The following is a 52,710-nucleotide window of genomic DNA, read 5'->3' as shown; positions in this document are numbered from 1 at the left end:
GGCGATGTTCTTGGCCACCGTCATGTGCGGGTAGAGCGCATAGGACTGGAACACCATAGCCAGCTTGCGCTTGGCCGGCGCCTCGCCGGTGACGTCGCGACCATCGATGATGATGGTGCCGCCGCTGGTATCCTCGAGACCGGCGATCAGACGCAACAGGGTGGATTTGCCGCAGCCCGACGGGCCGACGAAGACGACGAACTCTCCGTCCTCGATGACCAGATCGAGGCCGGGGATGATGGACGTCGCCCCGAAGGATTTGGAGACGTTCTTGAGCGTGATGTTTCCCATGGTTTCCTCCCCCGAAGGGCTATCTTTTCGTTTTGCGTCAGGCGATGCCCGCTACTTTACCGCACCGAATGTCAGGCCTCGGACCAGCTGCTTCTGGCTGAACCAGCCCATGATCAGGATCGGCGCGATCGCCAGCGTCGAGGCGGCCGAAAGCTTGGCCCAGAACAGCCCCTGCGGGCTGGAGAAGGAGCTGATGAAAGCGGTGAGCGGCGCGGCCTCGGTGGTGGTCAGCCGGATCGTCCAGAACGCCTCGTTCCAGGCGAGAATGATGTTGAGCAGCATGGTCGAGGCGATGCCGGGGACCGCCATCGGCGTCAGCACGTAGATGATCTCGTTCCAGAGCGATGCGCCGTCCATGCGCGCCGCTTCCAGGATCTCGCCCGGGATCTCGCGAAAATAGGTGTAAAGCATCCAGACCACGATCGGCAGGTTGATCAGCATCAGCATGACCATCAGGCCGATGCGGCTGTCGAGCAGACCGGTATCGCGGAAGATCAGATAGATCGGAAACAGCACGGCGACGGCCGGCATCATCTTGGTGGAAAGCATCCACATCAGAATGTCCTTGGTGCGTTTGCCCGGCGAAAACGCCATCGACCACGCCGCCGGTATGGCGACGAGCAGAGCCAGGATGGTCGAGCCGACCGACAGGAACACCGAGTTCAGGAAGAATTTGAAATAGCCGTTCTGCGCCTGGACCTCGGAATAGCTCTCCGTGGTTCCCGACGGGAACAGGTTGAAGCCCTGGATAGCCTCCTGCTCCGACTTGAACGAGGTGATGATCGTATAGAGGATCGGGAAGAAGATCAGCAGCGCGACGATCCAGGCGGCCGCGGTAGCAATCGTCTTGTGCTGGGTGGTGACTGCACGTGCCATGGTCAGGTCCTCCCTATCGGCGATGTTGGCGGCAGGGTCGACCCCCACTCCGGTTTGCTGCGCAAACCACCTCTCCCCCGATCGACGGGGTAGAGGAAGGGCGCGGCTTCGATGCAGGCCTTTCCTCTCTCCCGGGCAGGGGGAGAGGTGTCCCGCGCAGCGGGACGGAGTGGGGGTGGTTCAGCGCACGTGCCATCTTATCCTCCCTTATTTATCCAGGTTCTTGCCGACAGCGCGCATGGCGAAGAAGGCAACGATGTTGGCGAGAATGACGGCAATGATACCGCCGGCGGACGCCTGGCCGATTTTGAACTCCAGCAATGCCTTCTGATAGACGAGGAAGGGCAGGTTGGTGGAGGCGTAACCCGGGCCGCCATTGGTGGTGACGAGGATCTCGGCATAGACCGACAGCAGGAAGATCGTCTGGATCAGGATGACGACGGTTATGGCGCGCGACATATGAGGCAGCGTCAAATAGATGAAGCGGCTGATGAAGCCGGCGCCGTCCATTTCGGCGGCTTCCTTCTGCTCGACGTCGAGCGACTGAAGCGCGGTCAACAGGATCAGCGTAGCAAACGGCAGCCATTGCCAGGCAACGATGATGATGATCGCCAGGAGCGGGTGCTGCCCGAACCAATCGATCGGCTGCCCGCCGAAGAAGCGCGCAATATCGGCGAAAACCCCGTACTGCGGATGCATGATCATGTTCTTCCAGACCAGTGCTGCCACCGGTGGCATGACGAAGAACGGCGAGATGACAAGGATGCGGACGATGCCCTGTCCCCACATCGGCTGATCGAGCAGAAGGGCGAGCAGAATACCGCCGATCACCGTGATCAAAAGCACGCTGACGACGATGGTGAGCGTGTTGAGGATCGACTGCAGGAATGCCGGGTTGGAATAGAACAGCGCGTAGTTCGAAAACCCGACGAAGCCGTCGCGCATCGGATTGAGCGGGTTGTATTGCTGGAAGGAAAACCACAGCGTGAATGCCAGCGGCACAATCATCCAGACCAGCAGCAGCACCACGGATGGCGCCATCATGAAACGGGCAAGCGAACGGGTCTGCTGAGTAGCCATGACGGTCACCCTTCGAGGTCGGCCAAGTTTTTCAGCGGTGTGAAGGCTGGCCGCCCGAACTGGGATTCGGGCGGCCGTTGCCGGTCGCCATTGGCAACCGGCACCGGGAGGAGCTTACTTGATGTAACCGCCCTCGGTCATCGTCGCGGTGGCGGCGTCCTGCGCCTGCTTCAAGGCATCGTCGACGCTCGACTGGCCGGCAAGTGCCGCCGAGAAGAGCTGGCCGACGGTGGTGCCGAGACCCTGGAACTCAGGAATGGCGACGAACTGGACGCCGACATAAGGCACCGGCTTGACGGTCGGGTGCGTCGGATCGGCGGAGTTGATCGAGTCCAGCGTCATCTTGGCGAAAGGTGCTGCCTTCTGGTATTCGGGATTGGCATAGAGCGACGAGCGTGTTCCCGGCGGAACGTTGGCCCAGCCTTCCTTCGAGGCGACGAGCTCGGCATAGTGCTTGCTGGTTGCCCAGGATACGAACTTTTGAGCGGCGTCGGCCTTCTGCGTGCCGGCGGGGATGGCTAGCGACCATGCCCACAGCCAATTGCCGCGCTTGCCGAGGCCATTGTCCGGCGCCAGCGCATAGCCGACCTTGTCGGCGACGGTGGAGTTCTTCGGGTCGGAAACGAAGGAGGCAGCGACGGTAGCGTCGATCCACATGCCGCATTTGCCCTGCTGGAACAGCGCCAGGTTTTCGTTGAAGCCGTTGGACGACGCGCCCTCGGGGCCGTCGGCCTTCATCAGGTCGACATAGAACTGCAGCGTGTTCTTCCATTCGGGCTGGTCGAATTGCGGCTTCCAGTTCTCGTCGAACCAGCGCGCGCCGAACGAGTTCGACATGGCGGTCAGGAAGGCCATGTTCTCGCCCCAGCCGGCCTTGCCGCGCAGGCAGACGCCGTTCACGCCGTTGGCGCGGTCGGTCATCTTGTCGGCGGCCTGCTTGATGAAGTCCCAGGTCGGTGCATCGGGCATCTTGAGCCCGGCCTTTTCCATCAGGTCCTTGCGGTACATGACGAAGGAGCTTTCGCCGTAGAACGGGGCTGCGTAGAGCTTGCCGTCGACCGACAGGCCGCCTGCTATGGCCGGGATGATGTCCTTGACGTCGTAATCGTCGCCGAGTTTGTCGAGCGGCAAAAGCCAGTTCTGCTTGGCCCAGATCGGCACTTCATAGGTGCCGATAGTCATCACGTCGTACTGGCCACCCTTGGTGGCGATGTCGGTGGTGACGCGCTCGCGCAGGACGTTTTCCTCGAGCGTGACCCACTGCAGCTGAATGTCGGGATTTTTGGCGGTGAAGTCGTCGGTCAGCTTCTGCATGCGGACCATGTCGCCATTGTTGACCGTGGCGATGGTGATGGATTCGGCATGCGCGGCGAAAGCGAGGGCGCTGGCCGAGAACAGGCCTAGGGTGAACGTGCGAAGTTTCATCAAAATTCCTCCCATAAACCAAGATGAGCATTTGCCTTGGCTGTGAGCAATTACTCACTTGCGATGAATTATGTCAAGACGGATTCGTTGCTGCAGCGCAGCACGCCGGGTCTCGTGCAGCGGCAAGCCTGGGACGTTTGCGGCATGTCTGACGAAGGATTCGGCCGGGCTGATTGGGCCCGGCGCTTTGCTATCGGGCTTGCTGGGATTCAGCCTACTGGCAAGCGATCTCGCTCAGGATCCAATCGCGGAAGGCGCGGATCTTCGGCACGTTGCGTCGTGCCGTCGGATAGACCAGCCAATAGGCGTGGCCGTCGTCACCGACCAGATCAAAGGGCTGGATCAGGCGGCCGTCGGCAAGTTCGGTCTTGAACAGCGCCTTGGTAACGATCGCCACGCCGTGGCCGGCAATCGCGGCATTGGCCTCGTAGGCCTGCGCGCCCATGCTGGTGCCGGGACGCTTGGCCAGCTCCTCGACCGGCAGGCCGGCGGCGGCAAACCAGTCCCGCCACCAGATGTCACCCGGGTCGAGGATCGGCAGCCGCAGCAGGTCGGCCGGCTCCTTGACGCCGCCGATGCTTGCCGCGAGCTTTGGACTAAGGACCGGCGTGAAATCGGCCCTGAAAAGCATATGGGTCTCGACGCCCGGCCAGTTGCCGCCGCCGGAGCGGATGGCGATGTCGATATCCTCTCTGGCAAAGTCGACAACCCTGTTCGAAGTATCGACGCGCACCGCCAGCGACGGATGCGCGACCTGGAACGAACCGAGATGCTGCGCCAGCCAATTGGAGGCAAATGTCAGCAGCGTCGAAACGCAAAGCACGCCATCGGCGCCGGTGCGCGCGGCGGCATAGGCGCCGCTCAACAGCGCGAACGCCTCGCTGACCGCGGGCGCCAGGCGCTGGCCCGGTTCGGTCAGCACGATCTGTTTTGGCTGGCGCAAGAACAGGGGCGCGCCGATGCGCTCCTCCAGAAGCTTGATCTGATAGCTTGCCGCCGCCTGCGTCATGCCAAGCTCCTGGGCGGCCTTGGTGAACGAGAGATGCCGCGCCACCGCCTCGAACACCCGGATCGCCTGAAGCGGAGGAAGCTGCGAAACCAGCTGTCGTGAATTGAGCTCCGGCATAAGCCCTCCTTATGGGCAGTGATCGACGTTTGATTGGCGGCACCGGCCGGTCCTACCGATATTTCGTATTGAAGATCAATTACGCCTAGAGATAGCGAAGGCTGACGATCATGACCACAATACAGGAAAAGCTGCTTCTTGCTCCAGCCCATGGCTGGTTTTCACGGTTGGCGCGGGGATTGGCAAGGCACGCGGCGCGGAAACGGGCCTATCTCGACGTCCGGGAGCTGCCGCCGCATCTGCAGCGCGACATGGGCTTTCTCGACGGCAACGATCCTTGCGGCCGGCACCAGTAGTGACGCTCGTTTTATCGGGGATTCAGATGCGTTTCGATTTCACATGATCGTTTCCGACCACCAGCGGCTCGGAGATCATGCGCCCGCCAGCAAGGCGGCGGCGGTCCGCTCATCGGTGATGAGGCCGTTGACCAGCCGCCGGTTGACGGCGGCGAAGATGCCCGGCAGCTTGCGGTCGCCCATGGCAAGCGCGATCACCAGCGACTTTTCGCGCGACGGCAGCGGTGCCGACGACACTCGATCATTGGTGATGCCCTCGATCATGCGGCCGTCACGATCGAATACCCAGCCGACGATCTCGGCGACACCGCCGGCCTTCTGCAGCGCCTTTAATTCACCCTCCGAAATGAAGCCGTCCTCGTAAAGCGGCGCCTTCGGGCCGAGATCGCCGATGCCGACAAAGGTGACGTCGGCCTCGGCCGCAAGCGCCAGCGTCGGCTGGATCATCGGCTGGCTGAGCAGCATCTCGCGCTCCTCGGGCGAGGAAGCGATGACCGGCAAAGGCATCGGAAACGAACGCGCCTTGACCCTATCGGCCATGGTGAAGATGACGTTGTAGAAGGCCGCCGAGCCGTCCGGCGAGATGTTGCCGGTCAGTGACACCACCTTGTGCTGCGGGCATTCCATCGGCGGCAGTTGCTCGATCGCGGCCTTCAGTGTGCGGCCGGTGCCGATCGCCATGACGATCGACACCAGCGACCGCCGCCGCCGTTCGATCTCGGCCGCCGCCGCCTCGGCGACGCCGATGACGGTGGAGGAAGAAGAAGGGTCGCTCGGCACCACCTCGACCAGATCAAGCGCAAAGCGCGATTTCAGCCGTGCCGCAAGGTCGAGGCAATTGGCGATCGGGTGGTCGACGCGCACCTTGATCAGCCCTTCGGAGACTGCGAGCGACACCAGCCGCTGCGCCGTCTGCCGCGAGATGCCAAGCGTGGCGGCGATCTGGTCCTGGGTGTTGCCTGCGACATAATAGAGCCAGCCGGCACGCGCCGCGTCGTCCAGCCTGTTGCCGCCGCTGTCCTGCCGCGAATTCAAGTTCCTGCCTCCCAACCCCGCCGAGCATAAGAGGCGGAGCGCAGTAGTTTCGCAGGGAATGAACTTGCGCGCAATTGCCTATTGTAAGAGCAATTGCTTAGTAATGAAACTTGGTGTTTGGAGCGAAGTGACAGGTCGACCCAGTCTCGTTGCAACAGCAAGGCTGTCGAGGTCGCACCAATCCCGGTTCTAAAGCGCGTTGCGTTCGATCGGCCTCATGCGACGCGTTTTAGGTTCCTTTTTATGCATGTCGTCATCGCAAAACCGCTGCACACTTTGCGCGACATGCATTAGCGGGGACGCGGCGGTTTATCTCGCGCGCTAAACGCTTTAAGGAATTTTTTGAGAATGGAGCCTTGCATGACGCCGAAAGCGGTTTTCTGGGATATGGACGGCACGCTGGTCGACAGCGAGCCGCTGCACGAGGCGGCGCTGATTGCGGCGCTGCACAGCGTCGGCATCGCGCCGCCGGCCGACCTGCATGAGCGCGTGCTCGGCATCGCCGCATGGCCGGTCTACGAAATGCTGCGCGACGAGTTCGGCCTCGACCTGCCTTTCGACGACTGGATCGTGCGCAAGTACGATCACTATCTGCCGATGGCCGAAACGCTGACGCCACGCACCGGCGCGATCGAGATTTTCAATGAGCTGCGCGCGCTTGGCGTGCCGCAAGCGGTGGTGTCCAACTCGGACAGGCTGATCGTCGATGCCAATCTGCGCGCCGTAGGCCTCGTATATCCCGGCATGAAGACGGTCAGCCGCAACGACGTGCGTGAAGGCAAGCCGCATGCCGAACCTTTCCTGCGCGCCGCCTGGTTGGCCAACGTCGATCCCGCCGAGGCCGTGGCGGTCGACGACAGCGTGACCGGCGCCACGGCGGGGCTGACAGCTGGAATGAAGACGATCTTCTGGCCAGAGGTGCCCATGGAGGGGCCGCCGGGGGCGATTGTCATCAACAGCGCCGGCGAATTGCGGGCCGAACTCGGGCTTTAAGCCAGGCCCGGCGGGACCGCGCTCAACTCCGGTAGGCAGGCTCCTGCTCGTCGAGGATCGCCTTCAATTCGGAAAGGTGGCGCTCGGCCTGGCCGGGATAGTCTTCCTGTTCCCTTGCCGCTTTCTCCGCGATCTCATCCGACAGTACCCGCAGCGGCCGGCCGGTCCACAGCGCCTTGATATAGGTTTCGGCGGCGCGCTCAAAATAGAACATGCGGTTGAACGTGTCGGCGACGCTGTCGCCGATGACCAGCACGCCATGGTTGCCCATCACCATCACCTTGACCTTCGGGTCGACAAGAAGCTGCGAGCAGCGCTCGCCCTCTTCCTCGAAGGCCAGCCCGCCATAATGAGCGTCGACGACATGGCGGTTGAAGAAGATTGCCGAGTTCTGGTCGACCGGCGGCAGCGTCGAGTCGGCGAGCGAGGCAAGCACGGTGGCGTGGATCGAGTGGACATGCATGACGCAGCGCGCATGACGCACGTTGCGATGAATGGCACCATGCAGGCCCCACGCCGTCGGGTCGGGCGCATTCGGGCCGGCCAGCGTGTCGGGATCATTGGCGTCGATCAACAGCAGGTCGCTCGCCTTGATGCGCGAGAAATGCACCTGGTTGGGGTTCATCAGGAACTGCGAGCCATCGTCGTTGACCGCCAGCGAGAAATGATTGGCCACCGCCTCGTGCATGTTGAGCCGCGCCGTCCAGCGGAAGGCGCAAGCGAGATCGACGCGCTCCTCATAGAACGGCAGGTTGGTCAGCACTTCCTTCTGCAGGCGGGCGATGCTCATCGTAACCTCCGTGAAAGAGGCGAGGATGCCGCGCGACTGGAACGCGCGCAACCGGTTTCGTTTGGTGCAGGCGAACGCGATTGCTATGCCGCCGTGCTGGTGGCAGTGCCGGCTCTCAGCCCGCCATGCTCGACGATGAAATCGATCACCTCCTGAAGCCCCTTGCCGCGCGACAGGTCGGTGAAGCCGAACGGCCGTTTGCCGCGCATGCGGGCAGCGTCGCGTTCCATGATGTCGAGATTGACGTTCACATAGGGCGCAAGGTCGCTCTTGTTGATGACCAGGAAATCGGACCGGGTGATCGCCGGTCCGCCCTTGCGCGGAATCTCCTCGCCCTGGCAAACCGAGATGACATAGAGCGTCAGGTCGGCAAGGTCCGGCGAGAAAGTGGCGGCGAGGTTGTCGCCGCCCGATTCGATGAAGACGATGTCGAGATCCGGGAATTTTTTGGTCATCTCGGCGATCGCCTGCAGATTGATCGAGGCGTCCTCGCGAATGGCGGTGTGCGGGCAGCCGCCGGTCTCGACGCCGATGATGCGATCCTCAGGGAGCGCCTGCAGCCGGGCCAGCATCATGGCGTCTTCCTTGGTGTAGATGTCGTTGGTGACGACGGCGATCGAGAACTCGTCACGCAGCGCCTTGCAGAGCTTTTCGGTGAGCGTCGTCTTGCCCGAGCCGACCGGACCGCCGATGCCGACGCGAAGAGGACCGTTGGCCTGTGTCATCTAGGGAACTCCGTGATCGCAAGAACGGCGAAGCCTGCCCCAATCAAAAGGCAGAGCGGCGAATAGTAGCGGACATCGAGCCGCGCGAAAGGCTGTTCGGGCGCCAGCCGTCGCCACCAAGGCGTAAAGCCGGCAATGCCGCGCGCCAGGAACACCAGCGCGATGAGCAGCGCCGTGGCGGCAAGCCCTGCCTTGGGAAAGGGCGTGGCAAACACGCCTTCGAGCGCCATGGGCCACAGTGTCGCCAGGCCCAGGCATGCGGCAACGGCGAAGCTGGCGAAGGGTGCCGGCATCTCGTCGACGCCGCGAAAGCCGATGACCGCGCGAGCGCAGGAGGCGGCGTCCCTGCCCGGCCAGATGCCGCCAATGCCCCAATAGACATGCAGTGCTGTGATCAACAGCAGGACGAGCGAGAGGGCGAAAGCGAGGACGATCATGAGCGGAACAGCCGCGAATACTGGGCCTCGTGCTTCATCGCCGTGACCTCGGAGATGAAAGCGCAGCCGCCGAGATCATCGAGGGTTGAGCCGGCAGCGCGGTCGGCCGTGGCCAGGGCAAGCGGTTCGAAGGCGGCCAGTAGCGTCATCGCGGCACTCTGGCCAACGATGCCAAGCCGGATCGCAGCCTGGACGAGATTGGAGAAGAAGGCCTGCAGAAAGGCCGCCAGGGCGTCCCGCAGCGCAATGCCGTGATCGCCGGCAATTGCGCCGACGGCAACGCAATAGGCACATTCGGCCGGCAGGCGATCCAGCACCTGGCACGGCCAGGCGAAGGCCGCCTTCAGGAAAGCAGCGCCCTGCAGCATGGTCTCGGCATGGCGCTCGCGCGAGCCTGCCAGAGCTTCGGCAAGGGCGACGATTTCATCGAGATCGCCGATTTCGCGCGCCCTGCGCCAGCTTTCGGCAAACAGCACCGCATCATTCCAGCCCGAACCCATCTCGACCAGCGTTTCCAGCCACGCGGCGAGCTCTTTGCTGTCGGCAACCAGCCCGGCATGCACGGCTTGCTCGAGACCATGGCTGTAGGAAAAGCCGCCGACGGGGAAGGAAGGCGACAGCCACGCCATCAGCCGCAACAAAGCAATATTGGAAGGCTGGGCAACGTTGGAAGGCTGGTCAGTCATGGTCATGGTCATGCGAATGGCTGTGGGAATGCGATTCGCTATGGCCATGGGAATGCGCTTCGGCGTGGCTGTGCGCATGCGCCTCGGCATGAGAATGGCCATGGCCGGAATAAGCGCCGCGCACCGGCTTGAACGGTTCGGAAACGTCGCTCACGGTGGCGCCCAGCCCTTCCAGCATCGCCTTGATGACATGGTCGCGCAGGATGAGGATTCGGTCAGCCTCGATTGCGGCGGCGAGATGACGGTTGCCGATATGCCAGGCAAGTTCGGCCAGATGGACAGGGTCGCTGGCCCTGATATCGTAGAGCGGCTCCTCGGCGGCGATGATCTCGACATGGCGGCCATCCTCAAGCACCAGCCGGTCACCATGGTTCAAGCTAACCGGTTCGGGCAGGTCGACCAGCACCTTGTCGTTACGGGCCGTTTCGATGGCGCGACGGCGCAGATGCCGCTCGTCATGGGCAAGCACCGCACTGTCGTATGGCGTGGTGGTTCCGGCTTCGCCTGCGGCCAGGACGGAGACGGCGCGCGGGAATTTGGTGAAGTCGGTGCGAATATCGAGCTTCATGTAAAAACTGCCTCTCCCAAAAAGCCTAGCCTATCGCGTCCGCCGCCCCAATGGGGCTCAGACGATCGTGTCGAAGAGCCGCAGAATGAACGATATCTGATAGACGAGCGCGCCGGCGACAAAGGCGATGTGAAAGCGGCGGTCGCGCAGCAGGATCGCAATGACGCAAAGCGCGACGAAAACCGGCGTGCGGATCAGATATTCGACGCCAAAATGGGCGAAATGCTCCGGCCCTTTCAGCAGCGTATCGATCACGTCGAGCAGATAGGTCGCCGCCAGCAGGCCGAAGAACCAGGCCCGGCGCGAATAAAAGAAATCCTCATAGCTGGTGTAGTCCAGCATCGAATCCGGAAACAGCAGCGCGCAGAGCAGGAACAGCGTGACGGCGTAGAAGATGATGAACAGGTATTTGCCGAAGGTCCAATTCTCGATCTGGAACAGGCCGAACTCCCACCACCAGAAATGCACCTGCATTAAAAGCACCGACGCAACCCAGGCGAGGTGCACTGGATAGAGCCGGTATTGGCCGGGATGCTGGACGATGCGGGCGACCCCCGACAGCAGGCGGGTGACGCCGAGGCCGATCACCATGCCCAGGACGATGCGGATATGCGGGAAGATGTCGTGGGCGTTGGGGAGTTGCGGGTCCATAAGCCTGGCGCGGCATGTTCTACATCGGTCGTTCTAACGCCTATGGTTCAGAACAGGAAGTAGCGTTGCGCCATCGGCAGCACGGTAGCCGGCTCGCAGGTCAGGAGTTCGCCGTCGGCGCGGACCTCATAGGTTTCGGGGTCGACCTCGACATGCGGCGTGGCGTCATTGAGCACCATCGAATGCTTGCCGATGCCGCCGCGGGTGTTTTCGACCGCGACCATCTGCTTGTCGACGCCGAGCCTGCCGCGCAGGCCGGCGTCGAGCGCGGCCTTCGAAACGAAGGTTACCGACGAATTGGTCATCGCCTTGCCGTAGGCCCCGAACATCGGCCGGTAATGCATCGGCTGCGGCGTCGGGATCGAGGCGTTGGGATCGCCCATCGGGGCGGCGGCGATCATGCCGCCGATCAGCACCATGTCCGGCTTGACGCCGAAAAAGGCCGGATTCCACAGCACGAGGTCGGCGCGTTTTCCCACCGCCACCGAGCCGATGTCCTTCGACAGGCCATGCGCGATGGCCGGATTGATGGTGTATTTGGCGATGTAGCGGCGGACGCGGAAATTGTCGTTGTCGCCGGTCTCCTGCGGCAGCGAACCGCGCTGGCGCTTCATCTTGTCGGCGGTCTGCCAGCAGCGGATCGCCACTTCGCCGACACGGCCCATGGCCTGGCTGTCCGACGAGATGATCGAGAAGGCGCCGATGTCGTGCAGAATGTCTTCGGCGGCGATGGTTTCCTTGCGGATGCGGCTTTCGGCAAAGGCGATATCTTCGGGGATCGACGGCGACAGATGGTGACAGACCATCAGCATGTCGAGATGTTCGGCCAGCGTGTTGACCGTGTAGGGGCGGGTCGGGTTGGTCGAGGACGGAATGACGTTAGGCAGGCCGCAGACCTTGATGATATCAGGCGCGTGGCCGCCGCCGGCGCCTTCGGTGTGGAAGGCATGGATGGTGCGGCCCTTGATCGCCGCGACCGTGTTTTCGACGAAGCCGGACTCGTTCAGCGTGTCGGTGTGGATCATCACCTGCACGTCGTAATCGTCGGCGACCGACAGGCAGCAGTCGATTGCAGCCGGCGTCGTGCCCCAGTCCTCGTGCAGCTTCAGCGAGCAGGCGCCGGCGAGCACCATCTCCTCGAGCGCGGCAGGCAGCGACGCGTTGCCCTTGCCCGACAGGCCGATATTCATCGGGAAGGCGTCGAAAGACTGGATCATGCGCGCCAGATGCCACGGCCCAGGCGTGCAGGTGGTGGCCAGCGTGCCGTGCGCCGGGCCGGTGCCGCCGCCGAGCATGGTGGTGATGCCCGACATCAGCGCTTCCTCGATCTGCTGCGGGCAGATGAAGTGGATATGCGCGTCGAAGCCGCCGGCGGTCAGGATCTTGCCCTCGCCGGCGATTATCTCGGTGCCGGGACCGATGATGATGGTGACGCCGCCTTGGGTATCCGGATTGCCGGCCTTGCCGATCGCGGCGATACGGCCGTCCCTGAGGCCGATATCTGCCTTGACGATACCGGCGGTGGCATCGACGACCAACGCATTGGTGATGACGGTGTCGACCGCGCCTTGCGCGCGCGACACCTGGCTCTGGCCCATGCCGTCGCGGATGACCTTGCCGCCGCCGAACTTCACCTCCTCGCCGTGAAGAGTGAGATCCCTTTCGACCTCGATGAACAGCTCGGTGTCGGCGAGCCGGACCTTGTCGCCGACGGTCGGGCCGTACATCTGCGCATAGGCGGCGCGGGTGATTTTAGCCATCAGCAATTGCTCCCGAAATACAGCCCGAAAATACCGCTTGTCGAAGCCGGGCCCCACATTGCCGCCATCCTATGGTCACGCAATGACCCGCTGAGCGACACTTTCCGATCCCATTTAGCGTTTGAGGTGGCCGGGCCACCCCAAAACGACCATTTGCCAATCGATGGAAAGGAACATCCATGCGCAAAACGACCCTTCTGGCAGCCGCCGCCACGCTGGTGCTCGCAACCGCCGCCAGCGCCCAGCAACAGCCTACGCAGCAGCCCAGTCCGGCGCCGGCTGCGCCTGCTCCTGCCGCGCCCGGGGCGCAGCCGCAGGCGCCCACCATCCAGGCGATCAACGTCGTCGATATTAAGGATCTGCCCGCGGACACTCAAGCCAAGGTCAACGAGGTGATCGCCAAGCGCAGCGATGCCGACCTGCAGAAACTGCGCGGCTCGATCGACGCGACACCGCAGGTCAAATCCGCGCTCGAAGCCAAGGGGCTCACCTCGGCGCAGGTGATCGCCGCCAGCATGAGCACCAATGGCGCGCTGACGCTGATCACCAAGAAAGCGAGCTGACGAGACGAGGCGGCGGGCCGGCGCCCGGCCAGCCCGCCGCATCGCAAAGGGAACCTTCACGGGGGACGTTACGTTTCGGTCCTGTCGCCCTGACACGAGCCTCGAAAAGGACCCTGAGAACGAGCGATGGCGATCACCACCTTCTCCGACACCAGATGGCTGCATGGGATTGCCGCGACCGCGTTTCTGGCAGCCAGCATTCCGCACGCCACGCTGAACGCGCAGAGCCTCGACAGCGCCGAGACCGTCAACCGGATCGTCGGCTCGGAGGTCGGCCAGGAAGAGGCCCAGACAAATGCGGAAGCCGGCAAGGTCAGTTCGGCGATCGACCGCACGCGTGAAAACATCGCCGCCGTGCGCAAGACATCCAAGCTCGACAAGGTCGATATCGTGTTTCTTACCGATGCCGCGCGCACCGAAGGCGGCCCGCCGCCGGCGATCGAAAACAAGGTCAGGCAACATCGGGACGACATCGCCGAGCTGCGCAAGGAGATCGAAGCGAACGCATTGCTGTTCAACGCCATCGATTCGCGGCGAGTGCAAACCGAGGACGTTCTGGCGGTGGAATTCGACGATCCGGGAAAGGTCGTCATCTATGCGGCGGCCAAGCCGCCCGGCTGAGCCGAAACTGCTCGACGCCTTCGATCTCACAGCGCGCCCATGATCTTCTGCTGAAATCCGTAGACCTCGCGCTTGCCGCCGAACGGCACCAGGGTAACGTCGCGCTCTTGGCCGGGCTCGAAACGCATGGCGGTGCCGGCAGCGATGTCGAGGCGCATGCCGCGGGCCTTGTCGCGATCGAATCTCAGTCCCTCATTGGTCTCGAAGAAATGATAATGGCTGCCTACCTGGATCGGCCGGTCGCCGCTGTTGGCTACCTTCAAGGTGACCGTCGCCAGACCCTTGTTCAGTTCGATCTCGCCGCTTGCCGTGATGATTTCACCTGGGATCATCGCGGCCTCACACGACGCCGAAAGCGAGGCCGGCGCCAATCGCGGCACAAGCGGCGCCAGCGGCGCGGGCAAGCCCGCGGAAGCGCCAGCCGAGGCCGAGACCGGCCGCGATGCCGACGGCGTGGAGCAGTGCCGTGGCAACGGCAAGGCCCGCCATATAGCCGAGTCCGCCGACATTTTCAGGCACCTCGGTGCCATGGGCATAGCCGTGGAACAGAGCGAACAGGCCGATGACGGCGACGCCGGCCGAGACAGGAAGATCGACGGCGAGCGCAACCAGCAGCCCGAGTGCCACGACGGACGCCAGTATCGCCGGCTCGACGAAAGGCGTCGGCACATGCAGCATGCCGAGCACGCCGCCGGCCAGCATGACGCTTACGAAGGCCAGCGGCCATGCCCAGATCGCTTTGTCGCCCTTGAGCGCCGCCCATAGCCCGACGGCAATCATCGCCGTCATGTGATCGAGGCCGGAGAGCGGGTGGGAGAAGCCGGCGGTGAAGGACCAAACCGTGCCGACGCCGACATGGGCATAGGCTGGCATTGCTGCCGCCAGCAGCAGGACCGCCGACAGCGTTGAGCGTTTCATCGTAGCGGGGATCATCGGCGTACCTTCCATCTTCGAGTACCTCTCACGCCGCCTTGCGGGCCGGAGCGCAGCCCTCTGCCTTGAGGACGCGCTTGGTGGAGGCCGGATATTTCTTCAGCAGCGCTGCCGGACGGATCGGGCGGGCCGAGAAGTTGCCGCCGCAATTCGGACAGGCGCCGCCGAGCACGTTTTGTGCGCAGTCGGCGCAAAAGGTGCATTCGAAGGTGCAGATCACCGCATCCGTCGCATCGGGCGGCAGATCCTTGTCGCAGCACTCGCAGTTGGGACGCAGCTCAAGCATTTTCCTCTCCTTGCCGGTGTTATCTGATCGGCTCGTGCACGGTCACCAGCTTGGTGCCGTCTGGAAACGTCGCCTCGACCTGCACATCGTGGATCATTTCTGCAATGCCTTCCATCACCTGGGCCCGGGTGACGACATGGGCGCCGGCCTCCATCAGCTCGGCGACCGCGCGGCCGTCGCGGGCACCCTCGACGACGAAATCGGTGATCAGCGCGATCGCTTCCGGATGATTGAGCTTGACGCCGCGTTCGAGCCGCTTGCGGGCCACGATCGCCGCCATGGCGATCAGCAGCTTGTCTTTCTCCCTCGGCGTCAGATTCATGCTTTTTCCTGCGGTGGCACAATCGAAATCAGAGTGACCATAATTTGGGCAGGCCCGCCCGTCCGTTGAGCAATTCGACAAGCGGCACCAGCCGCTTGCGGAGCTGGTAGCCGTCCTCAGCGAACAGCCTCGCAAGAAGCTTGCCAGATTTCCGCACGCTCCAGAAACTGACGCCGCCCTGGCCGCCGACTATGCCCCGGGCCGGCTCGAGCAAAGCCTCTGCCCGTGGCGACAGCATCAGCAGCGTCGCCACGGCGACGGCACCGCCGGCCGCTGCGGGACGGTTCAAGGTCGCCGCAATGTCCGGGCCGATGCGGAACTCCTCTGCATGGACCAGCGCCGCGTCCTGGCGGACGCGCCAGCGGTCGTGGAAATGGCCTTGCGAAGCCCGTTCACCCATGGCCAGGCGGCCGAAGACGGTAGCCTCCAGGATCAGCGCCTCGGCTCCGCTGGCAAGCTCCACGTCAAGGCTGCGGGCAAAGGCCGAGCGGTCGAAGACGATGGTTTCCTGTGGCAGCCAGGCAATGTGGCCGTCTTCGCCGACAGTCAGCTGCACCCGCACTTCGGCGCGGTCGGATGCGGCGCGATAGATTTTCTCGCAGGCCTGCGTTGTTATGGTTGCGGAGGCGCCGGCACCGACATCGACCTCCCAGGCGAGACGGTCGCCACCGGTCAGCCCACCGGCGGTGTTGATCAGGACGGCTTCGAGCGGATCGGCCGAGACCGCCGGCATGCGGATCTTGGCCGAACCGTCCTGGTACAGACGCCGAAGACGCGTGCGGCCTCCGTTCCAGTCGCAGCCAAGCCGCGCGACGCCGGCAACACGCTGGGCCGGCGGCACTGAAGTCAAGCTATATGCGATCGTATCCACGACACCAACGTTAAGCACTGCGGCGGCTTTGTCGATATATAGCTTGTTGCTTGACAACGTTTCGGTTTCTATAGAGGGAGCCACCTTGGTACGGTCACCGGCGCCTGGCGGGGTAAAAGGCGACGATGACGACGTAATCGAGGACAAAAGGGGCGCTGATCAGTTGGCGTCGGGAAACGACAGAGTTGGGGAAGAAACCGAATGGCTGACCAGCTGGCAAACGATATCATCGCCAAGATCAAGGCTCATGCCGAGCCGGGCGGCGAGGAAATCACCACCAGTACCGAACTGACCGCCCTTGGCATCCATTCGCTGGAACTGACGGAGATCATCTTCGATCTCGAGGAAGAGTATGGCATCGAAATCGAGATGAACACTGTCGATGCCTGGAGCAATCTGAAGAATGTCGGCGACATGGTCGAGGCGGTTCGCGCGCTGATCGCGAAAAAAGCCTGACTGAATGCACAAGCGCGTCGTCATTACGGGCATCGGCGGATTATGCGGGCTCGGCACTAATGCACCGGCAATCTGGAATGAAATGCGCGCCGGCCGTTCGGCAATCGGCGCGATCGACAATCCGCTGCTGCATGATCTGAAGGTCAAGGTCGGCTGCGAAATCAAGGCGCTTCCCGAGCACGGCATCGACCGCAAGCAGGTCGTGTCGATGGACCGCTTCAGCCTTCTGGCGACGATCGCCGCGCGAGAGGCGGCACAGCAGGCGGGATTGAACCCGCACGCGGCCAACACCTACCGGATGGGCACCGTCGTCGGCGTCGGCGTCTGCGGCTGGGAGGCAATCGAAGAGAACTATCGCGCCATCCTGCTCGAAGGCAAGAACCGCGCCGGCATCTTCACCGTCCCGAAAGTAATGCCGGGCGCTGCAGCCGGCCATGTCAGCATGAATCTTGGTCTGCGCGGGCCGGTGTTCGGCATCACCTCTGCCTGCTCGTCATCCAACCACGCCATTGCCTCGGCGGTCGATCAGATCAGGCTCGGCCGGGCCGACGTCATGGTCGCCGGCGGCACCGATGCGCCGCTGGTCTGGGGCATCCTCAAGGGCTGGGAGGCCCTGCGGGTACTGTCGCCGGACACCTGCCGGCCGTTTTCGGCCGACCGCCAGGGGCTCGTGCTCGGCGAAGGCGCCGGCATGGTGGTGCTGGAAACATATGAGCATGCCATGGCGCGCGGCGCCGCCATCCTTGCTGAAATCGCCGGCGTCGGCCTTTCCGCCGACGCCTCCGATATCGTCGCGCCAACCATCGAAGGGCCTGAGGCGGCGATGCGCTTCTGCCTCGTCGATGCCGGGCTCAATCCCGAGGACGTCGACTATCTCAACGCGCATGGCACCGGCACCAAGGCCAACGATCAGATCGAGACGGCGGCGATCAAACGCGTGTTCGGCGGCCATGCCTACAAGCTTTCGGTGTCCTCGACCAAATCGATGCACGCCCACTGCCTCGGCGCCTCCGGCGCGCTGGAAATGATCGCCTGCGTGATGGCGATCCGCGAAGGCATCGTGCCGCCGACCGCCAATTATCGGGAAGCCGACGCCGACTGCGATCTCGACATCACGCCGAACGTGGCGCGCGAACGCACCGTGCGCACCGCGATCAGCAACAGCTTCGCCTTCGGCGGCACCAATGCGGTGCTGGCGGTCAAGGCCGTGTGACCGCACCCCTTGCGGGTCCTTCACCGGGGCCGGCGAAACTTTCCATGCGCATATTGATCGCGCCAGGCGTCGCGCCTAACTCTCTGCGACCCGCCATGACCGTGCCGCTCGGCGCGGTCCCCCACCAGGAGTTTCGATGACCGATCTGTCCGCGTTTCCGATTGCCAGGCGCTGGCCGGCGAGCCACCCCGACCGCATCCAGCTTTATTCGTTTCCGACGCCGAACGGGGTGAAGATATCGATCGCGCTGGAGGAACTTGGCCTGCCTTACGAGCCGCATGCCGTCGATATCGGCAAGAACGAGAGCTGGACCCCGGAATTCCTGTCTTTGAACCCGAACGGCAAGATACCGGCGATGATCGATCCGGACGGCCCGGGCGGCAAGCCGATCGGCTTGTTCGAATCCGGTGCCATCCTGCTTTACCTCAGCGACAAGACCGGCAAGCTGGTCCCGGCAGACGCGACGCTGCGTTATGAGACGATCCAGTGGGTGTTCTTCCAGATGGCTTCGATCGGGCCGATGTTCGGCCAAGTCGGATTCTTCCACAAATTCGCTGGGCGCGAAATCGCCGACAAGCGCCCGCTGGAACGTTATCGCGACGAGTCGCGACGGCTGATCGGCGTCCTCGAAACGAGGCTCAAGGGCCGCAGCTGGATCATGGGCGACGATTACACCATCGCCGATATTTCGATGCTTGGGTGGGTGCGCAATCTGATCGGCTTCTACGAGGCGCGGGAACTCGTCGGTTTCGACGATTTCCCCAGCGTGGGCGCATGGCTGGAGCGTGGCCTCGCCCGACCGGCGGTGCAGAGGGGCCTCACCATTCCGGCCAGAAACTGATCTTACGTCGATTCCGCTCGGCTATTTTGCCTTGGTCCGGGGCTTTGAGCCGCCCTTGCCGACTACGGAAGCAGCAAGCGACGCCGCACCTTTGGCGGTGGCAAGCACGGCACCGGCGGCGACATTGGCCGTTGCTTTAACAGTGCGCATTGCGCTGCCTGCGATCGATCCTCTGCTGCTTGCCGATCTTTTGGGCTTGGGTGCAGCGGCTTTGGTCGCGGCAGGCATCACCTTTTTCGGCGCCGCCTTGCCAAAGCTGGGCTTTGCCGCATCCTTGGAGCGGGCCGCCGCTGCCGGGCCGGCGCTGGTTTTCACTCGAGTGGTTTTTGATCGTGTTGCCCTGCCCTTGGCGGGCGCAGGCTTTCTTGCCATGGTTTCCATCGAACGGTTCCCTCATGGGCACAATTGCCGTGTCCGGGATAACGGCCTGAAACTGTCAAGGTTCCGGCCGGGCGGTTCCTTGCAAGTCAGGCCAGGTCGCCGACCACCAGGTCGGCGGGCCGCCGACGGGCAAGCACGCGGTCGATGTTCGGCATGTCGTTGGAAGCAATCCAGGCGCGCGCGTCCTCGTCGGAGCGGCCGTGCTCGTGCCATCGCTCCAGCAGTCGGCGCTCGAGCTCGGCGCGCGGCACATCGACGAAGATCGAGAAGTCGAACAGCGGCGCCAGCCGCGACCAAGGTTCTTCGTCGAGCAGCAGATAATTGCCTTCGACCAGGATGAATTTGGTGTCGGCGGCGATGATCGCAGCGGCGGCGCGCGACAGCTCCATGCTGCGGTCGAAGACCGGGATGGCGATATCCGGCTCGCCGGCGCGGATGCGCTTCAGCAGCGCTTCGAACCCGGCAAAATCAAAGGTTTCCGGAGCACCTTTTCGCGCGCGAAGGCCGCGTCGATCGAGAACGACGTCATCGTAATGGAAGCCATCCATCGGCACGACTTCCGCCGTGCCTTCCGGCAGCAGGTCGTGCAAGCCTGTCGACAATGTCGACTTGCCGGCGCCGGGCGGACCGGCAATGGCAACGATGAAGCGCGGCGCCTTGCCGGCGCGCTTGAAAATGGCAGCAGCGATATGGGCGATTTCTGACATTGGCCCCCTTACCGTGGTTCTGGCGCATTTTGGCGGCAGTTTTCGAAAATTTCAAACGCCGGATTGTGCCAAGCCTTCAATCGGGCCTGGATTGACCGATCCGCAGGAAATCGCTGTCGAAGGCGATGTCGCGCACGGCACCGTCAGCCGCCAGGATGCGCATGTGGCCCGGCGAGGTCGTGACGTCGTGCGGCGGCTCGCCGGATGGCCACGGCAGTGCGCCGATGACATGGCGGAACGAAAAGCGGCGCCCTTCGGAAAGGGCAAAGGCGGTCGCCACGCCTTCGCGCTTCAGCCAATTGTCGCCGAGCGATGCGGCGTGGCCGACGGCCGTGCGGCCGTCCTCGATGCCGAGCACGCCGCGGTGGCGGCCACTCCATGGCGCATAATCGCGCCCGCCATTGCTGACCCACAGCATGGTGACCGGCAGTTCGGCCGGGTTCTTCAGCACCAGCACGAGATCGGCTTCCGCCTGGCGCGCCAGCGCCGTCCAGCCCGGCCCGCCATGATCGGCCTCGACCAGCGTCACGAAGTCCTCACGCAGCTGGTCCATGCGATAGGTGGTCAGGTCAATCGTGCCGCCGTTGGCGGCGGGAAAGCGCGTCAGGTCGGCGGTTCGCGCCGGGTAGGCGAGCAACGAGCGGCCGCGGGCCGGATCGGGCTCCGGCGCCTCACTCGGCGTTGCGGCAAGGCGCTTGGGCGAGAAGGCCAGCCTGCCGCCGGCCGTCATCACCGTCATCGGGTGGTGGGCGACGGGAATGGCGCCGGCGCCGCCGGAAAAGACGTGTTCCTGATAGAGAAAGGGATGATCGTCGCGCAAGGTCAGGATCTTGTCGACGGTTGCGCCCATGACCGGGCGCTGCAGGCGGAAGACGGCGCGCCAGCCGTCGGCCGTTGCCGCGCTGTCGACGACGTCCCAGCGACTATTTGCCGGCCAGCCATGCAAAGGTGCCGCTTCGACGTCGCTGATCGAGAACGGCGCGCAAAGGAAATCGCCGGACAGGTGGACCGTCCCTTCAGGCAGGTCTTTCGGCAGCATCTCGCGCGGCTCGCCGACCCAAGGTGCGCGATGCAGCGGCTTCAGCCGGCGGCCATCGATGCCAACCGTCATGTCGGCGAGATGGCCGACGGCAAGATCGACCGATACCGAAATGCCCTTCGCCGTGATCGTGACCGCATCCATGTGCACCTACCGATTCTGCCAGCCCGATTCTGCCAGCCCGATTCCGGCGGCCCGATTCTGCCGGCGCCAGCAAAGCCCACTCGCCGCCGGTTGCGCAAGCGCGGTGGCCGGCAATTCACATCAGGCGGCGCCACGTCGGCCTGTGGACAGGGCACCGTTCGAGGGCCAGACCGATATTAACCAAATGGACTGTGCCTTTGCGTTAAGATAGCTTCGCGTCGTCTCAGAAACTGCCTGCCTTCGGAACTGACTTGTCCGCCTTCCGGTTCTTTTCGTCCATCCACAAATGCGTCGCTGTGCTGGCGCTGCTGCTGTTTGCTGCCGGCTGCACGACTGTCACGCCGCCCGACAGCGTGCTGGCGGTACCGGCGCCGCCGCAGAAATATGCCGCCATGGTCATCGATGCCGGCACCGGTAAGACGCTGTTCGAGGTCAATTCGACGGCGCCGCGTTATCCGGCGTCACTGACCAAGATGATGACGCTCTACCTTCTGTTCGAGGCGCTGGATTCTGGCCGCATCAGCAAGGAGACGCAAATCCCGGTGTCGGACAACGCCGCCCGGCAGCCGCCGACCAAGCTGCGGTTCAGGCGCGGCGAGACCATCGACGTCGATTCGGCGATCCGCGCCGTCGTCGTCAAATCGGCCAATGACGTGGCGGTCGCCGTTGCCGAATATCTCGGCGGCAGCGAAGAGGCGTTCGCCGGCATGATGACGGCCAAGGCGCGCCAGATCGGCATGAGCAGCACCGTTTTCCGCAATGCCTCGGGCCTGCCGGACGGCGACCAGCACACCAGCGCGCGCGACATGGCGGTGCTCGGCATGGCGCTGCACGCCCGCTTCCCGCAGCATTTCCACTATTTCTCCGAAAGCGACTTCATGTTCCGCGGCAGGCTGGTGCGCGGCCACAACGACATGCTCGGCCGGGTGCGCGGCGTCGACGGCATCAAGACCGGCTACATCAGGGCTTCGGGCTTCAACATCGTCACCTCCTATAATGCGGACGGGCACAGGCTGATCATCGTGGTGATGGGCGCCGACAGCGCGCGCCAGCGCAACGACCACGTCGAGGCGCTGATCCAGCGCAGCCTGTTGCCGACCTCCGAGGCAAAGACGCGGCTGCTGTATGCCGAGGAGCAGTGACAGTTGAAGTCCGAGTGTTGACCGCGTGCGGGTTCAGGCGACAAACGCAGAGCCGCCGTTTTGCGCGACACTGCTGAGATACTTTGCCGGCGGCTTGCCAAGCGCTTTCTTGAACATGGTGATGAAGGCGGTGACCGATTCGTAACCGAGATCGGCCGAAATCTGCTGCACGCTGGCGCCGGAGGCCAGTTCGCGCATTGCGACGATCAGGTGCAGTTGCTGGCGCCAGCGCCCGAAGGTCAGCCCTGTCTCTTTCACCACGAGACGTGCGAGACTGCTCTCGCTGAGCGCGGCGCGACTGGCCCATTCCGCCAGGGTGCTGCGATCGGCAGGATCTTGCGCCAACGCCGCGGCGATGCGCCTCAAGCGCGGCTCGGACGAGATCGGCAAATGTAGCTGCTGGACAGGCATGCGCGGCAGTTCGGTGAGCAGAGCCCTGGTCAGGAGCTCGCCCCTCGCGTCATCGTCCTCAACGCGATCCGTCAGCTCTATGATGAGCTCGCGCAGCAACGGCGTGATCGAAAGCGTGCAGCACCGGTCCGGCAGGTCGGTAGCTCCCGGTTCGATATAGACGAAGAAAATCCGGGCGTTGGCGGTCGCGATATTGCTGTGCTCCATGTCGCCGGGAATCCACACCGCGCAATGCGGCGGCACCATCCACAGGCCGCTGGGGACGCGACATGTGACGCCACCGCCCAGCGCGAAGACGAGTTGCCCTTTGCGGTGGTGGTGGTCCGGCACCTCCGCCCCGGTTTCGGTAACGTCAACGCGCACGGCGATTGCCGGGGCGAGGACATCATCCGGATCGAAAGGCCAGGGGTAGCGAAGAGGCTGTCTCATATTGACTGATTTTGGCGATCGACTGCCAAGATATCTAAATTACTCAAACAGGAAAGTCGATAGTTTAGGGCCTTAAGTAACTCAGAAGACGGCAGGGCGGGTTTCAGTGCCCTGCTTGCGTTCTGAACGTCGGACCAACAAGCCCGGCGCACGAAAACAGGCTGGCGTCCGCCACGCAGCAAGAAGGGACGATACCAATGCTCGCCTTGGTCACATCTTCCGACAGCGCCACCGGGTTGCGGCTCGCCGAGCTTGGTGAGCCCGAGCCCGCCCCGTATGAGGCGCTGGTCTCGGTCCGGGCAGTCTCGCTGAACCGCGGCGAACTGCGCCTGCTCAACATCCGTCCGAACGGCTGGGTGCCTGGCCAGGACGTCGCCGGAATTGTCGAGCGCGCCGCGGCCGACGGCTCCGGGCCGGCCGTCGGCGCCCGGGTTGCGGCTCTGGTCGACGAGGCCGGGTGGGCCGAACGGGTCGCCGTTCCGACCGACCACCTCGCCGTCCTGCCGGACGACGTCAGCTTCGTCTCCGCCGCCACTGTTCCGGTCGCGGGCACGACTGCGCTGCGGACCCTGCGCCTCGGCGGCGACCTGGCCGGCCAGCGGGTCCTGATTGCCGGCGCAAGCGGTGCGGTCGGCCGTTTCCAGATCCAGATCGCCCGTCAGCAGGGCGCGTCGGTGGCGGCGGTCGCCGCTGCCCGTCATGCCGCGGATCTCCGCGGCCTCGGAGCCGAGCGGGTCGTCGAAACGATCGAGCTGGCCGAAGGACTGTTCTCGCTGATTACCGAATCGGTGGGCGGCGAAAGCCTCGCCCACGCGATCGAACGGATCGCGCCCGGCGGGACCGTCGTCATGTTCGGCTCGAGCAGCGGCGAACTCACGCCCATCGGCTTCCGCCAGTTCGTTCCGGGTCACGAAGGCGCGCGGCTGCAGACCTTCGCCTACTACGCTTCCGGTCCGGAGGTTGGCGCCGACATCGCCTCGCTGCTCGCGCTGATCGCAGCCGGCCGGCTCGAAACGCGCGTAGTCCTCACCGTGCCGTGGCGGGACGTCGGCCAAGCCCTCGACGCGCTGCGGCAGCGCAACATCAGCGGCAAGGCAGTGCTTACCGTGACAGAATGAGCAGGCGGTGGCGCCGGACGGGACGGCGTCTGTCTCCCCCGGGCTGCTACGGCAACTTGAGCCCGCTGGCGATTGCCCGTTGAAGCCGGCGCCTGCTTCCGCTAAGAAGCCGTGGCTGGCCGGTTTACCGGCTGGTTCGTTTTTGGGATCACCGATCCTGAAGGCACCCGTAGCTCAGCTGGATAGAGCGCTGCCCTCCGAAGGCAGAGGTCACAGGTTCGAATCCTGTCGGGTGCGCCAATCTGTCTGATTCATTTGGAATTTCTGCTCGTCGCTTGACACGGGCATACATCAAAATTGCTAACCTTGGCGCACTTAGTTTTTATGGTGATGCAACCCGCGATCGGTTATAGCCAACACGCGGCGACCGAGAAAGCTATTGATCCGTCGCCTACGGCGGGATGGAAAGATGGCTGATTTGTTGCCAGGATCGATGAGCGGAATATCCGGCGATAGCGGCTCACCTTGCACGCCATCAGGAGGCGCTAGCTCCCAAGCCCTCAAGCTGGAAAGATGCTCAAAATGGAGCATGGAGAGGCCGGAAGGCCGGTTCGTACAAATGGTATGAAATCCAAGACAATGTTGCGTATTGGCAGTCGTTCGAAAAGCCAAAAATATTTGTCCCTGAAATTCAAGGCAGCGCTCAATATGCCTTGGACTATGACTCATTCTACTGTGTGAACAAGGCGAGCTTCATTGTACATGAGGATATTGAATATATAATAGGAATCCTAAATAGCGCGCTCTCATGGTGGATAACGCAGCACACTTTTGCGAGCAAGCAGGGTGGTTTTTTTGAGTTTACGCAGCAATACGTTTCCCAGATTCCGATTCCGAAAGCTCCGAAATCGCAACAGGCGCTGATCGAGACGCTGGTTCTGGCAATCATAGGCAATCGTGACGACAACCGTCTTGAACAACTACTCAACGGGCTCGTCTATGAACTCTTCTTCCAAACCGATCTCCATGCCCGAGGCCTTACCCTGTTCGACGAGGCCGAACGCGCGGGTCTTGGCCAGCTCGCGGGCCTAGAAGGTGTGGTGCTGGTGAAGGCGGCCGAGGAGTTCAGCAATCGTGTGTTCGTGTCCTCGCACCCGCTATACGCGATGCTCTTCGATCTACAGGCCCTCGAGGTCGTGCGTATTATTGAGGGCAAGGAATGACCCAGGAAATCAATGTCGTACCACCTCCCGCTGGCGAGCAAGCTGCGGCGCCAAAGGCTTTGCGGATCAATACACTTTCTCTTTGCGATTTCCGTGCCTTTCCGAACCCCATCACGTTTGATCTGGCAGGAAAGAATCTGCTGGTCTATGGGGAAAACGGCGCCGGCAAGTCGTCGATCTTTCAAGCGTTGCGCCACTTCTTCGCAATGCGGCCGCCGGTAATCGCTTCGGTCAAGAATGTCTTTTCGGGCCGACCCGACACAGACTTTCGGATACATGTTGTGTTCAACGACGGAACTCCTTCAATTCCTTGGTCGAGCACTCGGCATCCTATACGCTTGCCCGGCGCTGATGCGCGTGTAGCTGAAGCCGCATTACGGAAATCGTGCCTCGATTATCGTGCTCTTCTGGATACCAACTACATCCACGGCAACGATCGACCGAATCTCTTCGACATCTCGGTGACGGTGCTGCTCGCCGATTTTGCTGTGGCAACGGAAGGCGGCATCATGAAGACGATCGGCCAACTTTGGGCGGAAATTGAGCGTTCAAAGCCCTGGAACTACAACAGTTCGCTAGAGCCGGTTCAGAAGGCTTGTATTGCATTCAACGAAGGCTTCCGCATAGCGCTTGAGGCCCTGCATCCTCGATTAGTTAAGCTGGTTCACACAATGCTAGGTGCTTCCGTCGAGGTCAAATCATTCACATTTGGCGGGGTCACCTATCAGCACCAATGGTGGAAGCGGGACCGGATTATCACGGGCGGGAGCTATTCCCCGCGATCGCTTTCAACGGCAAGGACCTGCGTACGCCCCAGACGTTTCTCAACGAGGCGCGCCTTTCTGCTTTCGCGCTAGCGATGTATCTCGGCGGGCGCCTTGCCTGCGTGCCGGAAGGCGGCGAACGACTGAAACTGCTCGTTCTCGATGATGTTTTGATCGGCCTTGATCATGACAATCGCATTCCCGTGCTTCGCCTACTCCGAGAATATTTTCCGGATTGGCAGACTGTGATCCTTACCCACGATCGGGTCTGGTTCGATATGGTCCGTCAGTTCCACGATGGTTCAGATGCATGGACCTGGGCCGAGATCTACGCTGATGGGGATGGTGGTAGAGCCACCCCATCGGTGAAGACGCCCAACGGCGATGTGCTTCGCGCAACGCTGGACGAATGCGCGGCGCAGCTCGCGGCCAATGCAATTCCTTCGGCCGCAACATCAGCGAGAAGGGCGTTCGAGTGGGGTCTGAAGCGTTTCTGCGAACGACGCCGAGTTCAAACGGCTTTCACGATGAATCCCAAAGACAACGATTCTGAAGTCTTGTTGAATGCAATAGCTGCATGGACTGCTCTACCCGGCCAAAATCGTGCGCAGAGATTGGGGCCAATACTTAATGATCTTCGGATGTACCGCGCTGGCGTTTTAAACCCGCAAACGCATGCCAACGCACCTAGTCCCTCCAGGCAAGAAGTAGAAGGTGCGACGACAGCAATACAGGCGCTCGAGGCCGTACGAACCGACAACACGATCACCTAGCTGAACCGTGCGGCGTGGGGCTAGCGCGCCCCGCCGGCAGGCACTAGAATTTTTAGCCGCTCGGTCGACCATTGCTGCATCGCCACCTCGTAAAGCTGAACGTCGAATCAGTCCTGCCCACCGCGCTCACGTTTTATCTAACCGGTGGCCTGGAACCCAATCCGCTTCGGAAAACTTTTCTGGGTAGTTCTCGAAAGGAGCCCGCCGTGCCCGCACCGCCCGAAATGGATGTCGTCCTCGAAAAGCTGCCTTTGAGGATCGGCGCCTATATCCCCGACGACTTGCTGGAGGACTGGTTTGCGCCGGGAACCGGCATGAACCCGGTCAGCAAGGAGGCGCTTGCCACCGCCAAGAATTACGGCTGGCGCTTCGAATGCGAGTTCAAGCACTACCCCGAACGCAAGGAAGGCGTGTTCTGGAAGTGGGTGCCGGCGATCTGACCGGCGCTGGACGGTTCATCGTTCCGCGGAAACGCAGAACCGGTCTATCTTATTCTTTGACGTAAATACCGGACGGAAAACCGCTTCACACTTTTCCTGGAATTGCTCAGCCTCCGCCTATCGGCGTCGTCACCTTGCCGGTTCCGCCGCATTCGGGGCAGGTGCGGCCGTCGATCATGCCTGACCCTGCACAGCGGCGGCAAATATTCTCGCCAGCGCCTGGAGTGCCTGCGGGGACTGCGTCCGTGTTGGTCTGACCGGCTTGCCGGGGCTTGCCCTGCAGCTTTTTTCTCAGCCGGGCGACCCAGCCTTCGTCGACCTCGAGCGGCCTGCTGCTGTCGTCCGGCAGGCCTTCGCCGGATTGGCCGATGGTTTCATTGCGCGGCCGGTCGTTCGCGCCTGTCGTGATCTTCTGAGCCATTGCGTTTGCCTTTACGCCTTGCAATTTTCGAACGCCTCAGCTGCGCAGAGGTTCCGGTTCGACCGGCAGCCTTTCAGCGGGGTTTTCGCCGCACATTATCTATCCTGAACCCGGATTTCGGCCGCGCCGGCATGCGGGCAAGCGAGACGGTCATATCCTGATCAGGCACCTGGTAGGCCATCGACCGCGTCAGCAGGCGAACCGCTTCCATGATCAGCGCGACGGTGACGGCTTCTCCGGGGCAGCGATGGGTAGTCGCCGGATCTCCGCCGCCATGCGGGATGAAGTCGAAGCCGTGGGTTTTCCAGCTCAAGCCGCGCTTCGGGATAAATCGGTCCGGCTCCATAAACAGGCGGCGATCGTGGTTGGTGCCGTGCAGGTCGAGCAGAACCCAGTCGCCTTTGCCGAAGCGGTAGCCCTTCCATTGGAAGGGGTGGCGGGCGCGGCCGCCGATGAACGGGAAGAACGGATAGAGCCGGCGAACCTCCTCGGCGAAGGCTTCCAGCCCGTCGTCATCGCCGCCGGCGAACTTATCGTACCATTGGCGGTGCTGGTGAAGCGCCAGCGCCGCAAACATGATGAAGCGGCCGATGGCGACAACCGGCCGGATGATGTTGATGATCTCGACCGCGGCACTGGCAAGATCGAGCGGCATTCCCTCGGCATCGACATGTTCGCTGACCAGGCGGACCGGGCTGTTTGCCGGCAAATCAAGCGCGCCGCTTCGAACGCGCCGTACAAGCTCGCCGATAGTGCGTTCGGTCCGGCGTCGCCGCCACAGCGCCAGCATGGTCGACGGCCCAATGCCGCCGGCGTTCTCGACCATGCCGCTGAGCTCGCGGCAGAGTTCGGCGCGATCCTTGTCGGCGGGGATGCCGGCCCAATCCGCTGCCGCCTGGGTCAGGACGAGGTTTACGGCGTCGAACAGGACGATCTCGTCACGCCGCTGCCAGTCTTCCAGCTGGTCGAGCCAGGCGCGACGGAAGGTTGCGCGGAGCCGCTCGATCTGGTCACCATCCAACAGGATCGACAGGAAAAGCGCCTTGCGGTGGCGGTGATCGGCGCCGTCGAGCGCCTGGACGCTGCCCTTGTCCTGCAGCAGACGCAGCGTGGTCTGCGGCATCGCACCAATTCGGGTGAAGTGGTCGCCGCCATAAAACATCTCGGCAGCCTCGGCACCGCGGACGCAGATTGCCGGCCGCAGCATCAGGCGCGTGGCAAAGATGTCGGTGTTCATGCGCCGGCAGCGGGCCGAAATGAAGTCATAGCCTTCGCGCGGCAGGGCCAAGGTGCTATCGAACGCGGCGCGCGGAATGGGTTTTGCGGCAGCATGATTGCCGCCATCGGCATCGATCAGTTCACGTCTGTTCATGGCGTGCTCCCTGGCGTTGAAATTCCTCAACGCACGGCCGGCACTTTCGATCACTCGACTTTTTGACGGCTTTGCCGCGCCGCCCTTCGGCCGCGGCTGGCAAGGATGGTGGTCAGCGTGACCGGACGAAAATCCCAGCTGTCGACGCCGACGTCATACTGGCGCGTGACCGGGGTCAGCCTGCCGTGGGAATGGCCATGCAGGTCGATCGATTTCCTGCCGATCTGGTTCCAGGTGCGAAAAGGGTAGTGGCAAAGGATCAGCAGACTGCCGTCGAGCGCCAGCTCCTTGTAGTGCTGCGTGCTCGCCCAACCTGTGGCCTCGATGGTGGCCGCAGCATCGTTGTTGCCGATGATCAAATGCTTGCTGCCATGAAGAGACGCCAGAAGCGACGACACGAACGCGGCCGATCCCCTGGCAAAATCGCCGAGATGCCAGACCTCGTCGTCCGGCCCGACAGTCTCGTTCCAGAACGCAATGAGGGCCCGGTCATGTTCCGCCAGCGAGCCGAACGGGCGGCGGTCGATGCGCAAAATGCGCGGGTCGCTGAAATGCGTGTCGGCGGTGAAGTAGATCATGCGCTGGAGCCTGTTTCGAACTGCCGATCTGGGCGCGTGGCGCACCAAGTCCATGTTGCTCTCCCGATGCTTGCTCAACCCGCTCGATCGCCGGTTGTTCCTGGAAGCAGGCCCAGGCGGTTTCCGCTCGTCGGAACTTCAAAAAGGGGGAACTTTGAAACGGGGGAACTTTGAAATGAGACGCAGGTTAGAATGCTTGAGGCCGATGCTCTGAAAGGACCTCGACGATGACCGACGCAGCACCTCTTGGGCGAAGCCCGGCTCAGGCGCGGGGCGATATCGACGCCGGGCGCGAAGGGGACAAGACCCCGGGCATCGATCCGGCTGCGGCTCCCATGGAAACGGACGCGGAATCCGCCGGCAACGCTCCGCCGAAGAGCCCTGCCGCGCGCCATGAAACGCCGAAGTTTACCAACCAGGCGAGCTATGCCAATGCGATGCGCCCGCTGAAGGATGGGCCCGACGTCCAACCGAGCAGATATGGGCCGGTCATGGTGATTGCCGCCATCGTCGTGCTGGCCGCGGCGGTTTTCATCGGCGCAGCCGTGCTGCGCTGAATATCTTCATCCGAGCGCTGCGGCTGGACATTTTGTGTCCGGTCCGGGACCTTGTTGTCGCGTCAGGTTCAGGCGCGACCGAGTCTGCTGCACAATGACCACCACCCATCAATTCTTTGCCCGAGACGCCGCCATCGTAGCGCGCGACATGATCGGCGCCACGCTGCTTTTGCACGGCGTTGGCGGCGTCATCATCGAGACCGAGGCCTATCGCCCGGATGACCCGGCTTCGCATGCTTTCGGTGGCAGGACCGTGCGCAACGGTGCAATGTTCGGCGCCCCGGGCAGCGCGTACGTCTATCGCTCCTATGGCCTGCACTGGTGTCTCAATGCCGTGTGCCTGCCCGGCAGTGCCGTGCTTATCCGCGCAATCGAACCGCAATCCGGGCTGGAGGTGATGCGGGCCAATCGCGGCGTTGACGATCCCCGGCTGCTTTGTTCGGGACCGGGTCGCCTTTGCCAGGCGCTGGCAATCGACAAATCCCATGACAGGCTGCCGCTGGACGTGCCGCCATTCGAATTCAGGCAGCCGGGCGACGCCGGCGCCGTTCTAACAGGCCGCCGGATCGGCATTTCCAAGGCTGTCGATGCCGAGTGGCGGTTCGGCCTGCGCGGCTCGGACTATTTGAGCCGCAGGTTCTGACGCCCGCGGCAGCGGCAGAGCAGCTGCCTGGCATCACTCGTCGGGTTTACCGAGATGCATGGGTGTCGCCTGCTGGCGGGCTTCCCTGGTCACCTCGTCGGCTCCGGCAGGTGAAATCCCTCGCAATGCCTTCGCAGCTACGGTCAGGCGCCCGCGATCATTGCCGAAGCTCTTGATCAGCTGGCGGACCTGGTCGGCCGTGACGCCGTTCTGTTGGGCAAAATACTCGACTTCACGGTCGTCTTCCGCAGCAACGCGGTCGCGCTCGCGGAAATCTCGCTTGCTCTTATCGTCGGCCATTTTTTCCTCCTGGTGGAGCGTCGCATCCATCCATGGCAACGTGGACAACGAGCTTTCGTTGCCGCGATCGGGCGGACTTTTCCGCCGTTGTGCCGACTGCCCAGGAACCATGAGGCGAGCAGCCGGTTTGGCTTGGATGCAGACATATTCGGCCACAATTCATACCGATGGAGAATACGATGACGCTCGCAAGCAAAACCACCGTAATTGCCGCGGCGCTGGCCATGTTGGCCGCGCCGGCATTCGGCCAGACGAGCCCACCTGCGCCCGCCGCGGCGGCACCGGATCGTGGCGCCGAACAGTCGCCCGCAATGAGCGGGCAGAGCCAGGATGCCATGCGCGATATGATGCGCCAGATGATGACCGAGATGCTGGAGGAGAGAATGCAGGAAGATCGCGCGCCCCGGGAGGAACGGCGAGGTCCCGACCGCTGGCATCGCGGCTACAGGATGGGCCCGCCTGACCGAGGTTGGGAGATGGGAGGCCGCGCTGGCATTGCACGCGGGATGCATGGCGCGAAGATGCGAATGATGTTCGCCATAGTAGATGCGGACGGCGATGGCGCGCTCTCTCAGAGCGAAGTCCAGGATTTCGTCGGGCGGATATTCAACGCCGTCGATGAGGACGGTGACGGCAGCGTCGACATGCAGGAAATCCGGTCCTTCTTCCACGGAGGCGGCGCCGAGGATCAGGAGTAAGTCTCCTACCGGTCGGCAGGAGGCCTGTCTGGGGCAGCGCGAGCTCGTCGGCCGGGGAGGATAAAAAGTCGCCGGCAACTGGATACCAGGCTGCCAGCCGGGGAGATGCGTTCCTTGGCTGGCCTTGCCGAACGCCGCGGACCAAGCAGACCAGCAGGAATTCATTGGCCATGACAGAGAAAGCTACGGAGAAAACGCCGACCATCGCTCGTATCTGGCGCGGCAGAACCGCGCCTGAAAAGGCAGATGCCTACGAGAGTTACAATTACGAGGCCGGCATCAAGCCGCTGATCGAGAAGGCCCTGGGCGTGCAGACCTTTCGCGAGGACACGCCGACCCATTCGGAATTCGTGACGATCTCCTATTGGGAAAACGTCGAGGCGATGGCGGCGTTCACCGGCGGCGATCCGACGAAAATCCACCATCTGGAGCGGGACGAAGAGTTCCTGATCGAGCTGCCGTTGCGGGTGCAGGTGTTGCGCATCCGCTCCAGTCACGGCCGCCTGCAATAGCCCTGAGGAACGCCGCCCGGTTCGGCCCGATCTAGGAAATCGCCTTCAAATCGATCTCGGTGATGTGCCAGCGGCCGAGATTTGCGGTGTAGAGCTTGTCGCCCTTGAAGGCGATGTTGGTTGGATGAGCGAGCGTCGTTGCCGCCGGATCCTCGATCAGCACCTCGAGCCCGCTGTGTTTTCGCCAACGATAGATGCGGCTCGGCTCGTAGCACGAGATGAACAGCGACCCGTCCGGCGCCAAGGCGACGCCATCGGGAACGTTGCTCACGCCCTCCACAACGAGCTGGCGAGACCCTGCCGTGCCGTCGGCAAGGATCGGCACATAGCTGACGCAGGCCGCATGGCTTTCCACGACGTAAAGCCCATCGCCACCCGGCGCCATCGCCATGCCGTTGGCGAAGGCCATGGTCTCGCTGCACCACAGGCCGCCTTCGCCGGTCTTCAAATCGTAGCGAAAAATGCCGGAGCGGTTGTCTTCGCCTACGCTGTCGGAAGCGTAGAGCCAGCCGCGTGTCTCGTCGACGATCGGATAGTTCGGCACGCGGATGCCGGCCGAGGCGAAGCGCTGCATACCAGCCGTCGCGGCATCCCAGCGAAAGATCGCCGAATGTCTCAAATCGCACGCAAAACAGTTTCCCGCGCTATCGAAGGCGATGCCGAGCAAAAAGCCCTCCGTACCGCCCATGCGTTCGACCGAGCTGCCATCGGCGGCCAAGCGCAGCAGGTCGCCGGTTTCGGTGCCGCACCAGATCGAGCCGTCGCGATGGATGGCCACGCCTTCCGGATGGGCGACGCGCGGGCTGGTGAAGATGCCATCGAAGAAGACCCTCGCGGCCGACATTTCGAGCAACGGCTTTGCCATGCGCCGCCCTCTTCAATCCGGTGCAGTATGCGACCGCTGTGCGGCGATGCAGCGCTCGACCATCCGCCGGTCGGTGGCCAGGATCTCGGCGGTCAGGGCGCTGCGCTCCCTGGCGCTGACGAATTCGAGGCGGCGCAGGCCGAGCGGGTCGATGCGGTTTCGCAGGATGTCGAGCGTCTCGTTCGACGGTAGCGCAACTTCGCGGCAATCGGCATCGAATGTCAGGGCAAAGCCGGTGGCATCCTGGAGCTGCTGGCGCGTCACGCCCGGCATGGTCTCGATGACGGCCAATTGCCGGCTCTCGCAGTCGAGCCGAAACACGCAAAGGTCGGTGAACACCAATGCCGCGCCGGTCCGATAGCCCATCGGCTCGCGTTCGGCCTCAGTCAACAGGCCGCGCGCCGAGCTGGCAATCTCGACCGTCTCGACCAGCGACTGCACGGAATGGCGGGGGACGTAGAGCAGATAATCGCGATGCATGTTGGCGACGTCGGCCATGCCGCCTTGCCCCGGCAGCCGGATAAGGCTGCCGTCACGCTTGCGCAGCGCAATGGTGTTGACGCGCCCACGGCGGTCGACCTGCGCGGCACCGACGATCTCATGCGTCACCGCGCCGGCCTGGTAGTAGGTCGAATAGGTGTCGTCGCCGCCGGCATGCGCCACCGCCGTCTCGCAATCGAGGCTTTCGATCAGCGACAGGATCATCGGGCTCGGTGCTATGTCGAGATGGCCGCAACTCATGGTGGCGATGATCATGTCCGGCGCGTGCGTCGCTTTGGCCAGCCGGTAGGCGACATTGGCGAGCGGCGACACCGCGCCGGCACTGGCAAAGCTCTCATTGTCGAGCTCAGCGGCAATGCGGGCGGCGATGATCTCGTCGATGGACGCCTCCTTGTTGCCGTGCACGAGCCTGGGCATTGCGAGGACTGTTTCAGCGCGGACTTTTGCAGCGTCTTGAACCCGCTCCGGCACGCCTTCCGAAGGCATGCTCAGGCTGTCCGACAAAGGTATTTCCTTGGCCGCGAACGCCCCCGCCAACGCTTGATAATCCGTCACATAGAATGGCAGGCAGGAGGCGGGATAGGCGCCGCCTGGTGCCAGCGCGATCGCCGACACCTGGTTGCGGGTCAAAATGCTCTGCCGACCATCATGCCGCAGCGCTCCGACCGGGACGATCTCCTCGACCGTCACCAGCACCTCGCGCGCCGCGCCGGCCATGGCGAAATCCAGCGCCCGTGGTCCGATGATCTGGACATTGCCGCTCTCGTCGGCACGCTGGGCATGGACGACGAATGTATCGAGCCGCAAGGCCGGGATGATCCCGGTCGTGATTCCCGCGATCGGATCGGGCGCGGCGATCGCACCCGGCACGCGCGCCAGCATGTCCGAACCCTCCGGAAGCTGAAACGGCATCAACGGCAGGTTCTGCTGCCCCGCCCGCAGCGCCTGGATCATGGCCAGCGCCGTCCAGTCGCGGACCGGCACGGCATTGGTCTCGGCAGCCGCGCGGAAGCGCGGCGGCAAGCCAAAAATATCGAGGCTGGAAAAGCAGATATCGACCTCCGCCACGGCATTCGCTTCGAGAAGCAGTTCGAGCGGCAGGCCGCCGGCCCAGCAGACATAGCGAAGATCCTTGACGCCCAAGCGGGCGATGGCCCGCAACAAGGCGATCGGCAGCCGGGCAAAATGATGGCCACCGACACCGAAGACGTCGCCGCCGCCGACCATCGCGGCCAGGCCCTCGACATCGGTGAAGCGCGGCCGGTTTTGCTTGACCAGGGACGTCATTTCGCAGCCTTCGGCCGCGGCGCGCTCTTTTCAGCAAATTCCTTGACGCGCCGCTGGCCGGTCTCGCTGCGGTACAGGCCACCCAGGACATCGCGCTCCATGGCAAGGCCGTCGGCCAGATCGCCCGAAACGGCATGCGCGGTCAGCGCTTTCAGCCCTTCGATCGCTGCGGCCGGTTCGGCGGCGATCATCTCGGCAAGGTCCAGCACCCGCGGCATCAGCCTTTCGGCATCGACGATTTCGTTGACCAGACCGGCGCCGACGAACTCGGAAGCCGGCACGATGGCGCCGGTCATCAGCAGAAAATTGGCGCGGTTGCGGCCGAGCTTCTGGACGCTGCGCTGGGTGCCGCCGCCGCCGGGGACCAGCCCGAGCTTGATCTCGGGCAGGCCGAGCTTCGCGAACTGGTTGGCGATGACGATGTCGCAGCACAGCACCAGCTCCATGCCGCCGCCGAGCGCAAAGCCGTTGACCGCGGCGATGACCGGCTTGCCGTTGTTCTCGACCGCCGCATACATACGCGTGCCGGCGGCCTGGAAGGCGTCGAACTCGATAGCTGTCTGGGCAGCGTATTCCTTGATGTCGGCGCCGGCCATGAAGCCGCGCCCCTCGCCTGTCACCACGATCGCGCCGACGCTGTCATCCTGCGACAGCGCCTCGAAAACCTCGGTGATGTCGCTTTGCATCAGCCGGTTCATGGCGTTGAGCTGATCGGCGCGCCGGAAGGTGACGACCGCGACGCGCCCGAACATTTCCAAGGTGAGTGTCTGGTAAACGCTCATCGTCAGGCAGCATCCACGGTCATGTCGCCGGACGCCTCAAGCGCTGCAATCTCGTCGCTGGAGAGGCCGAACTCGGCCAGTATCTCGCGGCCATGCTGGCCGACCAGCGGCGCCGGCCGTTCTATGGTAGCCGGCGTCTCGCTCATCTTGACCGCCGGCGCGACCACCCTGACCTTGCCGCCGCGCGGATGATCGTAGCTGGTGATCATGCCCAGGTGCTTGACCTGCGGGTCCTCGGCTGCGCGCCTTATGTCCTTCACCTCGGCACACCAGATGTCGGCTGCCAGTAGCCGCGCCAGCAGGTCCTGTGTGGCAAACTTCCTGGTTTCGGCGTTGACCTTGTCGAACACCTCGTCGCGCCTGTCGAACAGCGTCTTCAGATCGTCGTAGACGGCAAGCTGCGGCGCCTCCAGCACTTCATACAGCGTCTTGAACGGGCTCATGGCGATCGACACATAGCCGCCGTCCTTCGCTTCATAGACACCGAACGGCGCCTGCATGCCGGGGTGGCCGATGCCGGAATTCGGGCGCACGAAATCCTCGCCGAGATTGAGCACGGCGACATATTCCTGATTGAGATGCGCCAGCATGCCGGCGAGCAGATTGACCTCGATCTTCTGGCCCTTGCCGGTCTTCTCGCGATAATAGAGCGCCGATAGGATGCCGTAGACCATGTTCATGGCGCCGATCTGGTCGGCCAGGCCGGCACCGGCCGGAACAGGAGCCTGATCGCCGCGGCCGGTGTTGGAAATCAGCCCGGACAATCCCTGGATCAGCATGTCCTGGCCGGGGCGCTCGACATAGGGGCCTTCCTCGCCATAGCCGGAGCCCGAGCAATAGATGATGGCGGGATTGACCGCCCTGAAATCCTCGTAGCCATAGCCGAGCCTGGCGAGCACGCCGGGGCGGAAATTCTGCACCACCACATCGGCCTTCTCAGCCATGTCCATGATGATGGCATGCACCTTGCGACTTTTCAGGTTGAGCGCGATGGAGCGCTTGTTGCGGTTCCAGGCGAGGAAATTCGGGCTTTCGGAGCCGCCGACCCATTTGGCGAAGAAGGTCATGCCGCGGAACATGTCGCCGGCGCCGGCACGCTCGATCTTGATGATGTCGGCGCCCATGTCGCCGAGCAGCTGCGTGGCGAACGGCCCTTGCAGCAGATGGCTGAAATCGAGAATGCGGACGCCTTCGAGGGCTTTGTTCATTTCATGTCTCGTTGGTTGTCAAAGCAGGTCGGGTACGTAGCGGGGTGCCGCGGTGAGGCCGCCGTCGACGCGCAGGTCGGTACCGGTGGTGAAGCCGGCGGCGTCGGAGGCCAGATAGACGGCGGCTTCGGCCACCTCGGACGGTTTGCCGATGCGGCCGAGCGGATGCATCTTGACCCAGGCCTTGGCGAGATTGCCGCCGATCTCCTTGACCAATTTGTCGTTCATCGGCGTGTTGATGGTGCCGGGCGAGATCGAGTTGACGCGGATGTTGAGCGGGCCGAACTCGACCGCCATCTGGCGCGTCATCGCCATCACCGCACCCTTGGCGCCGGCATAGGCGGTCCAGCCGTCGAGCCCGATATGCCCTTGTGCCGAGGCCATGTTGATGATCGAGCCCGATTTCTGCGCGATCATATGTGGCAGCGCATATTTGCAGCCGCGGAACACGCTGGTAAGGTTGACCGCCATCAGCCGGTGCCACTGCTCGTCGCTCATTTCGTGAACCGGCATGCCGCCGATGGCGATGGCGGCATTGTTGACGAGAATGTCGAGATGGCCGGTCTTGCCGACGGCTGCGGCGATAAGAGCGGCGATGTCGGCCTCGTCCGCCACGTCGCAATGGATGTAGTCGGCGCGGTGGCCGGCGGCGCGCAGTTCCGCCGCAAATTTTTCACCCTTCTCGTCGGCGATGTCGCCAAGGAAGACATGCGCGCCCTCCCTTGCCATCGCCTCTGCGATCGCATGGCCGATGCCGTCGGCGGCGCCGGTGACGATTGCGGTTTTCCCTTTGAGACGATCCATATCAGCCTCCAATGGCGCGCCGGCGCTTTGCTTCGTCGAAGGCGACGGCGGCAATGATGATCATGCCGGTGATGACCAGTTGCCACTCGGTCGGCAGGCCGAGACCGCGCAGCCCGTTGGACAGAAACTGCAGGATCAGCACGCCGAGCGCCATGCCGGTCAGGCTGCCGATGCCGCCGGCAAGGCTCACCCCGCCGAGCACGGTGGCGGCAACGACCTGGAACTCGAAATTCAGCCCGGCGGTATGCTGCGCCGAACCGACGCGGGCTGCCAGGATGATGCCGGCAACCGTTGCCAGCAGCGCGCTGATGATGAAGCAGGTGAACTTGACGCGGCGCACGTCGTAACCCGCCAGCCGTGCCACTTCCGGATTGCCGCCGACGGCATAGATCTGCCGCCCGAACGGCCGGTGCTGCATCACGTAGGCGAAGACGGCGAGCAGGACGATGGCGATGACAGCCGAATAGGGAACGACGTTGAACAGGCGGCCGTCCGACAGCGCGATGAAGCTGTCGAGCGCGGCATCGTCTGGAATAGCGCGCTGGCCGGTATAGAGATAAACGCCGCCGCGCATGATGAACATCGTGCCCAGGGTCACGATCAGCGAGTTGATGCCGGCATAGGCCGTCAGATAGCCATTCACGACGCCGATGATCAGCCCGAACAGCAGCGCGCCACTGATGCCGAGCACAAGCGAGTTGGTGTCGTTCATGATGATGATCAGCGGCAGCGCGATCGTCGCCAGCAGCGAGCCGATCGAGATGTCGACCTCGCCTGATATGAAGACGATGGCGCAGCCGATGCCGGCTGTCAGCGCCAGCGAAGCCTGACCGAGCACATTGGTGATGTTGCGCACGGAGAAGAAATTCTCGGCGGTGAAGGAAAAGAACGCGATCACCAGAATGAGGCAGAGGAGCAATGCCAATTCCTGCCGCGCGACGAGCCGCGCCAGCATGGACGGCCCAGCTTTCATGGTGTCGGTGCTTGCCAGGCTCATCGCGTGGTCCCTTTGCGAAGCGTCATCGTCTTAGCCGATTGCCGCATTGAGGATGTTCTCCTGCGTGGCCTCGTCGCGAGGCATGATCGCGGTGAGGCGGCCTTCGCACATCACCGCGATGCGGTCGGCAAGCCCCAGCAGCTCGGGCATTTCGGACGTCATCATGACGACCGCCAGGCCCTCGCCGGCGAGCCGGTCGATGAGCGCAAAAATCTCCGACTTGGCGCCGACGTCGATGCCGCGGGTCGGCTCGTCGACGACGATCACCTTGAGACCGCGCATCAGCCAGCGCGAGATCAGCACTTTCTGCTGATTGCCGCCGGACAGATTCTTGACCTGCTGGAACAGGCTGGGCGTCCGGATGCGGAAGCGGTCGACATAGTCCTGCACCGCCTTGCGTTCGCTGACCTTGTCGACGAAGCCCATTCTGGCGAAGGCACTGAGCGAGGCGAGGCTGGCATTCTGGTAGACCGGCAACTCGTCCATCAGCCCCTCGCTCTTGCGGTCCTCGGTGAGCAGGCCGATGCCGAGCCGGACGCCGGTGTGCGTTTCGTGCGGCAGCAGCCGGCTGCCATCGACCGAAATGGCGCCGGAAGTGATCGGGTCGTAGCCGACGATGGCCTTGGCGAGCTCGGTCCGGCCGGCGCCCATCAGGCCGAAGAAGCCGAGGACCTCGCCGGCATGCGCCTCGAACGACACATCCTTCAGCTTCTTGGCGGTGCTGAGCCCTTCAACGGAAAGCGCGACCTTGCTGCCCGGCGCGCCGCGCTTGCGAGGGAACAGGTTTTCGATGCGCCGGCCGATCATGTCCTGGATCAGCGTGTCGTTGGTGTGCTCGCCAATCGGCCTGGTCGAGACGTGGCGGCCATCGCGCAGCACGGTCACCGTGTCGGCGATCTCGAAGACCTCGTCGAGCTTGTGGCTGACATAGAGCACCGCGATGCCGAGCGCGGCCAGCCGGCGGATGACGGTGAACAGCAGCGAGACCTCGTTCGGCGTCAGCGAGGAGGTCGGCTCGTCCATCACCACGACGCGGGCCTCATGGGCGAGTGCGCGGGCGATCTCGACCATCTGCTGCTGGCTGACCGGCAGCGATCCCGTGCGCGCCGCCGGGTCGACATTGAAGCCGATACGCTTGAACAGAGCGGCCGCATCGGCACGGATCTTCTTCCAGTCGATCGAGCCGCCTTTGCCGGTCGGATAGCCTTCGAGGAAGATGTTTTCGGCGACGCTGAATTCGGCGATCAGCGCGATCTCCTGGAACACCACCTTGATGCCCTCTTTCAGGCTATCGCGCGGCGACTTGATGTCGGCCTCGCGGCCGCGCAGGCGGATGGTGCCGGCATCCTTGCCGTAGACCCCGGCCATGATCTTGATCAGCGTCGACTTGCCGGCGCCGTTCTCGCCCATCAGGGCATGGATTTTGCCGGGTTCCAAGGTCAGATCGACATTGTCCAGCGCCACCACGCCGGGAAAACGCTTGCCGATACCGCGCATCTCCAGCGCCGGCACGCTTTTGTCGACAGCCACGGTTTCGCCGGGGTGAAGGAAATCAACCGACATTGGCTCTGTTCCGCACGATGTCGAGATAGGTCGCCAGGATGATGACGATTCCAGGCACCACCATCTGCAGATCCTGCTTCCAGCCGAGAATGATGATGCCGTTGTCGATGACCTTCAGCACGAGCACGCCAAGCAACGTGCCGAGCAGCGAGCCGCGGCCGCCAAGCAGGCTGGTGCCGCCGAGGATGACGGCGGCAATCACCGTCAGCTCGAAGCCGCGGCCGGCGGTCGGCTGGCCGGCATTCATCAGCGACGACAGGATCATGCCGGCAATGCCGACGCACAGGCCGGTGACGACGAAGGCGAACAGCTTCAGCCGTTGCGAGCGCACGCCGGAGAGGCGGACCGCTCGCTCATTGGCGCCGACCGCGTACAGATAGCGACCGAGCGTGGTGAAGCGCAGCGTTGCCGCGGCCAGCGCGAAAATCAGCGCGGCAACGACCACGGGCAGCGGGATCGGGCCGATATAACCAGCGCCGAGATCGGTGAAGCCGGCAAGCCGGTGATGGTTCTGCACCGCCTCGCGGGTGAACAGATAGACGCCGCCCTGCAGCATCATCATGGTGCCGATCGTGGCGATCAGCGAGTTCACCTTGAGCCTGGTGACGACGAGGCCGTTGAAAAGGCCGACCGCGCCTGAAAAGGCGAGCGCCGCCAGAAGCCCGAGCGTCAGGCTGTGCGTTGAATTGAGCACGGCCATGCCGATGCAGCCGACAAAAGCGAGCGATGCACCGACCGACAGGTCGACTTCCGCAGTGATGATCAGCATCGTCATGCCGGAGGCAACGATCAGCACCAGCGCGCATTGGCGCAGGATGGCGATGATGTTGGCCTCGGAATAGAATTGCGGCGCGGCAATCGAGATGGCGATGCAGAGCACGGCCAGGATCACGCCGAGCACCAGCTGGCTGCTGCCCAGCAGCTGGCCGCCGATGAAACGCCTTGGCGCAGAGGATTGCGTAAGCTCGCTCATGTCCATTTCATTTCCGGGCCCGTATCGGTGCCGTCGCCATCTGGAAACTGCCGGCCAAAACAGGACGGTTGCCCTGTTTTGCCATTCGGCATATCCGATCCGCCGCCCTTCCCGCCGTGCGGGAAGGGCTAGCCGGAATCCTTACTTCTTCAGATCGGCGGAAGTTTTCATGCATTTTTCCGGTGGCTGAAGCGCATTGACGGCATCCCATTTGATTTTGCGTGTGGTGCCATCGTAGTCGTAGAACTTCTTCCAGTCGTCACCGTTCATCGGCGCGGTGGGGCTGACGATGTGTTCCGGCACCTCTTCGCCGTTGAAGAGCTTAACCGCTGCATCGATGGCGGTGTAGCCTTCCTTTTCCGGGAACATCGCGGCTTCGATGCGATAGGACGGCTCGTTCTGCATTGCATTGATGAAGGCGAGGCCTTCGCCGCCGGTGCCGACCGTCAACAGGCCGTCCTGCGACTTGCCGGCCGCTTTCCAGGCCTGAAGGCCGCCGAGCGAGGAGGAATCGTTGATGCCGTAGATGATGTTGATGTCGGCGTTCTTGGCAAGTGCCGCCGAAGAGACCTCGAGCGCGCGATCGGGATTGCCGCCACCGTCGAGGTCGTGGACCATGACCGCGTCGGGGATGATGGTCTTGAGGCCATCCATGAAACCCTGCGACCGCAGCACCGTGGCGGACAGCAGCGGCAGGCCGACATTCATCACCTTGGCTTTGCCTTCGAGCTTTTCCTTGGCGAATTTACCGGCTTCGACGCCAGCGGTGTAGCCGGTATCATAGTCGCAGATCGCGACCATTGTGGTCATGCCCTTAACCGGATTGCCTTCGAGCACGACCGGAACATTGTTGGATTTCGCCTGGCGCAGCAGCGGCACGACGCCTTCCTCGTTGACGGGCGTGATGATCAGGACGTCGACGCCCTTGGCCATGAAATCTTCGGCGGCGGAGACCTCCTTGGCAACGTCCAGATTGGCGTCCTGCACCTCGAGCTCGATACCGAGTTCCTTGGCGCGGGACTGCATGCCCTTGATGACGTTCTGATACCACTCATGCGTGGCGTAGTTGGTGACGTAGCCGATGCGCTTCGGCATGTTTTCGGCGTGTGCCGCGGCGGCGCTCAGAGCAAGCACCGCCGCCGAGGCAAACAGCATCGATTTGGACCAGTTCATGTTTCTTCTCCCTGTATTTCTTGTCAGTTGCTGAACGGATAGTCCCGCCGTTCCGGGTCGGCACGTGAAGAGGCGGCAGCTTCGCCCGCGCCCAGCGCCGCCGATATCGTCTCGGCCGCCGCCTTCGTCCGCTCGAAGACGGTGCTGCGATCGAAGCGGGCGGCCTTTTGCGGCAGGAAGGGGACGGTGAGCGCGGCAATGACGGCGCCGGTATGGTCGCGCACCGGCATCGAGATGTTGGTGCAGCCCTCGACAGCCAGCGAGGCGCGCATTTCATAGCCGAGCCTTGCGACCTCATTCAGCCGCGCTTCGATTTCCGCCCGGTTGCCTTGGCCTTCGCCTGCGGCGACGATCCGTTCGACGATGCGGTCGCGCTCGGCGCGGCTCGAATGCGCCAGCAGCACCGCGCCGGAGCTCGTTTCGAGGATCGGGAAATGCGAGCCAAGGGCAACCGAATAACGCATCGGCAAAGGCGAATCGATCTGCAGCACGACCAGTGCGCTCTCGCCTTCGCGCACGACCAGATGGCAGCTCTGGTCGGCATTGGCGGCGAGGCCGCGCATCACCGGCAGCGCACATTCGACCAGGCGGTTTACCGGCGGATGCATATGCGCCAGCTCGAACAGCTTCAGCGACAGGCGGAAGCGGTCCGATTGCGTCCGGAAAATGTAGCCGCGCTTCTCCAGCAACAGCAGGATGCGGTAGATCTCGTGAATGGAGCGCCTCATTCCGGTGGCGATCTCGGTTTGGGTCAGCGGCTCGCCGCTGGCAGCCATGAATTCCAGTATGTCGAGCGCCTTCTCCACCGCCGGCACCCGATAGCCGTTGCGGCCGCTTTCGCCTTCGTCGACGATCTGGGCAATATCGGCGGCCATTACGCGACGCTCCGTTGCGGCTGGCCATCCCTGGTCTCGCGATAGAGCCGGTTCAGCCGGTCCGCGAGCTCGGCCGCCTGCAATTCGCCGGCGATCGCCGCCGCGGCATGAGGGGCGCATTGGCGGAAGAAGCTGATGAAGCCCGGATGGGTCGGGCGCAGATAGGAGGCTTCGATCGTCGCCAGCGTCGAGGCGAAGAAGCCGCCCGAGAGAGCGTTGACCTCGGTATCCTGCCACGCCGCCAGCGATCCCGGCTGTCCGCCGGATTTCACATAGTCGCCGCGCTGATAGCCGGGCGAGCACAGAAACAGCGCGTAGTCGATGGCGGCTTGCTTGTGTTGCGATTGGGCGCTGACGCCGATGCCGGCGCCGCCGAGCAAGGCGCCGGCGGATCGCGGCGTCGGCACGTCGGCGAAGCGCAGATGCGGCCTGTCTGCCTTAGAGGCGTAGTTCACATAGCCGAAGGCCAACGGCACGTAGACCACGTCGTCATGCGCGATCATGTGATCGTAGCAACGGATCGGGTTCCATTTCGGCGAGTTCGGATGCGACAGCGCCGCAAGCTGGCGCAATTGCCCGACGGCCCGCTCGATTTTTTCCCCGGCGATGAACTCGTCGCCGTCTTCCCGGGGCTCACCCAGCGTCAAAAGCAGGCACATGGCGTCAGTCGGCACCAACGGCAGCCCAAGCCATTTGCCGTCCTTCAAGGCGCGCCGGCCGAGCTCCAGCACCTCGTCATGGCTGCGCGGCAGCGGTCCGTAGCGCTCCAGCAGATCGGGGCGATACGAGGCAACCTGACAGGCAGCATCGATCGGCAACGCCCATTGAAGCCCGTCCCTTGCGTAGGATTGCCAGGACGCGCCAACCGAATCCCGTTCGAAGCCGCGGCGCTGCTCGGCCGACAAATCGAACGGCACCATCAGCCCGCCTTCGGCAATATCGCCGATGAACGGATGGTCGAACACGACAAGATCATAGGCGCCGAGCACCGGACCAAGCGCGCCCTCGCCGAATTCGTAGAGGCTGCGGCGGTCCCATTCGATCTCAAGACCGGGATTGGCGGCACAATACGGCCCGATGCTGGCGTCGAGCGGACCCCAGCAGCGTCGGTGATCCCACGCGAGACCACGCAGCCTTGTCATGCCGAAATTCCTCCCAGAGGCGGCCATGCGCCGGCCCAGTCGATTAGTAGCAACTATTTTCACCTAGACAAGTAGTTTTTACATACGCAAAGCCAGTCCTCGCTTCCGTTTGGCGAGAAAGCCGCCCAACCATCCTTGGTGCGCATCGCGTTGCCGCCGGCCTGCAACCAAAGGCTGCGATGGATCTGGCTTTTGGGGAACTTTCGCGACGAACATTCGTTCGGTTGGCGCAGCCATCTGGAGCAGCATCACTGGAATCAGCAGCCACGTCGCAGGGAGCGGACTAAATGGACCAACCGTGGGCGCGGCCATGAACCGGTTTACCGCCTTGGCATTCGCCACGTTTCTGGCGATAACTTCGATCTGGGTCCTGTTCCTGGTTTCTTAAGATTTGGCTCTGGTTTTTCAGGATTTGGCTCTGGTTTGTTAGGATTTGGAGGGGTTCTCGACAGGTCGACCGCTTAACGACAACATCCACGGCATGCGGTTCTGCCAGCCGGAGCCGCGTGCGTGAAGAAACTGTCGCCAGGAGCACACCGGCGCGCACATTCGGGGTTGGCAGCCACGCTGCCTGCAACGTTCCAATCGGTTTTCAGGAAACGGCGAGATCTCATGCTGCTGAGGGTGATCGTTCGAAACTGTGCCGCCATCCGTCTTGGCTGCCTCGGCGCGACGATCTTGCTGGTCGGGCTGCTTGCCGGCTGCCAGGGCGGCGTGCTCGATCCGCAAGGGCCGGTGGGGGCGGCGCAGCGGACGATCCTGCTCAATTCGGTTGCTATCATGCTGGCCATCGTCATCCCGACGATCGTGGCGACGCTCGGCTTTGCCTGGTGGTTCCGGGAAACCAACACAAGAGCGTGGTACCTGCCGGAATGGGCCTATTCCGGACGCATCGAACTGGTGGTCTGGTCGATCCCCATCCTCGTCATCCTGTTTCTGAGCGGCATCATCTGGATCGGGTCGCATGACCTCGATCCAATGAAGCCGCTGGATTCGCAGCAAAAGCCGCTTGAGGTGCAGGTCGTCTCGCTCGACTGGAAATGGCTGTTCATCTACCCCGAGCAGAATGTCGCGAGCATCAACCAGCTCGTGGTGCCGGCGGGCAGGCCGGTGCATTTCTCGCTTACCTCGGCAAGCGTCATGAACGCGTTCTTCGTGCCTCAGCTTGGCGGCATGATCTATACGATGAATGGCATGACGACGCAGCTTCACCTGCAGGCGGATCAGCCGGGCGAATTTTATGGGCGGTCGGCCCATTTCAGCGGTGACGGTTTTCCAGGCATGCAATTCGTGCTGCATGCAGTCGCAGCGGATGCCTTCGACGCGTTCGTCAATTCGGCGCGAAGCCAGGGACAGGCACTCGACAAGGCCAGCTACCAGGAACTAGCCAGACAGAGCCTGGACGTGCCGGCTTCGACCTATCGCTCGGTCGAGCCGGACCTTTTTCATGAAATCGCGACGCAGGGCGTTCCGCCCGCGCCCGGCCCCCAGGCCGGTCGCCCCGGGCCGAGCGTATCGCCCAAGGCAGGAGGCTGACAATGCTCGGAAAATTGAGCTGGGACGTCATTCCGTTCGATCAGCCTCTGCCGATGATCGCCTCGGCGGTCGTCGCCCTGGCAATCCTCGGCGTGCTGGCCTGGGTCTTTCTGGCCGGCCATTTCCCCTATCTGTGGCGCGAATGGATCACCAGCGTCGATCACAAGCGGATCGGCGTGATGTACACGCTGCTGGCGCTGCTGATGCTGCTGCGCGGCTTCAGCGACGCCGTCATGATGCGATCCCAGCAAGCCCTCGCCTTCCAGGCCCCCGGCTATCTGCCGCCCGATCACTTCAACCAGGTCTTTTCCGCCCACGGCACCATCATGATCTTTTTCGGGGCGATGCCGTTCGTCATCGGACTGATGAACCTGGTCGTGCCGCTGCAGCTCGGCGTCCGAGACGTTGCCTTTCCGACGCTCAACTCGGTGAGTTTCTGGCTCACCGCCACCGGTGCGCTGCTGGTCAACATCTCGCTGGTGATCGGCGAATTCGCGCGTACCGGATGGCTGCCCTATCCGCCGCTCAGCGAGACCGCCTATTCGCCGGGCGTCGGCGTCGATTATTATCTGTGGGCGGTGCAGATATCGGGCGTCGGAACGCTGCTCACCGGCATCAATTTCGTCACCACGATCCTGAAGATGCGGGCGCCCGGCATGAGTTACCTGCGCATGTCGATGTTCTGCTGGACCTCACTCGCCGCCAGCCTGCTCATAGTCGCCGCCTTCCCGATTCTCACCGCCACGCTCGCGATGCTGACGCTCGACCGCTATTTCGGCTTTCATTTCTTCACCAATGAAGCCGGCGGCAACATGCTGATGTTCGTGAACCTGATCTGGGCCTGGGGCCATCCCGAGGTCTACATCCTCGTCCTGCCGGCGTTCGGCATCTTCTCGGAGGTCATCTCCACCTTCTCCAGCAAGCCGCTGTTCGGCTACCGCTCGATGGTGGCCGCGACGCTCTTCATCTGCATCGTCTCCTTCATGGTGTGGCTGCACCACTTCTTCACCATGGGCGCCGGGGCCGACGTCAACGCCGCGTTCGGCATCGCCACCAGCATCATCGCTGTTGGTACCGGCGTGAAGATCTACAACTGGATGTTCACCATGTATGGCGGCCGCATCCGCTTCGCGACGCCAATGCTGTGGTCGCTGGGCTTTATGGTTACGTTCGTCATCGGCGGCATGACGGGCGTGTTGCTGGCCGTGCCGCCGGCCGATTTCCTGCTTCACAACAGCCTGTTCCTGGTTGCGCATTTCCACAACGTCATTATCGGCGGTGTGCTGTTCGGCGCCTTCGCGGGATATACCTACTGGTTTCCCAAGGCATTCGGTTTCCGGCTGCACGAGGGCTGGGGCAAGCTGGCCTTCTGGCTGACGCTGATCGGCTTCTACGTCACTTTCGTGCCGCTCTACGCTGTTGGCCTGCTCGGCATGACCCGCCGAATGCAGCATTTCGACATGTCGGCATGGTATCCCTGGGTGCTGGTTGCCGGCGTCGGCATGTTAATCACCACCGCCGGCGTGGTCGCGCAGATCGTACAGCTCGTCGTCAGCATCCGGCAGCGCGCGGCGCTTCGCGACGCCACCGGAGATCCCTGGGACGGCCGCTCGCTGGAATGGGCCACGCCCTCGCCGCCGCCGGTCTTCAACTTCGCCGCGCTTCCGCATGTCGAGGGCGAAGAGCCCTACTGGAGCATCAAGCAGCGGGCACGCGAGCAAAACCGGCTGCGCGACGAGCCTGACTACGAGCCGATCGAGATGCCGCGCAACAGTCCCACCGGGTTCATCTGCGCCTTCTTTGCGACCGTGATGGGTTTTGCCCTCATCTGGCACATCTGGTGGATGGTGGTGCTCGGCGCGCTCGGTGCTTTGGCCACCTTCGTCGTATTCGCGTGGCGCGACATCCCCGAATACGTGATTCCTGCCGCCGAAGTCGCCCGGATCGACCGCGCCAACCGAAGTGCCCGCCGCGAGGCGCTGGCCACTCACACAGGGCCAAGGCCATGACCGCGATCGACGTTCGAGAGCGTGACCCCTACCGCCTCCATGGCGGGCACGGCCATGCACCCGGCCACGGCGACGGCGGCCCGGCACCGATCCGGATCGTCGTTGGCTACGGCTTCTGGATCTTCCTTCTGAGCGACATCGTGATGTTCTCGGCCTTCTTCGCGGCCTATGCCGTGCTGGCGGGCAAGACGGCGGGCGGACCAAGCGGAGCCGAGCTGTTCGACCTGCGCAACGTCGCGATCGAGACGGCCGCTTTGCTGCTGTCGAGCTTCACCTGCGGTCTCGCCAGCCTCGCCGTGACAGCGCGGCGAAGCTCCTGGTTCTATGTCGCGATGGCTGTCACCTTCGTGCTCGGCGCCACCTTCATCCTGCTGGAGTTGCGCGAGTTCGCGCATATGGTTGCCAGCGGTGCCGGACCGACGCGCAGCGCTTTCCTGTCGGCGTTCTTCACGCTGGTTGGATGCCATGGCCTTCACGTCACGGCGGGGCTGCTGTGGCTGCTCACGATGATGGCGCAGATCTTCGCCAAGGGATTCCGCGACGATATTCTTCGGCGTTTCATGTGCTTCAGCCTGTTCTGGCACGCCCTCGACATCATCTGGGTCGCCCTGTTCACGGTGGTCTATCTCCTGGGAGCAAGTCGATGAGCAATGCGGACGATCGCCACGCGCAACGGCGCGACACCGATGGTCTGGAGCGCTACGACATCGATACGGCGCCGGGTGACGAATACCTCGGCGACACCGAAGTCGGATCCGGGCTACGCGGCTATGTGATCGGCCTCGGGCTGGCAACGCTGTTGACCATCGCCTCGTTCTGGTTGCTCGGAACGAACCTGATATGGGCACCCGGCATTCCGGTGGCGCTGGTCGTGCTTGCGATCGCCCAGATGGGCGTGCATCTCGTCTTCTTCCTGCACATCACGACGGGGCCGGACAACACCAACAACGCTCTAGCGCTTGCCTTCGGCGTGCTGATCGTAGTTCTGGTGATTGGCGGCTCGATCTGGATCATGGCCAACCTCGACAACAATTTGATGCCGATGAACGCGATCATGAACATGAACCGCTAGCGATGTGAGACGCAGCGCAGTGCCTCCAGCCCGGCTTTGCCCGTCGCTTCAGACGCATTGCCGGATGACGAAGCGGTATCAGCTGCGCTGGCTGGAGTTTTGATTTTTGCGATCCTGCGGCGATATCGCGCCTTTCGAGGCCTTTGAGCCGCCGCCCCACTCCTGGGCTTTCCGTGCCTGATCGCCTGCTTCCTTCGGTGCCTTGGCCTTGTCGCTGACGCTGGCTTTCTTGCCGGATATGGGTTGGTCGACAGGGTTTGATTTGTTGTCCATCATGCTTCTCCGTTTGTGCCGAACCAGGCGACGGGATAGCGTGGCGTCCTCAAGCCCGTTCGAATGTGCCGACGAGTTCGGCCTCTCCCACGACGTGCGGCGCGGCCTGTTTCAGCACGTCTTCGACGGCAGCCTTTTCGTCGAGACGCAGCGTCTCGACGTCGAGCGCAAGAAGCTGGAAATGGTAATGGTGGAGCCCATGCCCAGGCGGCGGCTGGGGACTGTTATAATGAGGATTGCCGAAACCATTGACGCCGTGTCCGAGGCTCTCGGTCTTGGCGCCGGCGGTCGTGCCTTCGGGAAGAAAGTTGCGCTGTGCGTCGATGTCGTAGACCGCCCAATGACGGAACATGCCTGAAGGGGCGTCGGGGTCCTCGACGGCCAGGACGAAGCTTTTGGTTCCTTGCGGCGCGTCCGTCCACTCCAATGGCGGCGAGACGTTGCCGCCGTCGCGGGAAAGCGCGGCGGTATTTTTTCGCCATCGGCAAAGGCAGAGCTTTTGAGCGTGAAAGCCATGTCTCTCCATCTCCCTGTCTGAGATTCCCTCATAAACAGCTACGAGCCGCCGATGTTCCGGTCGCCGTCCCGGTCAAACCACGGTCAAACCGGATTGCCGGCCGTTGGCCGGAACATTCGCCGAGGAAGCGGGTTTTTCGGTTCGGACGCATCGCCGCGGAATGGCGGCAAGAGGCTCGGCAATGGACGAAGGGCGCGACATGACCGGGCTAACCGGTATGCAATCAAGCGGGGCAAAAGGTGTTGTGATCGCGTTCTCCGTGCCGGGCGGCGAGACAATCTATACCCACGAGCGGGAAACCGTCGCTGCCGTTGCGCGCACGATTGCGGCGTTGAAGGGCTTTGCCTTCCGCCAGGGCCTGAGTGACGGCGGCGGTGACAGTGGCCGACTGTATTTCGTGCCGGACGACAGCCTGCTTGCCGTCGATGCGCTCCAACTGGGCATAAACGGGCCGGACGACCTCTTCGGCGGTGTGGTGCCCTGGCGCCTCGCAACCACCAAGGCCATAACCCACAAGCTGGTGGACGGGTCGGCGGCACGGCCAAAAGAATGGCCAGCCGGCTTCGGCAGAGCCGTCGGCGCGGCCGTACTGCCCGGCTATACCGCATTTTCACGCGATGACGCGCTGCGCGCAGCGGAACGTCTGCTGCAGCTCGGGCTGGTCCGGTTCAAGCCACCGCGCGCTTCGCGGGGCCGCGACCAGCACACCGCCGCGACCGTCGCCGATATCGAAAGGCTGCTGGATCGATATCCATCCTCCGACCTGAGGGAATACGGCCTTGTTCTCGAAACGGAGCTTCGCGACATCGTCACGCTGAGCATTGGCAGAACGGCGATCGACGGAACATCGGTCGCCTATTACGGCGTGCAGCGGATGACGGCCGACAATGCCGGACAGCCCGTTTACGGCGGATCCGATCTGGTCGTCGTGCGCGGCGGATGGGAGGCGCTCGACAGGCTGCAGCTTTCTCCGGCGCTAAGTTTGGCTGTGGCGCAGGCGAGGACCTACGACGCGGCGATGGATGACTATCCCGGATTTTTCGCCTCACGGCGCAACTACGACATCGGCCAAGGTGTCGATTCCTCGGGCATCTGGCGATCGGGTGTGCTGGAAGCCAGCTGGCGGATCGGCGGCAGCAGCACGGCCGAGCTTGCGGCAATGGAGGCCATGACGCGTGACCCCGACGTGCAGATCGTGCATGTCTCCGCCGTCAAGCAGTTCGGCAACACCGCGCAGCTGCCGCTGAATGCAGTAATCCACTTCGACGGAGAGGACCCTGAGGAGGGCCAAATCAGGCGTTACACCGTCGTCACCCAGGCGATCCGAGGGCCGATCGGGGAAGCCGGCCGATCGTCATTTTAGGTCGAAGTGAAACACGCCTTCGACAGGGAACATCCGCGAATGGCCCGAGTTTGTTTCAGGCAGCCAGCCAGTCAGAAACCGGAGGAAAAAATGATCGAGATGATTTCCGCTCCCCAGAACGTCGCCGCCTTTCGTGTCACCGGCACTGTGACGGCGGACGACTACGACAGAGTCATCCCGGCAATCGAAGCGAAACTGAGCGACCATAAGGACATCGGCGTCCTGACCGATCTTACTGATTTCGAGGACATGACGGCTGGCGCCTTGCGGCGCGACCTGCAGTATGGGCTGAGCAAACTTGGCGAGCTCCACCGCTTCAAACGTGCCGCCGTGATTTCCGACAAGCAATGGATCAAGGCAGCTACGGAAATGACGGACGCGCTGTTTCCGCAAATCGAGGCGCGGGTGTTCCCGGAGGACGAAAAAGCCCAGGCCCTGAAATGGGTGGCAGGCGTACAATAGCGGTGTTGGGGAGTGCCATGCCGTTCGACAAACGACAGGATTCAGAAGGCCTCTGGGAGGTCTATGACAGCGAGAGCGGCGAAGCCGTCGTGGTCGGCGGGTTGCCGCTTTCCGGTCTCGACGAAAGCGAAGCCGATGAAGCGATCGAAAAGCTCAATCGGGGCGATCTGACGTCGGACAACATCCCCGAGACGGTTCGGTCAGGGTGGCCTCCGACCAAGGACGGTTTGTGATGACAGCCTGACGGACGTCACCGAGGACCGGTCGCGGATCTACGACGAGGCCTTGACCCCGAGCTTGCGGGCTTTGTCCTCAAAGTCGTCGCGAATATCCTCGATCGTCGGCAGATGCAGGCGCCGCAGTTGGGCGTGCAACTTTTTGGCGGCATCTGAGCTCAGGTCGCGCTTGAAATTGGTCGCGACCTCCTCGGCCGAGCCGTAATGGCGATAGCGCTCGATCTCGGTCTTCGTGGCTTGCTGGACGTGCTCGAGCGTCTTGCGCTCGGCATCGGATTTTCCGTCTGGTTTGGCCCGCATGACCGGATTGAAGGCTTTGCTGATAACGAATTCGACGAGTTCCTGCTGGGCGTGAGCCATGATTGTTCTCCCTCGAAGCTGTCCGAGCCTAGAACGGTTCATCGGGGGAAACGCTGAACCGATCTCTCTTGTTTTGACGCAATTCCGAACGGAAAACCGTTTCACACTTTTCCCGGAATTGCTTGTCTTATGACTTTCGCTGCCGAATGGGTCAGAAAGGAACGCTGAGAGAGGGTAGCCGCCCCCCCTCAGCGGCGAGGGTCGGATCGGTGGAATTGCTGACCGTTTGACGGGTCGAGCTAGAGTCGGATCGCCCTCGTCTTTCCCTTGAGGCC

At 63.1% G+C, this 52,710-nt stretch carries 65 protein-coding genes and 1 tRNA gene (1 of these 66 only partly in view); 25 read left to right on the top strand and 41 right to left on the bottom strand.

Annotated features, from left to right (window positions below; all coding sequences use genetic code 11):
- From NKJ91_RS13380 to gcvA, 5 genes are all read right to left on the bottom strand, one after another.
- Positions 1-291 carry the 5' end (the start) of an ABC transporter ATP-binding protein gene (locus NKJ91_RS13380; protein WP_023676991.1) on the bottom strand. The gene continues 714 nt to the left of window position 1, outside the view, so only the first 291 of its 1,005 coding nucleotides appear in the window; it begins with the start codon at positions 289-291; its stop codon lies beyond the left edge, outside the window.
- A 51-nt stretch (positions 292-342) separates the two neighbouring features.
- Positions 343-1,167, bottom strand: a complete 825-nt coding sequence (locus tag NKJ91_RS13375) for a carbohydrate ABC transporter permease (protein WP_023676992.1) — start codon at positions 1,165-1,167, stop codon at positions 343-345.
- 207 nt (positions 1,168-1,374) lie between these two features.
- Positions 1,375-2,247, bottom strand: coding sequence for a carbohydrate ABC transporter permease (locus NKJ91_RS13370; RefSeq protein ID WP_023676993.1), 873 nt, complete (start codon positions 2,245-2,247; stop codon positions 1,375-1,377).
- A 114-nt stretch (positions 2,248-2,361) separates the two neighbouring features.
- Positions 2,362-3,672, bottom strand: coding sequence for an ABC transporter substrate-binding protein (locus tag NKJ91_RS13365; RefSeq protein WP_023676994.1), 1,311 nt, complete (start codon positions 3,670-3,672; stop codon positions 2,362-2,364).
- A 214-nt stretch (positions 3,673-3,886) separates the two neighbouring features.
- The gene (gene gcvA / locus NKJ91_RS13360; RefSeq protein WP_292662413.1) at positions 3,887-4,798 is read right to left on the bottom strand and encodes a transcriptional regulator GcvA; all 912 of its coding nucleotides are present in this window, start codon (positions 4,796-4,798) and stop codon (positions 3,887-3,889) included.
- Between the two features lie 110 nt (positions 4,799-4,908).
- On the opposite strand from gcvA, the gene NKJ91_RS13355 reads away from it, so the two are divergent.
- Positions 4,909-5,094, top strand: a complete 186-nt coding sequence (locus NKJ91_RS13355) for a hypothetical protein (protein WP_254815832.1) — start codon at positions 4,909-4,911, stop codon at positions 5,092-5,094.
- A 75-nt stretch (positions 5,095-5,169) separates the two neighbouring features.
- On the opposite strand, the gene NKJ91_RS13350 is transcribed toward NKJ91_RS13355, so the two are convergent.
- Positions 5,170-6,129 (bottom strand): sugar-binding transcriptional regulator, encoded by a 960-nt coding sequence (locus tag NKJ91_RS13350; protein WP_352455925.1) that lies wholly within the window; start codon positions 6,127-6,129, stop codon positions 5,170-5,172.
- Between the two features lie 360 nt (positions 6,130-6,489).
- Between NKJ91_RS13350 and NKJ91_RS13345 the strand changes: the two genes are divergently transcribed.
- Complete coding sequence (locus tag NKJ91_RS13345; RefSeq protein ID WP_352455924.1) at positions 6,490-7,122, top strand: HAD family hydrolase; 633 nt, start codon at positions 6,490-6,492, stop codon at positions 7,120-7,122.
- A 22-nt stretch (positions 7,123-7,144) separates the two neighbouring features.
- Here NKJ91_RS13345 and NKJ91_RS13340 read toward each other — a convergent pair whose 3' ends face one another.
- The 7 genes from NKJ91_RS13340 to ureC form a co-directional block, all read right to left on the bottom strand.
- Positions 7,145-7,912, bottom strand: a complete 768-nt coding sequence (locus NKJ91_RS13340) for a class II aldolase and adducin N-terminal domain-containing protein (RefSeq protein WP_352455923.1) — start codon at positions 7,910-7,912, stop codon at positions 7,145-7,147.
- An 83-nt stretch (positions 7,913-7,995) separates the two neighbouring features.
- Positions 7,996-8,637, bottom strand: coding sequence for an urease accessory protein UreG (gene ureG, locus NKJ91_RS13335; RefSeq protein ID WP_352455922.1), 642 nt, complete (start codon positions 8,635-8,637; stop codon positions 7,996-7,998).
- Complete coding sequence (locus NKJ91_RS13330) at positions 8,634-9,074, bottom strand: DUF3995 domain-containing protein (protein ID WP_352455921.1); 441 nt, start codon at positions 9,072-9,074, stop codon at positions 8,634-8,636. Before NKJ91_RS13330 ends, ureG begins: the two co-directional genes overlap by 4 nt.
- Positions 9,071-9,760 carry an urease accessory protein UreF gene (locus NKJ91_RS13325; protein WP_352455920.1) on the bottom strand — a complete coding sequence of 230 codons (690 nt, stop codon included), beginning with the start codon at positions 9,758-9,760 and terminating at the stop codon, positions 9,071-9,073. Before NKJ91_RS13325 ends, NKJ91_RS13330 begins: the two co-directional genes overlap by 4 nt.
- Positions 9,753-10,328, bottom strand: coding sequence for an urease accessory protein UreE (locus NKJ91_RS13320; protein ID WP_352455919.1), 576 nt, complete (start codon positions 10,326-10,328; stop codon positions 9,753-9,755). The genes NKJ91_RS13325 and NKJ91_RS13320 overlap by 8 nt, the downstream gene beginning before the upstream one ends.
- A gap of 57 nt (positions 10,329-10,385) precedes the next feature.
- Positions 10,386-10,979, bottom strand: a complete 594-nt coding sequence (locus tag NKJ91_RS13315; RefSeq protein WP_352455918.1) for a hypothetical protein — start codon at positions 10,977-10,979, stop codon at positions 10,386-10,388.
- A gap of 47 nt (positions 10,980-11,026) precedes the next feature.
- Positions 11,027-12,739, bottom strand: coding sequence for an urease subunit alpha (gene ureC, locus NKJ91_RS13310; protein ID WP_502900674.1), 1,713 nt, complete (start codon positions 12,737-12,739; stop codon positions 11,027-11,029).
- A 179-nt stretch (positions 12,740-12,918) separates the two neighbouring features.
- Here ureC and NKJ91_RS13305 point away from each other — a divergent pair, with 179 nt between their 5' ends.
- Together NKJ91_RS13305 and NKJ91_RS13300 are read left to right on the top strand one after the other, a co-directional pair.
- The gene (locus tag NKJ91_RS13305) at positions 12,919-13,302 is read left to right on the top strand and encodes a hypothetical protein (protein WP_352455917.1); all 384 of its coding nucleotides are present in this window, start codon (positions 12,919-12,921) and stop codon (positions 13,300-13,302) included.
- A 126-nt stretch (positions 13,303-13,428) separates the two neighbouring features.
- The gene (locus tag NKJ91_RS13300; protein ID WP_352455916.1) at positions 13,429-13,923 is read left to right on the top strand and encodes a hypothetical protein; all 495 of its coding nucleotides are present in this window, start codon (positions 13,429-13,431) and stop codon (positions 13,921-13,923) included.
- 26 nt (positions 13,924-13,949) lie between these two features.
- Here NKJ91_RS13300 and NKJ91_RS13295 read toward each other — a convergent pair whose 3' ends face one another.
- From NKJ91_RS13295 to NKJ91_RS13275, 5 genes are read right to left on the bottom strand one after another with little or no spacing between them, the layout of a single operon-like run.
- A complete protein-coding gene (locus tag NKJ91_RS13295; RefSeq protein WP_023677008.1) occupies positions 13,950-14,255 on the bottom strand; it encodes an urease subunit beta in 306 nt (101 codons plus the stop codon).
- Between the two features lie 7 nt (positions 14,256-14,262).
- Entirely contained in the window at positions 14,263-14,856 is a 594-nt protein-coding gene (locus NKJ91_RS13290) for a HupE/UreJ family protein (protein WP_352456010.1), read from the bottom strand.
- Between the two features lie 28 nt (positions 14,857-14,884).
- The gene (locus tag NKJ91_RS13285) at positions 14,885-15,142 is read right to left on the bottom strand and encodes a DUF1272 domain-containing protein (RefSeq protein WP_352455915.1); all 258 of its coding nucleotides are present in this window, start codon (positions 15,140-15,142) and stop codon (positions 14,885-14,887) included.
- Between the two features lie 19 nt (positions 15,143-15,161).
- Positions 15,162-15,464, bottom strand: a complete 303-nt coding sequence (locus NKJ91_RS13280) for an urease subunit gamma (protein ID WP_023677011.1) — start codon at positions 15,462-15,464, stop codon at positions 15,162-15,164.
- A 28-nt stretch (positions 15,465-15,492) separates the two neighbouring features.
- Entirely contained in the window at positions 15,493-16,335 is an 843-nt protein-coding gene (locus NKJ91_RS13275; protein ID WP_352455914.1) for an urease accessory protein UreD, read from the bottom strand.
- 201 nt (positions 16,336-16,536) lie between these two features.
- Between NKJ91_RS13275 and NKJ91_RS13270 the strand changes: the two genes are divergently transcribed.
- The 3 genes from NKJ91_RS13270 (at position 16,537) to NKJ91_RS13260 (ending at position 18,845) form a co-directional block, all read left to right on the top strand.
- Positions 16,537-16,791 (top strand): acyl carrier protein, encoded by a 255-nt coding sequence (locus NKJ91_RS13270; RefSeq protein ID WP_023677013.1) that lies wholly within the window; start codon positions 16,537-16,539, stop codon positions 16,789-16,791.
- A 4-nt stretch (positions 16,792-16,795) separates the two neighbouring features.
- Positions 16,796-18,004, top strand: coding sequence for a beta-ketoacyl-[acyl-carrier-protein] synthase family protein (locus NKJ91_RS13265; RefSeq protein WP_352455913.1), 1,209 nt, complete (start codon positions 16,796-16,798; stop codon positions 18,002-18,004).
- Between the two features lie 136 nt (positions 18,005-18,140).
- The gene (locus NKJ91_RS13260; protein WP_352455912.1) at positions 18,141-18,845 is read left to right on the top strand and encodes a glutathione S-transferase family protein; all 705 of its coding nucleotides are present in this window, start codon (positions 18,141-18,143) and stop codon (positions 18,843-18,845) included.
- A 21-nt stretch (positions 18,846-18,866) separates the two neighbouring features.
- Here the strand turns inward: NKJ91_RS13260 and NKJ91_RS13255 are convergent, their stop codons facing one another.
- The 4 genes from NKJ91_RS13255 to NKJ91_RS13240 form a co-directional block, all read right to left on the bottom strand.
- Entirely contained in the window at positions 18,867-18,995 is a 129-nt protein-coding gene (locus NKJ91_RS13255; RefSeq protein WP_302893450.1) for a hypothetical protein, read from the bottom strand.
- Positions 18,982-19,242 (bottom strand): hypothetical protein, encoded by a 261-nt coding sequence (locus NKJ91_RS13250; protein WP_352455911.1) that lies wholly within the window; start codon positions 19,240-19,242, stop codon positions 18,982-18,984. Before NKJ91_RS13250 ends, NKJ91_RS13255 begins: the two co-directional genes overlap by 14 nt.
- Positions 19,243-19,312: 70 nt before the next feature.
- Positions 19,313-19,933 carry a nucleoside triphosphate hydrolase gene (locus NKJ91_RS13245; RefSeq protein ID WP_352455910.1) on the bottom strand — a complete coding sequence of 207 codons (621 nt, stop codon included), beginning with the start codon at positions 19,931-19,933 and terminating at the stop codon, positions 19,313-19,315.
- 76 nt (positions 19,934-20,009) lie between these two features.
- Positions 20,010-21,116 (bottom strand): hypothetical protein, encoded by a 1,107-nt coding sequence (locus NKJ91_RS13240; protein ID WP_352455909.1) that lies wholly within the window; start codon positions 21,114-21,116, stop codon positions 20,010-20,012.
- A gap of 251 nt (positions 21,117-21,367) precedes the next feature.
- On the opposite strand from NKJ91_RS13240, the gene NKJ91_RS13235 reads away from it, so the two are divergent.
- The gene (locus tag NKJ91_RS13235) at positions 21,368-22,258 is read left to right on the top strand and encodes a D-alanyl-D-alanine carboxypeptidase family protein (protein ID WP_352455908.1); all 891 of its coding nucleotides are present in this window, start codon (positions 21,368-21,370) and stop codon (positions 22,256-22,258) included.
- A 33-nt stretch (positions 22,259-22,291) separates the two neighbouring features.
- Here NKJ91_RS13235 and NKJ91_RS13230 read toward each other — a convergent pair whose 3' ends face one another.
- Positions 22,292-23,098, bottom strand: coding sequence for an AraC family transcriptional regulator (locus tag NKJ91_RS13230; RefSeq protein WP_352455907.1), 807 nt, complete (start codon positions 23,096-23,098; stop codon positions 22,292-22,294).
- Between the two features lie 197 nt (positions 23,099-23,295).
- On the opposite strand from NKJ91_RS13230, the gene NKJ91_RS13225 reads away from it, so the two are divergent.
- The 6 genes from NKJ91_RS13225 to NKJ91_RS13200 all read left to right on the top strand — a co-directional run bounded on the left by NKJ91_RS13225 (position 23,296) and on the right by NKJ91_RS13200 (position 27,356).
- Positions 23,296-24,216: a zinc-binding dehydrogenase gene (locus tag NKJ91_RS13225; RefSeq protein ID WP_352455906.1), complete on the top strand. Its 921-nt coding sequence runs from the start codon at positions 23,296-23,298 to the stop codon at positions 24,214-24,216.
- Between the two features lie 163 nt (positions 24,217-24,379).
- Positions 24,380-24,456, top strand: a tRNA-Arg gene (locus NKJ91_RS13220).
- A 212-nt stretch (positions 24,457-24,668) separates the two neighbouring features.
- Positions 24,669-25,379 carry a TaqI-like C-terminal specificity domain-containing protein gene (locus tag NKJ91_RS13215; protein ID WP_352456008.1) on the top strand — a complete coding sequence of 237 codons (711 nt, stop codon included), beginning with the start codon at positions 24,669-24,671 and terminating at the stop codon, positions 25,377-25,379.
- A complete protein-coding gene (locus NKJ91_RS13210; RefSeq protein WP_352455905.1) occupies positions 25,376-26,236 on the top strand; it encodes an AAA family ATPase in 861 nt (286 codons plus the stop codon). Before NKJ91_RS13215 ends, NKJ91_RS13210 begins: the two co-directional genes overlap by 4 nt.
- Before the next feature lie 2 nt (positions 26,237-26,238).
- Positions 26,239-26,916, top strand: coding sequence for a hypothetical protein (locus NKJ91_RS13205; protein ID WP_352455904.1), 678 nt, complete (start codon positions 26,239-26,241; stop codon positions 26,914-26,916).
- A gap of 206 nt (positions 26,917-27,122) precedes the next feature.
- On the top strand, positions 27,123-27,356 hold the full coding sequence (locus NKJ91_RS13200; RefSeq protein WP_023677026.1) for a hypothetical protein: 234 nt from the start codon (positions 27,123-27,125) through the stop codon (positions 27,354-27,356).
- Positions 27,357-27,462: 106 nt separating this feature from the next.
- Here NKJ91_RS13200 and NKJ91_RS13195 read toward each other — a convergent pair whose 3' ends face one another.
- The 3 genes from NKJ91_RS13195 to NKJ91_RS13185 form a co-directional block, all read right to left on the bottom strand.
- Positions 27,463-27,777, bottom strand: coding sequence for a hypothetical protein (locus NKJ91_RS13195; RefSeq protein ID WP_352456016.1), 315 nt, complete (start codon positions 27,775-27,777; stop codon positions 27,463-27,465).
- Between the two features lie 73 nt (positions 27,778-27,850).
- Positions 27,851-29,149, bottom strand: a complete 1,299-nt coding sequence (locus NKJ91_RS13190; RefSeq protein WP_352455903.1) for a cytochrome P450 — start codon at positions 29,147-29,149, stop codon at positions 27,851-27,853.
- A 50-nt stretch (positions 29,150-29,199) separates the two neighbouring features.
- Positions 29,200-29,727 carry a metallophosphoesterase gene (locus tag NKJ91_RS13185; RefSeq protein WP_352456007.1) on the bottom strand — a complete coding sequence of 176 codons (528 nt, stop codon included), beginning with the start codon at positions 29,725-29,727 and terminating at the stop codon, positions 29,200-29,202.
- Positions 29,728-29,954: 227 nt separating this feature from the next.
- Between NKJ91_RS13185 and NKJ91_RS13180 the strand changes: the two genes are divergently transcribed.
- Both NKJ91_RS13180 and NKJ91_RS13175 read left to right on the top strand, forming a co-directional pair.
- Positions 29,955-30,284, top strand: coding sequence for a hypothetical protein (locus NKJ91_RS13180; RefSeq protein ID WP_352455902.1), 330 nt, complete (start codon positions 29,955-29,957; stop codon positions 30,282-30,284).
- Positions 30,285-30,378: 94 nt separating this feature from the next.
- Positions 30,379-30,927 (top strand): DNA-3-methyladenine glycosylase, encoded by a 549-nt coding sequence (locus NKJ91_RS13175; protein ID WP_352455901.1) that lies wholly within the window; start codon positions 30,379-30,381, stop codon positions 30,925-30,927.
- 33 nt (positions 30,928-30,960) lie between these two features.
- Here NKJ91_RS13175 and NKJ91_RS13170 read toward each other — a convergent pair whose 3' ends face one another.
- Positions 30,961-31,227, bottom strand: a complete 267-nt coding sequence (locus NKJ91_RS13170) for a DUF3606 domain-containing protein (RefSeq protein WP_352455899.1) — start codon at positions 31,225-31,227, stop codon at positions 30,961-30,963.
- A gap of 179 nt (positions 31,228-31,406) precedes the next feature.
- Here NKJ91_RS13170 and NKJ91_RS13165 point away from each other — a divergent pair, with 179 nt between their 5' ends.
- Positions 31,407-31,925: an EF-hand domain-containing protein gene (locus NKJ91_RS13165; RefSeq protein WP_352455898.1), complete on the top strand. Its 519-nt coding sequence runs from the start codon at positions 31,407-31,409 to the stop codon at positions 31,923-31,925.
- Positions 31,926-32,095: 170 nt separating this feature from the next.
- Positions 32,096-32,437: an antibiotic biosynthesis monooxygenase family protein gene (locus tag NKJ91_RS13160; protein ID WP_352455896.1), complete on the top strand. Its 342-nt coding sequence runs from the start codon at positions 32,096-32,098 to the stop codon at positions 32,435-32,437.
- A 31-nt stretch (positions 32,438-32,468) separates the two neighbouring features.
- Here the strand turns inward: NKJ91_RS13160 and NKJ91_RS13155 are convergent, their stop codons facing one another.
- The 11 genes from NKJ91_RS13155 to NKJ91_RS13105 form a co-directional block, all read right to left on the bottom strand.
- A complete protein-coding gene (locus NKJ91_RS13155) occupies positions 32,469-33,302 on the bottom strand; it encodes an SMP-30/gluconolactonase/LRE family protein (RefSeq protein WP_352455895.1) in 834 nt (277 codons plus the stop codon).
- A 12-nt stretch (positions 33,303-33,314) separates the two neighbouring features.
- Complete coding sequence (locus tag NKJ91_RS13150) at positions 33,315-35,090, bottom strand: CoA-transferase (protein WP_352455894.1); 1,776 nt, start codon at positions 35,088-35,090, stop codon at positions 33,315-33,317.
- Positions 35,087-35,872 (bottom strand): enoyl-CoA hydratase/isomerase family protein, encoded by a 786-nt coding sequence (locus NKJ91_RS13145; RefSeq protein WP_352455893.1) that lies wholly within the window; start codon positions 35,870-35,872, stop codon positions 35,087-35,089. The genes NKJ91_RS13150 and NKJ91_RS13145 overlap by 4 nt, the downstream gene beginning before the upstream one ends.
- 2 nt (positions 35,873-35,874) lie before the next feature.
- Positions 35,875-37,080, bottom strand: coding sequence for a CaiB/BaiF CoA transferase family protein (locus NKJ91_RS13140; protein ID WP_352455892.1), 1,206 nt, complete (start codon positions 37,078-37,080; stop codon positions 35,875-35,877).
- An 18-nt stretch (positions 37,081-37,098) separates the two neighbouring features.
- Positions 37,099-37,884: an SDR family NAD(P)-dependent oxidoreductase gene (locus NKJ91_RS13135; protein ID WP_352455891.1), complete on the bottom strand. Its 786-nt coding sequence runs from the start codon at positions 37,882-37,884 to the stop codon at positions 37,099-37,101.
- Between the two features lies 1 nt (position 37,885).
- Positions 37,886-38,881, bottom strand: a complete 996-nt coding sequence (locus tag NKJ91_RS13130; protein WP_023677039.1) for an ABC transporter permease — start codon at positions 38,879-38,881, stop codon at positions 37,886-37,888.
- Positions 38,882-38,911: 30 nt separating this feature from the next.
- Entirely contained in the window at positions 38,912-40,444 is a 1,533-nt protein-coding gene (locus NKJ91_RS13125) for a sugar ABC transporter ATP-binding protein (protein WP_352455890.1), read from the bottom strand.
- Positions 40,434-41,417, bottom strand: coding sequence for an ABC transporter permease (locus tag NKJ91_RS13120; protein WP_352455889.1), 984 nt, complete (start codon positions 41,415-41,417; stop codon positions 40,434-40,436). Before NKJ91_RS13120 ends, NKJ91_RS13125 begins: the two co-directional genes overlap by 11 nt.
- Positions 41,418-41,558: 141 nt before the next feature.
- Positions 41,559-42,590 carry a sugar ABC transporter substrate-binding protein gene (locus NKJ91_RS13115; RefSeq protein ID WP_352449530.1) on the bottom strand — a complete coding sequence of 344 codons (1,032 nt, stop codon included), beginning with the start codon at positions 42,588-42,590 and terminating at the stop codon, positions 41,559-41,561.
- A 23-nt stretch (positions 42,591-42,613) separates the two neighbouring features.
- Positions 42,614-43,465 (bottom strand): IclR family transcriptional regulator, encoded by an 852-nt coding sequence (locus tag NKJ91_RS13110; protein ID WP_352455888.1) that lies wholly within the window; start codon positions 43,463-43,465, stop codon positions 42,614-42,616.
- The gene (locus tag NKJ91_RS13105; RefSeq protein ID WP_352455887.1) at positions 43,465-44,607 is read right to left on the bottom strand and encodes an extracellular solute-binding protein; all 1,143 of its coding nucleotides are present in this window, start codon (positions 44,605-44,607) and stop codon (positions 43,465-43,467) included. Before NKJ91_RS13105 ends, NKJ91_RS13110 begins: the two co-directional genes overlap by 1 nt.
- A gap of 612 nt (positions 44,608-45,219) precedes the next feature.
- Here NKJ91_RS13105 and cyoA point away from each other — a divergent pair.
- Genes cyoA through cyoD form a run of 4 tightly spaced genes read left to right on the top strand, consistent with a single transcriptional unit; the run spans position 45,220 to position 49,224 of the window.
- Entirely contained in the window at positions 45,220-46,143 is a 924-nt protein-coding gene (gene cyoA, locus NKJ91_RS13100; protein ID WP_352455886.1) for a ubiquinol oxidase subunit II, read from the top strand.
- Between the two features lie 2 nt (positions 46,144-46,145).
- Positions 46,146-48,152, top strand: coding sequence for a cytochrome o ubiquinol oxidase subunit I (gene cyoB, locus NKJ91_RS13095; RefSeq protein ID WP_352455885.1), 2,007 nt, complete (start codon positions 46,146-46,148; stop codon positions 48,150-48,152).
- Complete coding sequence (gene cyoC, locus NKJ91_RS13090; protein WP_352455884.1) at positions 48,149-48,799, top strand: cytochrome o ubiquinol oxidase subunit III; 651 nt, start codon at positions 48,149-48,151, stop codon at positions 48,797-48,799. The genes cyoB and cyoC overlap by 4 nt, the downstream gene beginning before the upstream one ends.
- Entirely contained in the window at positions 48,796-49,224 is a 429-nt protein-coding gene (gene cyoD / locus NKJ91_RS13085; RefSeq protein WP_352449536.1) for a cytochrome o ubiquinol oxidase subunit IV, read from the top strand. The genes cyoC and cyoD overlap by 4 nt, the downstream gene beginning before the upstream one ends.
- 78 nt (positions 49,225-49,302) lie before the next feature.
- Here the strand turns inward: cyoD and NKJ91_RS13080 are convergent, their stop codons facing one another.
- Both NKJ91_RS13080 and NKJ91_RS13075 read right to left on the bottom strand, forming a co-directional pair.
- Entirely contained in the window at positions 49,303-49,500 is a 198-nt protein-coding gene (locus NKJ91_RS13080) for a hypothetical protein (protein WP_352455883.1), read from the bottom strand.
- 46 nt (positions 49,501-49,546) lie between these two features.
- On the bottom strand, positions 49,547-50,023 hold the full coding sequence (locus tag NKJ91_RS13075; protein ID WP_352455882.1) for a YbhB/YbcL family Raf kinase inhibitor-like protein: 477 nt from the start codon (positions 50,021-50,023) through the stop codon (positions 49,547-49,549).
- Between the two features lie 172 nt (positions 50,024-50,195).
- Between NKJ91_RS13075 and NKJ91_RS13070 the strand changes: the two genes are divergently transcribed.
- The 3 genes from NKJ91_RS13070 (at position 50,196) to NKJ91_RS13060 (ending at position 52,072) form a co-directional block, all read left to right on the top strand.
- Entirely contained in the window at positions 50,196-51,377 is a 1,182-nt protein-coding gene (locus tag NKJ91_RS13070) for a DUF3182 family protein (protein WP_352455881.1), read from the top strand.
- Between the two features lie 90 nt (positions 51,378-51,467).
- Positions 51,468-51,839 (top strand): SpoIIAA family protein, encoded by a 372-nt coding sequence (locus tag NKJ91_RS13065; RefSeq protein WP_023677052.1) that lies wholly within the window; start codon positions 51,468-51,470, stop codon positions 51,837-51,839.
- Between the two features lie 17 nt (positions 51,840-51,856).
- Positions 51,857-52,072 carry a hypothetical protein gene (locus NKJ91_RS13060; protein ID WP_352449539.1) on the top strand — a complete coding sequence of 72 codons (216 nt, stop codon included), beginning with the start codon at positions 51,857-51,859 and terminating at the stop codon, positions 52,070-52,072.
- A gap of 39 nt (positions 52,073-52,111) precedes the next feature.
- On the opposite strand, the gene NKJ91_RS13055 is transcribed toward NKJ91_RS13060, so the two are convergent.
- Positions 52,112-52,435 (bottom strand): hypothetical protein, encoded by a 324-nt coding sequence (locus NKJ91_RS13055; RefSeq protein WP_352449540.1) that lies wholly within the window; start codon positions 52,433-52,435, stop codon positions 52,112-52,114.
- Between the last annotated feature and the right edge of the window lie 275 nt (positions 52,436-52,710).

The organism is Mesorhizobium sp. M0040 (assembly GCF_040323505.1).
GTDB lineage: Bacteria > Pseudomonadota > Alphaproteobacteria > Rhizobiales > Rhizobiaceae > Mesorhizobium.
This window is presented reverse-complemented; position numbering and strand designations above follow the sequence as displayed.

Coding starts and splice junctions, on each gene's coding strand:
- NKJ91_RS13375 (WP_023676992.1), bottom strand. CDS start 1,167: ATGGCACGTGCAGTCACCACCCAGCACAAGACGATTGCTACCGCGGCC.
- NKJ91_RS13370 (WP_023676993.1), bottom strand. CDS start 2,247: ATGGCTACTCAGCAGACCCGTTCGCTTGCCCGTTTCATGATGGCGCCA.
- NKJ91_RS13365 (WP_023676994.1), bottom strand. CDS start 3,672: ATGAAACTTCGCACGTTCACCCTAGGCCTGTTCTCGGCCAGCGCCCTC.
- gcvA (WP_292662413.1), bottom strand. CDS start 4,798: ATGCCGGAGCTCAATTCACGACAGCTGGTTTCGCAGCTTCCTCCGCTT.
- NKJ91_RS13355 (WP_254815832.1), top strand. CDS start 4,909: ATGACCACAATACAGGAAAAGCTGCTTCTTGCTCCAGCCCATGGCTGG.
- NKJ91_RS13345 (WP_352455924.1), top strand. CDS start 6,490: ATGACGCCGAAAGCGGTTTTCTGGGATATGGACGGCACGCTGGTCGAC.
- NKJ91_RS13340 (WP_352455923.1), bottom strand. CDS start 7,912: ATGAGCATCGCCCGCCTGCAGAAGGAAGTGCTGACCAACCTGCCGTTC.
- ureG (WP_352455922.1), bottom strand. CDS start 8,637: ATGACACAGGCCAACGGTCCTCTTCGCGTCGGCATCGGCGGTCCGGTC.
- NKJ91_RS13330 (WP_352455921.1), bottom strand. CDS start 9,074: ATGATCGTCCTCGCTTTCGCCCTCTCGCTCGTCCTGCTGTTGATCACA.
- NKJ91_RS13325 (WP_352455920.1), bottom strand. CDS start 9,760: ATGACTGACCAGCCTTCCAACGTTGCCCAGCCTTCCAATATTGCTTTG.
- NKJ91_RS13320 (WP_352455919.1), bottom strand. CDS start 10,328: ATGAAGCTCGATATTCGCACCGACTTCACCAAATTCCCGCGCGCCGTC.
- NKJ91_RS13315 (WP_352455918.1), bottom strand. CDS start 10,979: ATGGACCCGCAACTCCCCAACGCCCACGACATCTTCCCGCATATCCGC.
- ureC (WP_502900674.1), bottom strand. CDS start 12,739: ATGGCTAAAATCACCCGCGCCGCCTATGCGCAGATGTACGGCCCGACC.
- NKJ91_RS13305 (WP_352455917.1), top strand. CDS start 12,919: ATGCGCAAAACGACCCTTCTGGCAGCCGCCGCCACGCTGGTGCTCGCA.
- NKJ91_RS13300 (WP_352455916.1), top strand. CDS start 13,429: ATGGCGATCACCACCTTCTCCGACACCAGATGGCTGCATGGGATTGCC.
- NKJ91_RS13295 (WP_023677008.1), bottom strand. CDS start 14,255: ATGATCCCAGGTGAAATCATCACGGCAAGCGGCGAGATCGAACTGAAC.
- NKJ91_RS13290 (WP_352456010.1), bottom strand. CDS start 14,856: ATGATCCCCGCTACGATGAAACGCTCAACGCTGTCGGCGGTCCTGCTG.
- NKJ91_RS13285 (WP_352455915.1), bottom strand. CDS start 15,142: ATGCTTGAGCTGCGTCCCAACTGCGAGTGCTGCGACAAGGATCTGCCG.
- NKJ91_RS13280 (WP_023677011.1), bottom strand. CDS start 15,464: ATGAATCTGACGCCGAGGGAGAAAGACAAGCTGCTGATCGCCATGGCG.
- NKJ91_RS13270 (WP_023677013.1), top strand. CDS start 16,537: ATGGCTGACCAGCTGGCAAACGATATCATCGCCAAGATCAAGGCTCAT.
- NKJ91_RS13265 (WP_352455913.1), top strand. CDS start 16,796: ATGCACAAGCGCGTCGTCATTACGGGCATCGGCGGATTATGCGGGCTC.
- NKJ91_RS13260 (WP_352455912.1), top strand. CDS start 18,141: ATGACCGATCTGTCCGCGTTTCCGATTGCCAGGCGCTGGCCGGCGAGC.
- NKJ91_RS13255 (WP_302893450.1), bottom strand. CDS start 18,995: ATGCGCACTGTTAAAGCAACGGCCAATGTCGCCGCCGGTGCCGTGCTT.
- NKJ91_RS13250 (WP_352455911.1), bottom strand. CDS start 19,242: ATGAGGGAACCGTTCGATGGAAACCATGGCAAGAAAGCCTGCGCCCGC.
- NKJ91_RS13245 (WP_352455910.1), bottom strand. CDS start 19,933: ATGTCAGAAATCGCCCATATCGCTGCTGCCATTTTCAAGCGCGCCGGC.
- NKJ91_RS13240 (WP_352455909.1), bottom strand. CDS start 21,116: ATGGATGCGGTCACGATCACGGCGAAGGGCATTTCGGTATCGGTCGAT.
- NKJ91_RS13230 (WP_352455907.1), bottom strand. CDS start 23,098: ATGAGACAGCCTCTTCGCTACCCCTGGCCTTTCGATCCGGATGATGTC.
- NKJ91_RS13225 (WP_352455906.1), top strand. CDS start 23,296: ATGCTCGCCTTGGTCACATCTTCCGACAGCGCCACCGGGTTGCGGCTC.
- NKJ91_RS13210 (WP_352455905.1), top strand. CDS start 25,376: ATGACCCAGGAAATCAATGTCGTACCACCTCCCGCTGGCGAGCAAGCT.
- NKJ91_RS13205 (WP_352455904.1), top strand. CDS start 26,239: ATGTATCTCGGCGGGCGCCTTGCCTGCGTGCCGGAAGGCGGCGAACGA.
- NKJ91_RS13195 (WP_352456016.1), bottom strand. CDS start 27,777: ATGGCTCAGAAGATCACGACAGGCGCGAACGACCGGCCGCGCAATGAA.
- NKJ91_RS13190 (WP_352455903.1), bottom strand. CDS start 29,149: ATGAACAGACGTGAACTGATCGATGCCGATGGCGGCAATCATGCTGCC.
- NKJ91_RS13185 (WP_352456007.1), bottom strand. CDS start 29,727: ATGATCTACTTCACCGCCGACACGCATTTCAGCGACCCGCGCATTTTG.
- NKJ91_RS13180 (WP_352455902.1), top strand. CDS start 29,955: ATGACCGACGCAGCACCTCTTGGGCGAAGCCCGGCTCAGGCGCGGGGC.
- NKJ91_RS13175 (WP_352455901.1), top strand. CDS start 30,379: ATGACCACCACCCATCAATTCTTTGCCCGAGACGCCGCCATCGTAGCG.
- NKJ91_RS13170 (WP_352455899.1), bottom strand. CDS start 31,227: ATGGCCGACGATAAGAGCAAGCGAGATTTCCGCGAGCGCGACCGCGTT.
- NKJ91_RS13165 (WP_352455898.1), top strand. CDS start 31,407: ATGACGCTCGCAAGCAAAACCACCGTAATTGCCGCGGCGCTGGCCATG.
- NKJ91_RS13160 (WP_352455896.1), top strand. CDS start 32,096: ATGACAGAGAAAGCTACGGAGAAAACGCCGACCATCGCTCGTATCTGG.
- NKJ91_RS13155 (WP_352455895.1), bottom strand. CDS start 33,302: ATGGCAAAGCCGTTGCTCGAAATGTCGGCCGCGAGGGTCTTCTTCGAT.
- NKJ91_RS13150 (WP_352455894.1), bottom strand. CDS start 35,090: ATGACGTCCCTGGTCAAGCAAAACCGGCCGCGCTTCACCGATGTCGAG.
- NKJ91_RS13145 (WP_352455893.1), bottom strand. CDS start 35,872: ATGAGCGTTTACCAGACACTCACCTTGGAAATGTTCGGGCGCGTCGCG.
- NKJ91_RS13140 (WP_352455892.1), bottom strand. CDS start 37,080: ATGAACAAAGCCCTCGAAGGCGTCCGCATTCTCGATTTCAGCCATCTG.
- NKJ91_RS13135 (WP_352455891.1), bottom strand. CDS start 37,884: ATGGATCGTCTCAAAGGGAAAACCGCAATCGTCACCGGCGCCGCCGAC.
- NKJ91_RS13130 (WP_023677039.1), bottom strand. CDS start 38,881: ATGAGCCTGGCAAGCACCGACACCATGAAAGCTGGGCCGTCCATGCTG.
- NKJ91_RS13125 (WP_352455890.1), bottom strand. CDS start 40,444: ATGTCGGTTGATTTCCTTCACCCCGGCGAAACCGTGGCTGTCGACAAA.
- NKJ91_RS13120 (WP_352455889.1), bottom strand. CDS start 41,417: ATGAGCGAGCTTACGCAATCCTCTGCGCCAAGGCGTTTCATCGGCGGC.
- NKJ91_RS13115 (WP_352449530.1), bottom strand. CDS start 42,590: ATGAACTGGTCCAAATCGATGCTGTTTGCCTCGGCGGCGGTGCTTGCT.
- NKJ91_RS13110 (WP_352455888.1), bottom strand. CDS start 43,465: ATGGCCGCCGATATTGCCCAGATCGTCGACGAAGGCGAAAGCGGCCGC.
- NKJ91_RS13105 (WP_352455887.1), bottom strand. CDS start 44,607: ATGACAAGGCTGCGTGGTCTCGCGTGGGATCACCGACGCTGCTGGGGT.
- cyoA (WP_352455886.1), top strand. CDS start 45,220: ATGCTGCTGAGGGTGATCGTTCGAAACTGTGCCGCCATCCGTCTTGGC.
- cyoB (WP_352455885.1), top strand. CDS start 46,146: ATGCTCGGAAAATTGAGCTGGGACGTCATTCCGTTCGATCAGCCTCTG.
- cyoC (WP_352455884.1), top strand. CDS start 48,149: ATGACCGCGATCGACGTTCGAGAGCGTGACCCCTACCGCCTCCATGGC.
- cyoD (WP_352449536.1), top strand. CDS start 48,796: ATGAGCAATGCGGACGATCGCCACGCGCAACGGCGCGACACCGATGGT.
- NKJ91_RS13080 (WP_352455883.1), bottom strand. CDS start 49,500: ATGATGGACAACAAATCAAACCCTGTCGACCAACCCATATCCGGCAAG.
- NKJ91_RS13075 (WP_352455882.1), bottom strand. CDS start 50,023: ATGGAGAGACATGGCTTTCACGCTCAAAAGCTCTGCCTTTGCCGATGG.
- NKJ91_RS13070 (WP_352455881.1), top strand. CDS start 50,196: ATGGACGAAGGGCGCGACATGACCGGGCTAACCGGTATGCAATCAAGC.
- NKJ91_RS13065 (WP_023677052.1), top strand. CDS start 51,468: ATGATCGAGATGATTTCCGCTCCCCAGAACGTCGCCGCCTTTCGTGTC.
- NKJ91_RS13060 (WP_352449539.1), top strand. CDS start 51,857: ATGCCGTTCGACAAACGACAGGATTCAGAAGGCCTCTGGGAGGTCTAT.
- NKJ91_RS13055 (WP_352449540.1), bottom strand. CDS start 52,435: ATGGCTCACGCCCAGCAGGAACTCGTCGAATTCGTTATCAGCAAAGCC.